Source organism: Cohnella massiliensis (assembly GCF_900169535.1).
Taxonomy (GTDB): Bacteria; Bacillota; Bacilli; order Paenibacillales; family Paenibacillaceae; genus Cohnella; species Cohnella algarum.
This window is the reverse complement of sequence record NZ_LT821259.1, coordinates 115343-173013: the sequence shown is the minus strand read 5'-3', so window position 1 is coordinate 173013 and position 57671 is coordinate 115343. Positions and strand designations below refer to the sequence as shown.

Sequence of the window (57671 nt, the reverse complement as noted above, 5' to 3'; positions counted from 1 at the left end):
TAGACAATATACGAAGTGTCCGGGTCCTGGTTGGCGCTGAGCGGCGTCGGCACGCATATCGATACCGCGTCCAGATCCGCCAGCACGGAGTAGTCCGTCGTCGGCCGAAACTTGCCGGAGGCCAGCGATTCGCACAGTTTGTCGTCGGACACGTCCTTGACGTAGGACTCGCCGCGCTGAAGCCGGACGACCCGATTTTCGTCCACGTCGATGCCGTGCACGGTGAAGCCCTGGCGAACCATTTCGACGGCCAGCGGCAAGCCGACATAGCCAAGCCCGATGACGCCCAGCTTGGCCTGCTTCGTTTCGATCGCCCGGTAAAGACGCGAATAATTGGCGTTCATAATTGAATTCCTCCTTATTGGGCAATAATGGGCAAACGTTTTATAACAACCGTTCGATCCGGGCTTCCAGCTCGACCGGGGAAAACGGCTTGGTCACGTAATCCGCGACGCCGAGGGCAAAACATTTCCGCTTCGTTTCCTCCGCCCGGTTGTCGGTGAAAACGACGATTTTGCCGGCCGCCTCCGGATCTTCTCCCTTGATGCGGGTCAGCAGATGGTAGCCGTCGATGCCGGACAGGTTGAGATCCGTCACGACGACGTCGGGCTTTTCCCTGCGGAACAGCTCGAGTCCGCGCTTCCCGTCGCGCGCGGCCAGCACGCGATAGCCCTTCATGCGGAGGCGCAGCTGCAAATAGCCGCTCTCCTCCTCGTCGCCGTCGACGAGCAGCACCGACTGCGAACCGCTCGCCGCCTTCCGCTCGTGAAACAGCGCGATTTCCTCGCCGGCGGGCAGCTGCTCGAACCGTTCGACGACTTCGTCGAACCATTGCGGATTCCGTTCCGCCCGCTCGCCCACGCCGGCAAGCATGACGACGTAGTCGCCCGCCGCGATTTTCGCCAGCAGCCCCTTGACCAGGAGCGCCATATAATGCGTTTCGCTCCAGGGAGAATCGAACAGCAGGAAAGCGGCCCGACGTTCCGCCGGATCGGCCAGCGCTTCGACCGGCATCCGACGCTCGGTCTCCAGGAGCGAACGCACGGCATGCAGCATATCGTCGAACGCCCCCATGCTGCGGACGAGCAAAATGCCGCATTGGACCGGCTTCGCCTGCTTGTCGAACCAATATTTTTCCAACACCGCTTGATACATTCTGTCATTCAGCTTGCTTGCGACCGAAGCGCTGCTCATCTATGCCTCTCCTCCTGTCGTTACGGTCGATGGCTTCGTTCCCGAATCCTGATTCCAGCTTTGTCTCGTCATGACGCCCCAGGAATTGTTTTTGCGCAAAAATTCGATGTGTCCCTGCAGCCGCCAAAGCACCCCGATCTGGTAGTAGCCCAAAAACATGAGCGCGGCGAAGCCGATCATTTTGAACGTATCCTTCACGCTCGGGTAGCGGCGGAACGCCAGCTCCTCCAGCACGAGACTGCCTACGGCCAGCAAATAGCCGTTCAAAAAGTTGATGATCGCGAACGTCAGCAAAATCGGCCACTGCGTCATATCCATCGCGACGTACCCGACGAGCGCCAGCAGGCCGGTGAGCTTGAAATACGGGTTCAGCGTTTCGAACAGCACGTTGTACGGAACCGTCAGCAGGCCGAACACCTTGTACTTCGGATTGAAAAACAGGTCGCGGTTTTCCAGCATGTTTTTCAAATTGCCGCGGCCCCAGCGCTTGCGCTGGCTGCTCAGAATCCGGTACGAGTCCGGAGCTTGGGTCCAGCAAACGGCGTCCGGGCAATAGGCGACGCGGTACGGCAGCTTGTTTTCGAGCATGTACCGGTGAAGCTTGATAATGATGTTCATGTCTTCGCCGGGGTAGCCGTCGCGGTAGCCCCCGACTTTGACGACAGTGTCCTTGCGGAACATCCCGAACGCCCCGGATACGATAATGAGGCCGTTAATATGGCTCCAGCCGATCCGGCCGCCGAGAAACGCCTTCATGTATTCGAGCGTTTGGAACATCGGCCACATTTTTTTCGGCAGGCGCACGTCCGCAATGTCGCCGTCGCGGATCGTGCAGCCGTTCGCGATCCGGACGTTGCCTCCGATCGCGACCGTTTCCGTCGGGTTTTCCATGTAGACCCGCGACATGCGGATAAGCGCGTCCTTCTCCAGCAGGGAATCCGCGTCGATCGAGCAGATCAGCGGGTAGTGCGACAGGTTGATGCCGGCGTTCAGCGAATCGGCCTTGCCGCCGTTGCTTTTGTCCACGACGTACAAATTCGGGTAATCCGGGTTATGGTACACCGTCTTGATTTTCGTGCAATCGATCTCGTAATGCACCGTCTCGTCCGTTTTCGGCCGCAGCCGGAACGCCTCGATCAGCACCTGCAGCGTATTGTCCTTCGAGCCGTCGTTGACGACGATGACCTCGTACGTATGGTAGCTCAGCGTAAGCAGCGACTTCACGTTCTCGATGATGGTCAGTTCCTCGTTGTACGCGGGAACGAGCAGCGAGACGGGCGGCGCGTACTCCGAGCCGGACAGCGACCGGAAGCGCGAATACACCGCTCCTTTGATCATTCCGTAAACCCCTTTGTACGACAAAAACAACACGACAAAATAAAGCAGGCTGACCGCCATGACGTAGTACATGACGACCGTGCCGTAGCCGAGCAAAAGCTCTCTCATTTCGTACCTCCTGGAAACGCCATTTGCTCGCGGATGACGGCCTGCGCGGCTTCGGCCGAAGGGCCGGCGTTTTTCGCGTTCGCCGTCCGGTAAAGCTCCGCAAGGCCTTCTTTTCCGTATTGGGCGAGACTTTTGGCGCCGTTGTAGCGAACGTGCCATTCGTCGTCTTCAAGCGCTTCGCGCAGCGGAGCGACGCTTTCGGCCCGGCCGCTCCGGCCCAGCGCTTCGGCCGCGAGCGCCCGGATCTCCCAATCCGGATGGGCGAGCATCCGCTCCAGCCGTTCCGCCGGCGTGGCGGCTCCTTCCAGCGTCAGCAGCCGGGCCGCCTGCAGGCGTACCTCCTTCTCTCTCGAGCCGGTCAGCCCGATCAGCCGCTCCGTGAAATCGCCCGGCGGGCGTTTTCGCATCGCCGCCAGCGCCAGCAGCGTTTTGCCCTCTTCCTCGCTCTGCAAAAAGTCGGCGACGATCCGCGAGCTGTCCAGCTCCGATTCCAGCAAAATATCCGCGATCAGCTCGTAAGAGTCCGTCCGGTAAGCCAGCAGCGTCAGCGCCATTTCGCGCAATTCGCCAAGCTGGCCGGCGCTTTTGGCGATCGCCCGGGCGACGATGAACGCCAGCGGCCCTTTGACGGACTTGAGCAGCGCAAGCATTCCCGGAACGGCCCGGCTGGCGCGCATGCAGCCGAGCCGGTGCGCGGCGTCGAGCTTCACCCACTCGAACGGGCTTCCGAGCCTCGCGAGCTCGGCCTCCGCGAAGCCCATCTCCTCGCACAGCGCGATCAGCTTCGCTTGCTGCACGCCTTTGAGCCGCTCGATCCAGTGAAGCAGCCGGTCCTGGACGAAACGGCTTTCCGCGGGCGTCGGCGGCGTCGGCGGCGCGTGAAGCTTGTCCGCGCCGTCCAGATTGGCGAGCACGTACGTAAACCAGTCGTCGTATTTGGCGTTCGTTCGTTCCGCGAGCTTCCGTTTCCGGTTCCCGGACAATTTCAACGCGAACAGGACAATAAGCCCGATGGCGATCAACGCCAGCATGGCCAAAATGAAGTAACGGGCCATTTGCAAATTCGAATACACTTTTTTAGCCTCCCGTTTTCGGCTTGCCGCCGATTTCGCGGTACGCGTTCTGCATCATGAAATAGCCGGTCTTCAGCCGTTCCGTATACGCGACCGTCTCCCAGCCATCCCATGCGTACAGCGGCGCTTGCGACAGGTCGTACGGTCGGCCGCCCGCCTCCTCCGCATTCAGGCCCGAAACGGCGTTCGTCTGCTTGTCGACGATCCACGGGACGAAGCGGATGCCCGCGATCGTCTCCGTCTTGAACGCCTTGTCCGGCATTTCGTAACTCACGGCCTGAAGCGAGCTCGGATCGGCGATGCCGAGCAGCATCCATGGAACGCGAAGCTCGATGAAGCCGCCTTCGTACTGCCACATCGCAAGCGAATCGAACGCCGGCGAGGCGGGACTGTTCGTTCCGCGCCTGAGGCCGCCCACGACGACGTTCTCGTAGGGATGGGCGGGTTTCGTATCGGGCGGCTCCATCTTCAGGCTCAGCGGCAGCCTCCATTCGTTGAACAGGCCGGAGTCGTCCGCCAGCTCCGCTTCGGTCATGTCGATCATGCCGTAGACGAACCCGTACAGCCGCTTTTCCATATCGTAGTTGGCGGCGATCCGAACGCCCGTTTCGTCGTCCTTGCCGATCGTCACGAGCGTCTCCAGCCCCTCGTTCAGCGTGACGCCCGGCAGCTCCTTGCCGTGGCGGTTGCCGCCGGGCAGCGTGTCCGCGCCGATATGGAGCGTCTTCTTGTCCGGATCGAACTCGCGGTCAAGCCGGATCGACAAGTAAACATACGCTTCGTCGTGCGCCGCGTAAATCGACTCGACGCCGGGGACGCTTGCGGCAAGCTCCGTTTTTTCCGTCTCGTCCAGCTCGTCCCAATCGCGGCCGTCTCCGTCGATGCGGAGCTTGTCCTCCAGTCCCGGGTACATGCCGAGCAGCCCGAACTGCTTTTCGTTCGTCAGCACGTTGAGCCAGTAGGCCCGCCGGTCCTCCGGCAGCTCCATCGGCATCGTGTTCCACGTCTTCTTGAACCACTCGTCCTGCCACATGAACAGGATCGCCCCGGCATAGCCTTCGCCGTGGATCATTTTCGTCATGTCGGCGTCGATTTCCCCCTGCTCCGCCTCGTTGTGGCCGCCCTGCGAGCGGCCGAGCGGGCCTTCGTGAGAGACCCCGGCCGAGGACGGCACGCCGTACTCCGTCACCATGAGCGGGATGTCCTTGTGGTATGCTTTCAGTCGCCGCAAATACGCCGCGTACGTATCCGTCCGCCCGTCCTTGTCGCCGACGCGGAAAAAATCCGGATAATACGGGTAGGCATGGTAAGAGGCGAAGTAGCCGGCGTTCCAATCGACGGGCCGGACATGCGTCGCGTCGACGCTGACCATATCCTCGGTAAACAGCGGCTCTTCCGGGTGGGACAGCACGTCCGTCGTCACCCAGTTCGTGAACGTCATCGGATGCTGCCAGCCGTAGGCGATCTCCGTCGCGGCGGCGCGGTCGAGCATCCGGGCGAGCCAGGCTTCGAACGCCGTGGCGCCTTCGGAAGCGGCGAAATAATCGCCGGCGAACGCCTTTTTGTCGGCGTGCAGCTCGTTCGTGTTCGCGACCATTTCGGGGTCCCACTCGGTGCCGATGCTCCACGCGAGCAAATATTGCCCCGCGTTCGTCCGGTAGCTTCCCGAGCTTTTGCCCGGGGACTCCGGCTCCTCCAAATCGCCGTACACGGCTTTGACGTCTTTTTCGATCTCCGCGAGGAATGCCGCCTTAATCTCTTCGTCGTAGGCGTCGCGCTTCTCGATCAGCTGCTCCTCCGGCGACCAGATGCCCTGTATGAAATAAAGCGGATCGTCCGCGTGTTTGTTGTTGAACTCGACAAGGCTCGAGTAGAAGACCGGCTGATGGCGCGTATAGACGCGAATGACGTTCGCGCCCATCTCCTTGATCTGGGCGAACCAGCGCATGTAATCGTCCCGCGCGACCGGAAATTCGCCGGGAAAATGTCCCGGGACCGTCGCGCCCAGGTTGACCCCTTGCACGAAAAGCGGCTGCCAGGCTCCATCCTCGTAGATCTGGATGACCTCGCCCTCGGTCCGAAATTTCAGCCGCGTGCCATCTTCGGCCGTCAGCCGTTCCACTTCCTTGTCCGCGTAAACGAAATGGCTCCACAGGTAAAAACCGGACGCGCAGACGACCGCAAGCAGCCCGATGCCGAGCAGCCGCTTGGCGCCCCGGCCCAAGCCGCTCCGCCGTCCGCCCGTGCCCGCCATTATTCGACGGTTACGCTTTTGGCGAGATTTCGGGGCTTGTCCACGTCAAAGCCCCGCGCAACGGAAGCGTAGTAAGCGAGCAGCTGCAGCGGAATGGCGGCCAGCGCCGGCATCAGCATCGGATGCGTATCGGGCAAGGGCAGCGCCCTGCCGGCCTGGCGCGCCAGCTCTTCCGCCTGCGAAGCGGGCGCGACGCCGAGCACGCGGGCGCCGCGCGCCATCACTTCGCGGATATTGCTGACGGTTTTCTCCGTCAGATAAGGATCGGTGGCCAGCGCCACGACCGGCGTGCCCTCCTCGATCAGCGCGAGCGTGCCGTGCTTGAGCTCGCCTGCCGCGTAGGCTTCGGAATGGATGTACGAAACTTCCTTCAGCTTGAGCGAAGCCTCCATCGCGGCCGCGTAGTCCATGCCGCGGCCGATGAAAAACAGATGATCGCGGGCGGCGATTTCCTCCGCATAAGCTTTCACTTCCGCGGCGGATTGCCGCAGCGCCGTTTCCGCCTGATCCGGCAGCGCCTGAAGCGACCGGACGACTTCGCCGATGTCGGCGTCCGCCATCGTTCCCCGCGCGCATGCCAGATGCAGCGCGAACGCGTACAGGACGAGAAGCTGGGTCGTGTACGCCTTGGTCGAGGCGACCGAAATTTCCGGGCCGGCCCAGGTGAACAAGACGTCGTCGGCTTCCCGGGCAACCGTGCTGCCGACGACGTTCGTCACCGCGACGGCGTAAGCGCCATGCCGCTTGGCCTCGCGAAGCGCGGCCAGCGTGTCCGCCGTCTCGCCCGATTGGCTGACGACGAGGACGAGCGTGTTCGGCCCGACGATCGGCGAGCGGTACCGGTACTCCGAGGCGACGTCCGCCTCGGCCGGGAGCCGGGCCCATTTTTCGATCGCCTGCCGGCCGACGAGGCCGGCGTGGAAGGCGGTGCCGCAGGCGACGATATGCACGCGGTCGAACGCGTTCAGCCGTTCCTTCGAAAGCTTCAGCTCCGGAAAGTAGATCCACGGGTATCCGGTGAGCAGACGGGTGCTCAGCGTATCGCGGAACGCCTGCGGCTGATCGTGGATTTCCTTGAGCATGAAGTGGTCGTAGCCGGCTTTTTCCGCGACGGCCAAGTCCCAATGGACGCGAAACGGCTCCTTTTTGATAAAGTTGCCTTCGATCGTCATCAGCTTCGCCTCTTGCCGGGTCAGCACCGCCATTTCCCCGTCGTCGAGGATGTACACGTCGCGGGTATGCTCCAAAATCGCGGGAATGTCGGAGCCGATAAAATGCTCCCCGTCGCCGATCCCGATGATGAGCGGGCTGTGCAGCCGCACCGCGATCAGCTTGTCCGGCTCCCGCGCGGACAGCACCGCCAGCGCATAAGCGCCGCGCATCCGGCGCGTCGCCGCCTGCACGGCTTTGACGATGTCGCCCTCGTAATGCGAGGCGATCAGATGGCCGATCACTTCCGTGTCGGTTTCCGACACGAACTCGACGCCGCCGGCGACCAGTTCTTCTTTCAGTTCCATGTAATTTTCGATAATGCCGTTGTGCACGACGGAAATGTTTTGCTCGCCGCACGTGTGCGGATGCGAGTTTTGGTCGGAAGGCTTGCCGTGCGTCGCCCACCGGGTATGGCCGATGCCGATCGTGCCGGCCGGCATTTCCGTCTGCTCAAGGCGCCGTTCCAGATCGGCGATCCGCCCTTTCGCTTTCACGACCCGGAGTCCGCCTTCGGCGCAAACCGCGATTCCTGCCGAGTCGTAGCCGCGGTACTCCAGCTTTTTCAATCCCTCAAGCAAAATGCTCGGCGAAGACTTGTCGCCGATATATCCCATAATTCCGCACAAATTCGATCACTCCAGACTCAGCATTCGATTGCGTTGCTGTCGATTCCGTTGTTGCACCATGTATCATAAACCGGGCAAAAGCGGCTTGCCTGAGAGATTTCTAACATTGCGTGTAGGAATTCTCACAATCGGCCCAGGAAAAACTTACAATTCTTTCATTTCCAAAGCGGCTGAAAGCCCCGAAATGTCCGGCGCGGCGGGAAAAAAAAGAAAATCCCGCCGCAATGCGTCGCATTGTAGCGGGATTAAGATTTTATTATTTGGATTTTAACGTCTTTCGCAGCCATAGCTCATATTCCTGCGGAGTATCGAGATCGACCGGCATCGGCCCGGGCGAATCGACAAAACGGACATCCTTCCGATGAAGCGCCAGCACGTCCCGCGCGCCGACATCGCCTTCGACGGCCAGCAGCTCGGGAAACAGCCGCCGGTCGAGCAGCACCGGATGGCCGGGCTTCCCTTCGTAGCGCGCCTGCGCGGCAAGGCAGCCCGTCTCCCGGTACAGGCCGATCGCCCGGTCGATCGTCTCGGCCCGGAGATCCGGCTGATCGCCCAGCAGGACGACCGCCGCCGCTCCCCGCAGTTCCTCGATCCGGCGAATGCCCGCCGCGAGGGAGCCGCTCAGCCCCAGCCCGGGCTGCGGATTGACCGCAAACGCGACGGGCAGGCCGTCCAGTTCCCGGCGGATGGCGGCTTCTTCCGTCCCGCACACGACGACGATGCCGGATGCGGACGACGCGCGCAGCGCCGCGCTCGCCACATGGCGGATCAGACTCGTTCCGCAAGCGGGGAGAAGCGGCTTCGGCCTGCCCATCCGGGTCGACAGGCCGGCGGCGAGGATGACGATCCACACGTCCTCGCGAGGCGATTGCGCATCCCGGTGAAGCGATTGCGCGGCCGCATCGGCAGCATGGAGTTCGCCTTGCGTCTCGGGTTCATGCGGCATTTCCGTCGCCTCCTTCGGTTAAAGCCAGGGCGCCCGAACGAGCACGCCCGCCTCCTCCAGCGCTTCCCGGACGCGGCGCGCGAATGGCAGCGCGTGCTCGCCGTCCCCGTGGAGGCATATCGTGTCCGCGGCCAGCGCCACTTCCGTCCCGTCGCCGGTTACGACGACGCCCGTTTCCGCGATTCGCAGCGCCTGGGCGACGGCCTGCTCTTCTTCGCGGATAAGCGCATCCGGCTCGCTTCGCGGAACAAGCGTCCCGTCGGCCCGGTACGCGCGGTCCGCGAACGCCTCGCCGGCGGTGCGAAGGCCTGCCCTGGCGCCGGCCCGGATCCACTCGCTGTTCGCAAGGCCGAACAGGATGAGCCCGGGATCGACCTTGCGCACCGCTTCGGCGATCGCTTCGGCCAGCGCGGCGTCGGCTGCCGCCATATTGTAGAGCGCCCCATGCGCCTTCACATGCCGCAGCCTTCCGCCCTCCGAGCGAACGAACGCCTCGAGGGCGCCGAGCTGGTAGACGGTCATCTCGTACGCCTCGTCCGGAGAAACGCGCATCTCCCGGCGCCCGAAGCCGGCCAGATCGGGCAGCCCCGGGTGCGCGCCGATCGCCACGCCCCGCTCCAGCGCGAGCCGCACGGTCCGGCGCATCGTCCGGGGATCGCCGGCGTGAAAGCCGCAGGCGATGTTGCACGAGCTGACGAAGCGGAGCAGGTCCTCGTCCCGTCCGATCCGGTAAGCGCCGAAGCTTTCGCCCATATCGCAATTCAAATCCATTCGCTTCAATCGAATCCGCCTCCCCGCGTCGCTTTCGCGCGGACGCCGGCCCGAAGCGCGGCCAGCGCCGCTTCCGTCCATAAATTCAGGCGCTGCGCTTCCCATAGCTCCGTTAGCCGAAAGCGGACGCGGTCTCCGGGCCTGAGCTGCGCAAGCAGCGGCAGATCGGCCGCGATCGCCTCGGCGATTCGCGGATAGCCGCCGGTCGTCTGCCGATCGGCCATCAGCACGATCGGCTTGCCGCCGGAGGGCACCTGAATCGTGCCGAACGCGACGGGCTCGGACAGCATTTCATCCTCGGCGGAGCCGGGGGGCGGGATCGGATTCGTTCCCGCTCCCCCCGTCAAGCGATAGCCCATCCGGTTCGACTCCGGATCGACGACGAACGCCTCCGCGAAAAACCGTTCGACGTAGGAAGGCGAGAACCGTTCGTACTGCCCTCCCGGAAGAACGCGAACGACCGGTTCGGCGCCGTAGGCCGGCAGCATGGACGCCGAAGCCTGCCAGCCCGCCCCGGCAAACGTCCGCTTGCCGTTCGGACGCTTCAGACGCTCGCGCGCAAGCAAGGTTAACGCGGCAGCGCAACCGCTTGGCGTCAATCGTTCCAAGACATCGCCTTCCTGCAGCGCCCGGCCGGAAAATCCTCCGATCCCCGCGGAGAGCATCGTGGATCGGCTCCCCATGACGACCGGCACGTCGAACCCGCCGCCGATCGCCAAATAGGCCCGGCAGCCCGAACGGGCGGCGCCGAAGCGCAAAACGGCCCCCGCCGCCACGAAAAGCGGCTCCCAAAGCGGCGCCGCTTCCCCGTCGATCGTCGGGGACAAGTCGGCGCCGGCGATCGCAATCAACGCTTCGCGCTCAAACAGCAGCGCCGGCCCGAGCAGCGTCATCTCCAGCGCCGCCGCGTTTGCGGCGTTGCCGACGAGAATGTTGGCCGCCCGGTACGCAAACGGATCCATCGCCCCGCCTTCGACGATGCCGTACTGCCGGTAGCCGAGGCGTCCCGCGTCCTGCACCGTCGTCAGCAGGCCCGGCTTCAGAACGGAAACGCTCATGTTTCCGTCTTTCCCCATTCGTCGAATTGGCGCTTGCCGATCGGAATAAATTTGACGGTTTGTCCCACTCTCAGCAAGGTCGGCGGCGTCCGGTCGGGGAAAAACAACGAAAGCGGCGTACGCCCGATCAACTGCCAGCCGCCCGGCGAGTCGGCCGGATAGATGCCCGTCTGGCCGCCCGCGAGCCCCACGCTTCCGCGCGCGACGAACAGGCGCGGCGTCGCCCTGCGCGGGACGGCAAGGCGCGGATCCACGCCGCCGAGATATGGAAACCCGGGGGCGAAGCCGAGCATGTACACCTTGTACGTTCCGGAAGCATGGATACGGACGACCTCCTCCGGCGTCAGGCCGCAGCGGACCGCCACCGCTTCGAGATCCGGTCCGTTTTCGCCCCCGTAGCAGACCGGAATGCCGACGACGTCCTCGTCTTCGTCCTCGATCCGTTCGAGACCGACCAGCAGCTTCTCCAATAGATCGCGAACCCACAAAAACGGGCTTTCCTCCGGTCCGATCGGACCCATCACCGTGCGGTCCCGTATGCGCTTTCGGTACATCGCCATGCTATCGTAATAAACGGCGACCGACGTAAACGCCGGCACCGCTTCGATCATCCCTTCGAACGGCCGTTCCCGCAGCGCGCGGTAAAGCGCCCGCACTCGCCGGTGCGTCTGGGGATCGATGTCCGTCCCGAACTTCGCGATGACGGCCGCATCGCCGAGCGCCGTGATTTCCGGTTGCAGTTGCACGAGCGTTCACTCCTCCTTGAAGCCTTTGGAGTTATCATAGACCGCCCGACCCGAGACTGCAATAGCCTTCCGTAGCTCCCTTCAGGGTCCTTTTTCCTCGTCGGACGGGGGCATCGAGCGCCGTTCTCCGCGGCCTGCCCGGCGCAGCGCCTCCCGCAGCAAATATTCGATATGGCCGTTCACGCTTCGCAGTTCGTCGGCCGCCCACCGTTCCAGCTCCTCGTAGAGCTTCGGATCGATGCGAAGCGGGAAACTCTTTTTGGCCGGCATCTTCTGTCGCGTTCTCCTCTTAGTAGAGGCTTCCCGCGTTAACGACCGGTTGGGCGGAGCGGTCCGATACGATGGCAACCATCAAATTGTTCATCATGGCCGCTTTTCTTTCTTCATCCAGAACGTATCCTTCTTTCTCCAATTGCTCGATGGCGGCTTGCACCATGCCGACGGCTCCCTCCACGATTATGTGACGCGCCGCCACGATCGCGGATGCCTGCTGCCGCTGCAGCATGGCGCCGGCGATTTCCGGAGCGTAGGCCAGGTGAGTCAATCGCGCTTCCAGCACTTCCACCCCGGCCGCCGCAAGCCGTTCGTGCAGCTCGCGCGTCAGCTCCGCCGCGACGATTTCCGTATCCCCGCGAAGCGATACCCCTTCCCCGCCGCCGTTGTCGTACGGATACTTCGTGGCGACATGGCGAAGCGCCGATTCGCTTTGCGTCTCCACGAATTGCTCGTATTTGTCTACCTCGAACAGCGCTTTCGCCGTATCGATCACCTTGAACACGACGACGGCCGCAATTTCCACCGGGCTTCCCTCGATGTCGTTCACCTTCAGCGTAGCGCTGTTGAAGTTGCGTACCCGCAGCGACACCTTGCTCCGATTCGAAAGAGGCACGACGAAATGGATGCCGCTTTTGCGCACGGTTCCCAAATATTTTCCGAAAAACGTAATTACCGCCGCTTGATTGGGCTGAATGACCGTAATGGAGGTCAGCAGAAGAAGCGCGGCCAACGACGAAATGCCTCCGAGCGCCCACCATTCCTGGGCAAACGTATAAACGGCGGCTCCCAGTAAGGCCAACGTAAGAACAAGCGCGATAAATCCGTTTCCGCTATAACCTTTGAATTCCTTCATGAAAAGTGCCCCTCTCGTGGAAGTAGATCATTTTGATGTTTGTATGATATCACTTTTTCAATTATATGTAAAACTTTAGGGGCGCCTCAGCAGGTCCGTCAGTCAATGTGCTACGTTTCCCCAGTCTTATGACGGTATCCCCTTCGCTCAGCAGCTGCCCGGTCGGCTGGCTGACGACCCATTTCAGCAGTAACGTAACGCGGCTCTATGTTTCCCTTCGCCAGCCTTATGACGGTATCCCCTTCGCTCAGCAGCTGCCCGGTCGGCTGGCTGACGACTCATTTCAGCAGTAACGTAACATGGCTCTATGTTTCCCTTCGCCAGCCTTATGACGGTATCCCCTTCGCTCAGCAGCTGCCCGGTCGGCTGACTGACGACCCATTTCAGCAATAACGTAACGCGGCTCTATGTTTCCCTCCGCCAGCCTTATGACGGTATCCCCTTCGCTCAGCGGTCTCCCCCTCCAGAATTAGCCACATTTTCAGGTTCGGATCCCTTGTTTTTCAAATAGGAGTAAAGCTCTTTGCTTAAATCGCAACTAGAAACCGGCACCTTTAACTTTCAGAAGGATTACTGAGCCAGCGGGATATCGTCACAAGCGCGCAAAACCGCAGCACCTACTGAGCCAGCGGAATATCGTCATCAGTCTGCAAATACGCAACACCCACTGAGCCAACGGGATACCGTCACAAGCGCGCAAAACCGCAGCACCTACTGAGCCAGCGGGATATCGTCATCAGTCTGCAAATACGCAACACCCACTGAGCTAACGGGAACCCGTCACAAGCGCGCAAAACCGCAGCACCTACTGAGCCAGCGGGATATCGTCATCAGTCTGCAAATACGCAACACCCACTGAGCTAACGGGAACCCGTCACAAGCGCGCAAAACCGCAGCACCTACTGAGCCGGGGGATATCGTCATCAGTCTGCAAATACGCAACACCCACTGAGCCAACGGGATACCGTCACAAGCGCGCAAAACCGCAGCACCTACTGAGCCAGCGGGATATCGTCATCAGTCTGCAAATACGCAACACCCACTGAGCTAACGGGAACCCGTCACAAGCGCGCAAAACCGCAGCACCTACTGAGCCAGCGGGATATCGTCATCAGTCTGCAAATACGCAACACCCACTGAGCTAACGGGAACCCGTCACAAGCGCGCAAAACCGCAGCACCTACTGAGCCGGGGGATATCGTCATCAGTCTGCAAATACGCAACACCCACTGAGCCAACGGGATACCGTCACAAGCGCGCAAAACCGCAGCACCTACTGAGCCAGCGGGATATCGTCATCAGTCTGCAAATACGCAACACCCACTGAGCCAACGGGATACCGTCACAAGCGCGCAAAACCGCAGCACCTACTGAGCCAGCGGGATATCGTCATCAGTCTGCAAATACGCAACACCCACTGAGCCAACGGGAACCCGTCACAAGCGCACGAAAAAAGGCAGGCCCCTAATGGCCTACCTCGCCTCGGATAAAATGCAGTTTTGCGACTCGTTTCTTAAATGCTCCAATTGCTGCGTGACCTCTTCGATCATCCGGACGAAGGAGAGCAGCCTTTGAGCGCTTGCGGCTTGATCTTCCGCGTATCCGGCGGCAAGCTCCGACTCCTGCCGAACTTGCGAAAGCAGCCGGTTGACGCGAGACAACCGATCCTCTACGGATTTCAAGGAGTCCTTGGACATGCTGGCAAGCTTGGGGATCTCAGCCGCCCCACTTCGAATCCCCGCCCGTATTCGTTCGCTCTGGCCGCCTCGATCGCCGCGTTCAGCCCTAAAATATGCGACTGGTCGGCGACTTCTTTCATGACCGTTCCCAGCATTTGCACGAACGGACTTCATCGGCCAATTCCTTGATGCTGCCGTGGGTAACCTTTTGCGATTCCGCCGTGCGGTCCGCCGTTTCCGCCGTGCGGTCCGCCGTTTCCGCCACGTGCTCTCCGCTGCCGCTGAGCTCAGTCATCATGGAAAACAAATCCTGAACGGCGGCGTTTACGCCCGTAAGGAGATTTTTTTGTTCGGCCGCCAGCCATGATGTCCGTCAGCTCGGGAATGGCGCTTATTCGCCGGTACAGCTCGTCCACGAGCCGGTCCGCCACTTTGTTAAATTCGTTTTCTTTTCCATGGAGCATAGACAAATCCCGATCCGTTATGCCGACGTAGTCCAACTGTTTTTTCCGATCAGGGTGCAATGAGATCAAGCGAATCCCCCTTCTGTCATTCCAATGATGCTTATTGCCGGAGGATAGGCTTTATCAATGGGTGCTATTACATATATCGGAATCAATTCCTGATTCTGCAATAGAAGTTTACGCATATTTTACAATGATCTCTCCGCTTGACATTGGAGCTTTTAACCATTACCATAAACGTATGAATAATTGCTCATATATATAAATTGCTTTTTTGCTGTTCGATTTCGTTTTTTCGCATATCATACGTTTGGCAGACGTTTCGCCGCTGCCGGGCAGCAAAGGGGTTTTCCGGATGACCAATCATACGCATACGCATTCTCACGATCACGAGCATTCTCACGATCACGAGCACGATCTCGAACGATCGCCGAGCCGCGGACATTCCCATCATCACGGGGGCCATAACCACCATCACGGCCACCATCACGGACACCATCACGGACACGACCATGCAAGATCCGGCAATAAAAAAGGGCTGGCCATCGCCCTGTCCATTACGGTCGGCATTATGGCGCTCGAGTTCGTCGGCGGCTTATGGACGAACAGCTTGGCGCTGCTGTCTGACTCCGGGCACATGCTGAGCGACGCCAGCGCCTTGCTGCTCAGCCTCGTCGCGATCTGGTTCGCATCGAAGCCGTCTTCCCCGAGCAAAACGTACGGCTTTTACCGGTTTGAAATTTTGGCCGCGCTGTTCAACGGCATCGCGCTTTTCGTCATTGCGGGATTTATCGTGTGGGAGGCGATTCAGCGGTTCGGCAATCCTCCCGAAGTGGCGAGCGGATCGATGATGGCGATCGCGGCCGTCGGTCTGCTGGCGAACCTCGCGAGCGCTTGGGCGCTTATGCGGCAAGGCGACGTCAAAAACAACGTCAACGTAAGAAGCGCTTATCTCCATGTGCTGGGCGACGCGCTCGGCTCGGTCGGCGCCATCGTCGCGGGCGTTGTCATGCTTGCCTTCGACTGGTACGCGGCCGATCCGATCATTTCGGTCTTCGTCTCCCTGCTCATTTTGAAAAGCGCTTGGGGCATCATTCAGCATACGGTTCACGTTTTAATGGAAGGAACGCCTTCGTCCATCGACCAGGCCGAGGTGAAGGAATCCCTGATGGCCATCGACGGAGTCAAAGACGTTCACGATTTGCATATTTGGACAATTACGTCGGGCTTCGACTCGCTAAGCTGCCATGTGCTCGTCGAGGACGGAAAAGACTGTCAAGGCGTTCTGCAAAACGCCATCCGCCTCATCGAGCAGAAATACGGCATCGAGCACACGACGATTCAGGTGGAATCCTCGGCGATTCATCACCGGGAGATCAAAGTTTAGCCGCCGCTCGCAGGCAGCAGAGAAGCCGAGGGCGCCGGGGCTTGCGTCCTCAAGCCTCGGCGTTCGCTTTGTTTCGGTCGCCGACGACGACCGTAAACTCCTGCTGCTTGCCGTCGCGAACGACCGTCAGCGTCAATTGGTTGCCGATCTTGGCTTCCGCTATGCGGTCCTGCAGATCGTCCTTGTTCTTTACGTTCTCGCCGTTGATCCGAACGATGACATCGTATTGACGGAGACCGGCTTCGTACGCCGGCGTTCCCGGCAGCACCTGCAGCACCATCGCGCCCTCGCGGGAGCCGAGCTTCAGCCGGTTCATCCAGGATTCGTCGATGTCGGAAACGGAAACTCCGATGTAGGACGACGGAATCGGCGTTCCGGATTCCAGGTATTCGATCAGCGGAACGACCGTGCCGCTCGGGATCGCAAAGCCGATGCCTTGGGCTTGGGTGCTTTTGGCCGTATTGATGCCGATCACATGTCCGCTTAAGTCGATCAGCGGCCCGCCGGAGTTGCCGGAGTTGATCGAGGCGTCCGTCTGCAGCAGATGCCTGTATTCCCTTTGTCCGCTGCTGCTCACGACCGGGATGTCGCGCTCTTTGGCGCTGATGACCCCGACCGTCACCGTGTGCTCGAAGCCGAACGGATTGCCGATGGCCACGACCCAATCGCCCACGTTCAATTGATCGGAATCCCCGAACGACAGCGTGGAGAATGAACGGCTTCCGTCGATTTTGAGCACGGCGAGGTCGTGTTCCGCGCTCGATCCCAGCAATTTCGCCACGAACGGCTCGTTTTCTCCCTGGACCGTCACTTCGATCCGATCCGCCCCGCTGACGACATGCTCGTTGGTCAGAATGTAACCGTCGGCCTTGTAGAAAAAGCCGGAACCGGCTCCGATCCGCTGCAGTTCTCCGCCTTCCGAAGCTCTCGGCTGCTGCTCCGGATCCCCGAAAAAGTACCGGAAAAACGGATCGTTGAAATAAGGCGACGTCTGCCTGCCCGACTTGGCGTACGTTTCGATCAGGACGACCGCCGGATTCGAAGCTTGCACGATGTCGGGGATCGAATGGGTCTTGCCGGCCGACAGCGCCACGTTCATTACCCCGCCCTGCCGGACGGCTGAACCGGACGCATAGCTTTCTTCCGGAGAAGGCCCGACGAAAGGATTCACTCCCGCGGCGACCAGCAACATCGCCCCGACCGCTCCGCCCGCGACGGCGGCTGCGGCTCTTGTCCATTTTCCGCGAAACATCATCAAGATTCCTCCCGCAAAAATTTCTGTCGGATTAATCCATAACGTTTCCACCCTTTATCATAATTTCCATCCTTAAATCCGCCTTAAACGCAGGTGAAAAAAAGATGAATTTCGTCCGAGCAGCCATCGGCAAACCATCGCCCCGATTCGGCTGAAAGTTTGCTTCGGCGTTCGGTTGAAATTCATCTCCATGCCGTCTGCCTTTACATCTCCGCCCGTCTGCCCTCCGCTTGCCGGACGCGGTCGGAGGAAACCGCGCTTCGATTGCCGAGCAGCAGCAGCGCCGAACCGATCAGCAGCACCCCGTTGAGGACGAACACCCAGCGGATCGGAATCCAGCCGCCAAGCGCGCCCCCGACGATCGGGCCGAGCATCGTCGCCAGCTGGGTAGCCGACTGGTTCAGGCTGAATGCCCGTCCTCGGAACTCCGGCTCCGTCACCTTTACGATCAGCGCGTTCAATGCCGGATAAACGCCGGCGAAAAACAGTCCGTAAACGAAGCGGAGCGCGCCGAACCCCGCGTAATGGCCGACGAAAAACTGCAGAATGTTGCCGATGCCGCCGCCCAGGAGCCCGATGACCAGCACTTTGACGAAGCCGATCCGGCTTCCGATTTTCCCCCATTGCGGCGCCGCGATCAGCGTGGCGATGCCGACCGCGGAAAAGATAATGCCCGATTGCAGCGAAGCCTCGTCCTGATCCGCGCCGAGCTCCATTACGTATACGGTAAGCAAAGGCTCCAGAATCATGACGGAAAACGTAGCCAGCGCCACGAGGCCGAGCGCGCTCGCGAAGGCGCGATTGGAGAACGCCAGCTTGATGTCTTCGCGGACGCGCGAGCGTTTGGCGCTGCGGTTGAAGTTTTTCTCTTTGACGAAAAAATGGGCGATCAGCGCCGAGACAAGCACGATCGCTCCCGAAAACAAAAACGCTTCCCGGTTGCCCATGTAGTGGCTCACGACGCCGCCGACAAGCGGCCCGATGATGCCCCCCGTCGCGCCGGACGTCGCCATAATGCCGAGAGCGTAACCGGAATGCCGCTCCGGCGTGTTCGTTCCCACCAGCGCGATCGATGCCGGAACGTAGCCGGCCAGCAGTCCCTGGAACACCCTTACGACGAGAAACAGATACGGATCGTGCACGAAATACGTCAAAACGTAAAGAACCGCCAGGCTATAGCCTGAGCGGATCAGCATCGGCTTGCGGCCGTATTTGTCGGACAACGAACCCCAATAGGGCGCGATCAAGGCGCTGGCCAAAAAGGTGATGCCGAAAGCCAAGCCCGACCAGAGCTCGAGATGGCTCGTTACGCCGAGATCCGCATGCAAAAAAAGCGGGAGAAACGGAATCGAAATCGAATACGCCGTGCTGCAGAAAAAGACGCCTACCCAAAGCACAATCAAATTTCGTTTCCAAGAATACTCCATTCCGCCGTCACATCCTGGTGGTTTTTCGTCTCCGGATCGACCGGTAGAGGTAAATTCCCCCTATGATGAAAAGAAGCAGTAGCGCGCCGACCGCATAAGCGATATGCTCGAGATTCGGCACGTTCACGACCAGCTCGAAACGGTTCGCCTCGAACAAATCGACGTTCCATTGATGCGTTCGGCCGCCGTCGGTCACTTCATCGGCGTTGCTTCCGTCCGCCTTGATCGGCAGCGTCAACACGATCGCGAACTTGAGCTGGCTTTGAATAAGCTTCTTCATCAAGTCCGGCAGCGTCGACAGTTGCCCGATCCATTCCTGCTGGCCTTGCTCAAGCATCGGCGCCAAATCGAGGGTAACCGCGACCGCATGCTTCGTGTAAAACCATTTTTTCTCTTCGGCATCCTCCACTTCGATGCCCTCCGGGAGGTCGGTCAAATCGCCGCTGTACTCCCTGAGATCGACGCGTCTGGAGGCCTCGATCTGAGCTTGTCCGTCCCGGTCGGTAATCCGAACGCCCATTCCCGCCTGTTCGAAGCGTTCGGCCAACTCGTTCATAATATCCGCTTTGCCGATGGCGGTTAAAATTTGCTTGCTGACCGAAAGGTCGAGATCGAGATCGGCGGTCCCGTTCCGGTTGATCGTCACGTGCGCTTCCCCTTGAGCGCAAGAGGAAAGCAATAGCACGCTTCCGACCAAAAGGGCCAACAGCTTCGTCCATTTTCGAGCGCGTCCGTGTTCGTTCATGTGTCACCCGATTCCATCGTTGTCTGCTTTTATTCTATCAGAATCGAACGACGGAATGGAGGTCGGGGACAAATTTGTACGACTATTCTGCAAGTTTTTCCGTGTCGCTTCGTTCGGGCGGCTTGAGCAATCCCAGCTCCAAACAGTGCCGGACGGACAGCATCTTCAATTCCCCGCCGAACCGAATGCCGATCGTGTCCCGCTCCAAGCCCGCAATGACGCCGATGCCGAACGCCCGGTGCCACACTTCCGAGCCGACCGCCAGTTGCGACGCATCCGAAATCGCGTCCGGATCGCGTTCGCGGCGCTCCGTTTTGTCGGGCGGCCCGCCCCGATCGCTCGCGGCGGCTTCCGGCTTCGCCGGCTCCTGCAGCCGGCGCACCGCGGCGACGAACGGGGACTCCTTCGTCTCCATTCCGTCCTTCCACTTGTAAGTCAACAGCTTCAGGTCCCGCTTCGCCCGGGTCATGCCGACATAAAACAGCCTCGCCGCTTCCTCCATCGCTTCCGGCCGCCCGGCTTTTTCTTCGTCGGTCTCCTCCTTCGAGGGAAGAATTCCGTCAATCAGATCGATCATATACACCCGCTCGAATTCCAGCCCTTTGGCGCTGTGCAGCGTGGACAGCGTTACCGCTTCCTCGCCCTTGCGGGTCTTGGCTTTTCGCATGACCGCCTCCAAATAGGTAAGCCGCGCGGCGAACTCCTCCATCGTGCCGAGCGTATCCGCAACCGATTCCAGCGTGTTCAGCACCCCGGCCAGGTAGTCTTTGCGGAACCCGAGATTTTCGCACATTTTGTCCAGCGCCTTCTCGTAGCCGAGCTTGCCCCGGATCGTGCGGATCGCCTGAAGCGGCGGCGCTCCTTTCATCTTTTCGATCGTTTCCTTCAATTCTTCCAGCAGCTTGGGCTGATAGTCCTGAAGGGGCACGCGCAGCAGCAACTCGTCGAAAACGTTGCCCCCGCCCGCGGCCGCTTTCAATTGCGCCATCTGCTGCTTCGTAATATACCCGCCCATCTTGGCATGAATGCGCTCGAGCAAATCCGGGCGGCGATCGTTGAACGTCATCCGCATGAAATTCAAAATATCCTCGACGACCCAATGGGAAAAAAAGCGGTAATCCGAGTCCTTCATATAAAACGGAATCCCCGCGCGCTCCAGCTCGTTCGCCAGCGCGATCGCCGAGGAATGGTTGCGGTACAGGACGGCGGTTTCGCTTAAAGGGGCCGTCCTGCCAAGCTGCTCCGCCAAATATTTCGTCTGGACGCGATGGTCGTTGAATTGCCGGATGCGGACGGGCGCGTGCGGGGGATTGTCCGTAAACATATTTTTGTCGTATCGGGCTTTATTCCGCTTGATGAAGCGGTTGGCCACCTCGACGATCTGCCTGGAGGAGCGGTAATTTTGCTCCATCAGCAGCACGGCGGCCTGCGGGTATACTTTGCGAAAATCCAGCAAATATTGCGGCTCCGCCGCCCGCCACGTATAAATGCTTTGGTCGTCGTCGGCGACGACGCACAGATTGCCGTGCCCGCGAACCAGCTTTTCGACGATGCGGTGCTGCGCCAGGGACGTATCCTGGCTTTCGTCCGTCATCACGTAATCGTACCGGCTCTGATAGCGGCGGAGCAGTTCGCCGTCAGTCTCCAGAGCTTCGTTCGCGATCGTCAGCATATCGTCGTAGTCGATGAGCCGCAAGCCCGGATCCGACCGCTTGAACGCCTCGTATTCCCGGACGATGTCCGCGGCGCGAGGTACCCCGCATTTTACCTTTTGCCATTCGGCGGGGGGCAAAAGGCGATTTTTGACGAGACTGGCATACGTAAGCAGCTCCTCCATCTGGTCCTCGGTCGGCAGGTCGTGCGCGATTTGCTGGTAAAGGTTGCGGAGGATAGCCTTTTTGTGCAGCGGAAACGGACCGGATTCCGGCGGCGTCCCGTCGTTCCCCGCATCCCCTTCGATCAGGCGGTAGGCGACTCCCTTGCGGCGAAAATGCTCCCTTGCCATCTCGTAAGCCAAACTATGGATCGTCGAAAAACGCACGCCGCCTTCCGCCAATCCCGGAAAAAACGAGGAAAACCGCGCCTTCATATCGCCCGCCGCCTCCCGGCTGAAGGTGACCGCGAGAATGCGGGACGGAGAAACGCCTTTTTCCTCGATCAAGTAGCCGATCCGCATCATCAGCGTCGTCGTCTTGCCGGATCCCGGCGAGGCAAGCAGCAGCAGCTGCCCTTCGGTCCGCATGACCGCTTGTTTCTGCACTTCGTTCAACTTAACGCCGAGTTCCCTTTGTTTACGGCTCCAATAATCTTCCTTGCCGGTCATTTTCGTTTCCCTCTCTATGGCTCTCTTGCTTCGTACCTGAATTTTTTTCTATTATAGCATGGGTAGTTCGCTATTCCTCCCCAAAACTCGGTATTCGCGCCCATCCGAATCAGGCGCTTTCCTGGACGACAACAAGGGCCGAAGCGTCTCCGCTTCGACCCTCTTGTAACTGTTTTTACTCTGCCTGCCCTGCGACTTCCAGCAAGCGCAAAATTATGACGGCCGCCTCCGCGCGGGTAGCCTGATCGAACGGAGCGAACCGGCCGCCGGATTTTCCGGCGACGAGGCCCGCCCGCCCGGCTGCGGCAGCCGCCGCCTTCGCCCATGCCGGGATATCGGCGCTGTCGGAGAAGCTTTCGGCCGAAGCCTCTTCATCCGGCGGCAGCTGCAGCGCCCGCGCGATCATCGTCGTCATTTCCGCCCGGCTGATCGGCGCGGCCGGACGGAACGTTTGATCCGCATAACCGCTGACGAGGCCCGAATCGACCGCCGCGGCTGCGAGCGGGCGAGCCCAACCGTAGATCGCTTCCGAATCGGCAAAATTCGGAGCGCCGCCATTCAACGAAAGCCCGAGCGCGCGAACGAGCATCGCGACAAATTCGACGCGCGAGATCGCTTGATCGGGCAGGAAGCTCCCGTCCGCATACCCGGTAACGATTCCTTTTGCCGCGGCTTCAAGGATCGCCGTTTGCGCCCAATGTCCCCCGATGTCCGAGAAATCGGCCGCCGGAGGGACCGAAGGCTCCTCTTCCGCCTCGTCGTCAGGGACGGAGAAAACGGCAACCTTCGAAAAACGAGCGATTTGCGCCGCGAAGACGTCGCCTTCCGTTCGACCCTCGATTTCAACCCAACGCTCGAGACTTTCGTCATAGAAGAACAACGCCGCTCGGCGTTCCTCTCCGACGCTATCTGCCGCGAACTTCATGCGGATCGCAACAGGCTCCTTGAGGGCTCCGCCGAAGCTGTTGAGCAAATCGAAAACCGGACTCAACGGCCGATAGTCTGCCGGAATACGTTCGGAGTCGACCTCGCTTTTTTTGATCGTCAGCGTAAACGCGCCGTCATAGGCATTCCCCGGAATTATGAGTTCAAGCTCGTCTCCAAAGCCGGCCGTGCAGCCCGAGGCCCCGCATACGATATAGCGTTCGTTCGGATTGGCCGGAATCGGGACGGGCGTTTGCGGAGATGCGATCGGGTCGGCAACGATCACCCGAACTTTCGCCGTTATCCCTTGCGGATTCGTTATCCCCTCGGGAAGCGCCAACGAGCCTTCGAACGCGTAGGTTCCCGCCACGTTTCCGTCATAGGCCGGGGTCCCGCCATCCCACATGACGTTAACGTTGATTCTGGCGCCGTCGTTAAGCGTGACTTCCGCCTGGGCGGGCAAAGCTACGGCATCCAGGACCGTTCCGTTCGCGACTTCAATGTCTTCCAAATCGCTTATGCCCGCAATCGTCAAAGGCTCGGGTTCCGTCTCCTCTTCCACGGAGAAAACGGCAAACTTGGTAAAATGGTCAACCTTGGCCACGAAAGTCGAGCTTGCAACGGTGCCCGCCACTTCTACCCATAACGCGGTCTCTTCGTTATAGTAGAACAATGCCGCCCTGCGCCCGTCTCCGATTCCGTCAAAATCGAACGCGAAATGGATCGTAATCGGCGTTTTAAAGTTCCCGGCAAAGCTTTTGAGCAGTTCGAAAACCGGGCTTAGAAGCCGGAAGCCGGCCGGAACGAGGTCCTCCGCATGTTCTACCTTTCGCATAGTCAACGTAAACGGGCCGTCATAAACGTTGCCGGGAATTTCAATGCTGAGCTCTTCCCCGAAGCTGGCCGTACAGCCCGAAGTCTCGCATACGACAACAACCTCGTTCGGCGGCTCCGGATTTGCCGGATCGGCGACGACAACTTCGACTGACGCTTTAAAGTCATCGGGATTCGTCACGCCTTCCGGCAGCGTCAACGTTCCGGTGAAGGTATAGGTTCCCGGCGTATTTCCATCATAGCTTGGGTTGCCGGTATCCCATGCGACGTCGGCCATCGCAACCGTATCGTTGCTGAGCGCAACTTCCACCTGGGCCGGGAGATCCACCTCCGCAAGACTCGTTCCATAAACGACCGTAATGACGCTCGGTTGCATCACTCCCGCAACGGTTATCGGCACAACCGGCGCGGCGTCCACGATCACGTTCACCTTCGCCGTAAGGCCGTTCGGGTTCGACACGCCCTCCGGCAGCGTCAGCGTACCGGTGAAGGCGTACGTGCCCGCAACGTTTCCGTTGTACGCCGGGCTGCCCCCGTCCCACGTCACGCCCGCGTTCGCGGTATCCCCGTTGCTCAGCGTGACCTGTACCTCCGTCGGCAGGCCGACCGAGCCCAGCTCCGTCCCGTTCGCGACCGGAATATTCGCAAGGCCGCTCACGCTTTCGACCGGCGCGGCCCCTACGATGACGTTCACTTTCGCCGTCAGGCCGTTCGGGTTCGACACGCCCTCCGGCAGCGTCAGCGTGCCGGTGAAGACGTACGTGCCCGCAACGTTTCCGTTATACGCCGGGCTGCCTCCGTCCCACGTCACGTCCGCGTTCGCAGTATCCCCGTTGCTCAGCGTGACCTCTACCTCCGTCGGCAGGCCGACCGAGCCCAGCTCCGTCCCGTTCGCGACCGGAATATTCGCAAGGCCGCTCACGCTTTCGACCGGCGCGGCCCCTACGACGACGTTCACCTTCGCCGTCAAGCCGTCCGGGTTCGACACGCCCTCCGGCAGCGTCAGCGTGCCGGTGAAGGCGTATGTGCCCGCAACGTTGCCATTGTACGCCGGGCTGCCTCCGTCCCACGTCACGTCCGCGTTCGCAGTATCCCCGTTGCTCAGCGTGACCTCTACCTCCGTCGGCAGGCCGACCGAGCCCAATTCCGTTCCGTTTGCAACCAGAATATCCGCAAGGCCGCTCACGCTTTCGACCGGTTCCGGCAGGTTGACGGTAAACGTAAATTCCTCCGTTTCTCCAACCTCGTAGCCGGCCGAATAGTCCTCCTTGTACCGTACAAGCACGGTTAAATCCCCTTCAAATAAAGGTTCCTCCCCCGGCACGTAGGGCGTATATGTAACTCCGCCATCCGTCGAGTATTCCATCGAAGCGTCGAGCCCGAAAATCCGATTGGCGGCATCGTCAGCCATCAACCCGGACGGCGCCCCGACCTTCAAGCGGATGACGGCCCCGGCGCTATAGCCCCCCGCAGCCAGGTAGCTGCCGTCTTCCGATTGCTTCACATATTTCAAATTGCCGGCGCCTTCGATCCACTTCTGCCACTGCTTGGTTCCGTCGGAGGCCAACTTTAGCAGCATTCCGTTTCCGTCCGCATTGTCTCCGCCGCTTACGATAAAACCGCCGTCTTTCGTCGACGAAATCGAAAAAGCCAGCGACGTTCTGCCGGCGGGATACGTTTTCCGCCAGATTTCGTTCCCTTGCTCGTCGACCCGGATGACCAAGGCATCTTGCGAGGACGTATAGGCATTGCCCACAAGCATATAGCCGCTCTGATCTTCCAGCCGATAAATTCCCTCTAGCACCGAGTCGGCCGAACCGTAGGTCCGCTCCCAGACGACTCCCCCTGAAAGATCCAACTTCATGGCATAGCCGATCGAGTCGCCATCGCCGACGACAATATAGCCTCCGTCCGCTGCAATCGCGCTGCGAACGTATCGATCGTCGCTTCGAGCGATCACGAGATCGGAAGAAGTTTTAACGCCGTTCTCGTCCGTCCAAAACAAAACGGCGTCCCGATTCAATCCCACGGAGGCCGTATTGTGATAACCGATCACAACGTAACCGCCGGAAACGGGAAGGACCCCCCGAACGCCGCCGTAAAGCGGCTCCGAACGTTGCCACAGCACATTGCCGGCGCCGTCGAGCTTCCCGTATACCCACTTGTAATCGGGGTCTGCGCTTCCCGCGTAAACGTAACCGCCGTCAGGCGTTTCCCCGACGCTCATCAGAGACGGCAAGTCCCCGCCGATCGTTTCCCTGGACCATTCTATCGCGCCGTCCGGTCCGATCTTCATGACCGTCCCTCTGCCGGCGCCGATAAATCCCCCGTCCGAGGTCGGCTTGAATCCGGAAAACCCGCTAAGCCCGCTGTAATCCGTCTTCGCGTACGCGAGCCGATCGCCGGCTTCCGCCGCCCGAACGGGAACCGCCAACGCCGGAACGAGCAGAACGAACGACATCAGCAAACCGATCAGCCGCTTATAGCGCCTTATTTTCGACATCGGTTACCTAACCTCCAGCTCTATCAAATCGGAAATAAACAGAATACTTCTATTTTAAAATAAAAAGGCATGCAAAAAGTCCCCCCTGAGGGGGATGCTGAAAACGACGGCTAAGACATCGCACGCTCATCGTTCCCTATGCTCCGTCCTTTCGCCGCCTCGGGCGGCCCGCAGCACGGCTTCGCCGCGATTTTTCACGCCCAGTTTATCGTAAATGCGTCTGCGGTGCGTCTTCACCGTCTCGTAGGCGATGCCGAGCCTGCCCGCGATTTCCTTGCCGCTCAGCCCGTCCAGCAAACCTTCGTAGACATCCATTTCCCTGGGCGTAAACAACGCGCTCAGCGGATGCGCCTCTCCTTCCGCCTCGCCGGGAGCTTCCATTCCGGCCAGAACGGTCCGCACGAAGGAAACGGAGGCAGCCGCAGAGCCCCGATAACGGCCTTGCCGCTTCGCCGCGGCCATCTCCCGCAGCAGGCTCCGCAGCGGCGGCCCCTCGTCCATCAACAGGCGAACGAAATCGTTCGCTTCACAAATTCGCAGCGCCTCCTCCAGTTGGATGAGCGCTTTTCGCAGGTCTCCCTGCTCGTGCAAGTATCGCGCCTGCAGCGCCATAATCTCGACCGCATCGAGCAGCCGTTTTTCCCGCTGGGCCGCATGCAGCAGTTTTTTGAGCAGGACAAACGCCTCTTCCCCCCGCCCCTTCTCCAGCAGCACCCGCGAGAATAATTCGTAATCGTATAGCAGATAAACGGAAACCGGATCGGAAACGCCCAGCCCGCTGCGCTCGCCCCATTCCAGCGCGGCAGCCGCATCTCCTTTTAAAAGCCGCAACCGGCACAGCTCCATATCCAGCTGCTCCACCCCGCGTTCGAACTCCATTGCCCCCATCCGCCACTTGCCCGACTCCAAAATTTCGACGGCTTCGAAAAGACGGCCTTGGGCCCCCTTAATCCTCGCCAGGCAGATCCAGCCGGGAACCAGCTCGTATTCCGACCGGTTCGGATTCCGCTCCGCCCATTTCACGCCTTCGGCGGCGTACCGTTCCGCGGCTTCGAGATCGTTCCAGATATAGAGCATTTCCGCATGGTTAACGAACAGCCGCCCCAAAAAAACAGGATTAACGGCCCTGTATAATTCGGCCAACTGAAGCGTATAAGGCTCGGCAATCGCCCTGGCGACTTGTCCGCTGCCCATTTTGTAGGCACGGGCCGTGGCCGCCTGCAGCGGGGCGTCCGGCTGGCCGAAAATAATTTTGATTCCGTCCGGAGCATAGCGGGCGACAAGCTCGTAGTGCTTGCGGGCTTCGGCCAAATCATGGCGTCCGAACACCATGATCGTGCCGCGTACATAGTGCGACATGGCGAGAAACCGATTCCGCTCCTCCTCGCTCATGTCCTCCGAAGCGGCAGCGAACCAGCTTTCGGCTTCGCCCATCAGTTGTTCGGCCAGCAAGATGTCGTTCGCATCCTCCGCCACAAGGGAATTGACATAGGAAAAAAACAACGCCGGATGCGTCAGCAAAAAAGGAGTCGGGATCGAGGACAGCCACTTGCGCAGGTTCGACCATTCCCAATCGATAATCCGGGAGGCCATCTTTTCCAGCACGAAGACGGCCCGCTTGTAATCGCCGCCCAGCAAGTAGTATTCGACGGCCTCCTCCTGCAAGTTCCGCTCCTCGCACCAACGTCCCGCCGCCTCGTACAGCGAAGCTGCCCGCTCTTCGCCTTCAAGCTCGAGCCGTCCCCGCAAAAATTCGGAAAACAAATGATGGAACCGGAACCAGCTCCCCTTCGAATCCAGCGGGACTACAAACAGCTGGGCGCGTTCGAGCTCTCCGACGAGCGAACCCGCGTCCTCGAAGCCGGTTACGCCGCGGCACAGCGACGCATTCCAACGCTTTAATACGGAAATTTTTCGCAAAAACGAACGCATTCTCCCGGACAACCCCTCATAAACCTCTTCCATTAAATATTGCCGGACCCGGCGGCTATCCCCGGCGAATTCGCGCACGAACGAAGCGCTGTCCTCCAGGCTCCGCATCGACAACAACGCGAGCTTGAGTCCGGTCACCCAGCCTTCCGTCCGTTTGACCAGTTCCGCGGTCCCTTCCTTTCCCAGCGCGACCCGCGCCTCGCGGAAGAAGCTTTCCCCTTCCCGGGCATCGAACCGCAGATCGTCGGCCGACAAACGCAGCGCCGTTTGCCTTGCTTCCATCCGCGCCGCGGCAAAGCCCGGCTCGGTCCGGCTGAGCAGGCAAAGATGGAGATGAGCCGGGAGATGCTCCGCTAAATAGGCGACTCCCCGGTTCAGCCGGTCTTCCCGGATGAGATGAAAGTCGTCCAATACGATAAGCAGAGGCCCGGATAACCGATTCAACACGTTCAAAAAGTAAATGAGCCCTTGTTCGAAGTTTCCGGTATGAAGAGGAGACAGCACCGGCTTGACGTCGTCCATAAAGCCGGGTCTGAGGCGATCGACGGCGGCCGCGATGTAGCGCCACATCCGGGAACCCTCGTTATCGCCTTCATCAAGCGAAACCCAGGCGGCGTCGATCCCGCATTCCCGAATCCATTGGCAGGCAAGCGTCGTTTTGCCGAAGCCGGCCGGAGCGCATACGAGCGTCAGGGCGCCGTTCAGAGCTTCGCCCAGTTTTTGCGTCAAGCGGTTCCGTTCGATCAGGGAAGGAGCCGGTCGGGGGATTTCCAGTTTGGAATGAAGCAGCGATTCGGTAAGGAAACGGGGTTCGGAATCTGGTTGTTCCATATGGGAGCTCCTTCGCGTTCTATCGAATAAAGCTAGTATAAACGATGATCGCGACGAGAAGAACCCCGAACGGCGATCGGCGTGCTGCCTCAAGTCCGCGTGGCGCGCTGCTCAGGTCCGCGTGGCGCGCTGCCTTGAGTCCGCGTGGCGTGCTGCCTTGAGTCCGCGTGGCGTGCTGCCTCAAGTCCGCGTGGCGTGCTGCCCTCGAGTCTATGCGGCGTGCTGCCTTAATTCATTTCCGGAGTTTAGCTTTTTCCCGCGTTCGCGAACAGGAGGGAGAGTTAGGCCGTCCGCCGGCTTTCAGAATAAATCGGAACTCTGGAGGGAGCCTAAGTATTCATAATGATAGATTTTGCCCGAGGTTCCCTTGGGAACGGCGCGGAATCTCCCTTTTCGGACAAGCTGGCGGCAGTATTTGATAACGGTTTGCTTGTGGAGTTCAAGCTCGCTTGCCGCCGCGGATGGTCGAACCATCCGATTGTGGCGAATCGCCAAACGCATCAACTGCCGCTCGATTTTTCCGAAAGTGCGGCCTACGGCAAAATCCTTCTCGTTCGCCGCCGCCAGATACGGAGCTAAAATGCTTCGAACCATCCCTAGCACGAACGGCGGATTCTCCTTCATCTCATCCAAGGAGATGGAGATTACGTAACATTCTTGCGACTGCAAGAACAGCGTCCGATTCAGATCCTTTCGATATTTCGAACGATCCGTGCCATGCGAGCCATAATCCATAATTTCAAACACAAAACGAAGCCCGCCCAAAATCCAGATAAAATCCACGAAATACGACCGTCCCCGCCAGTCCTTAACCTCATATTCGGGATGCAAACCCGCAAAATGCCCCACGAGGGACCACCATATTTTTTCGGCAAACATGCGGTTTCCATAACCATGCCCTCGTTTCAGCGCATCCAGTCGTTCCCCTTGGCGCTTCGACAAGTGCTCCTTTATCCACTTTTCATGCTCGATTTCAAAACCCAATATTCTCACCCTTTCCCGAAATAAATAAAACCCCGATCCCTTCGCTATGGAAGGAATACCGGGGCATGCTTCGCCACAATATGAATCCAATATATAATTACCAAATTATCCTATGCGTTGCAAGAAGTTTTTGAAAAGTCTTATGCTAGCCGTTTCCGGCAAAATTACCTTATACGATTTTTCACACAAAGTCGTGGCATCCGGTGGGTACATGCCCGATTTTGTATGATTTTTCGTACAAACTTTGGGATGTATCCGCTTCTCAATTCATGGTTGTACGATTTTCCATACAAAATTGCCGCATCCGACCGATAATCTCGCGTTTTTGTATGATTTTTCGTACAAATCCCGGAATGTATCCGTTTTCACACCCTCATTTGTACGATTTTTCATACAAAATTGCCGCATCCGACCGATAAACTCGCATTTTTGTATGATTTTTCGTACAAATCCCGGAATGTATCCGTATTCAGGCTCGCGATTGTACGATTTTTCATACACCCCCGTCCACAAACGGCATACCGCCTTTGACAGCAGAAAAGCCGATCCTCCGGCAGATTCACCTGCCAAAAGGGGCGGCTTTTCCGAATGTCAGTCAAAGCAAATGCGCACATCAACCGCGGTAAGCGACGTAGCTGGACGGATTTTCCCGGACGAGCACCTGCAGCAGCTTCGGCTTGTTCGGAAGGGCTTCGAGCTCCTTGTCGATCATATGGAACAGCGTTTGCGCGATGCCTTCGGTCGTCGGGAACGTCTCGGAAAATTCGGGATGGTCGTTGAGCACCGTGCTGTCGAATTTGTCGTATACCATTTCGTTGATCGTGCCGAAGTTGACGAGGAAGCCCGAATCAGCCAGCTCGTTGCCGCCGATCGTGATGTTGACGATAAACGTATGACCGTGCATATTGCGGGACTTGCCCGCGCTCTCGTGCGGATTGAAATGCGCGGAGGCGAGGTGGATATCTTTGTTCAGTTCGAATTTGTAGTTGTGCGCGACAGACGGATAATATTGAAAAAGCATAAGGTCACATTCTCCTTTCGGTAGCTCGATGCGTTCCGGTAGCTCGATGCGTTCCAGTAGCTGGATGCGTTCCGGTAGCTGGATGCGTTCCGGTAGCTGGATGCGTTCCGGTAGCTCGATGCGTTCCGGTAGCTGGATGCGTTCCGGTAGCTGGATGCGTTCCGGTAGCTCGATGCGTTCCGGTAGCTGGATGCGTTCCGGTAGCTCGATGCGTTCCGGTAGCTCGATGCGTTCCGGTAGCTGGATGCGTTCCGGTCGTTAGGCGCGCCGCCGGGCCGGAACTCCGGCCCAAGGGCGGCAAAGGAACTAGCGCAGGCTTGTTACGCCCGCACCGGATTCGCCAGCGGCTCGAAGCCGTCGATGCGGCATTCGGCCGTGTCGCCGTCCCGGATCTGCACCGCTCCCGGCGTTCCGGTCATCAGGATATCGCCGGGAAGCAGCGTCATGAACCGGGAGTGAAAAGCGACGGCGAACCACGGACGGTACCGCATGTTGAACACCTTGTTCGTATGCTTGACCTCTCCGTTAAGCGCCGTATGAACGGTCAAGTCCAGGACGTTCTCCAGCTCGTCCGGGGTCACCAGCTCGGAGCCGAGGCTGAAAAACGTGTCGAAGCTTTTCGCCCGCGTCAGAAACCGCGGGTTGCGCGCGTGAATGTCGGCCGCCGTCATGTCGAGCGTCGCCGCGAAGCCCGCCACGTACCGGGAAGCTTCCGCCTCGGATACGTTGCGGCATGTCCGACCGATCACGATCGCAAGCTCCGCCTCGGCGTTGATCCGGCCGGCGTCCGCCGGCAGCCGGATCGGCTCGCCCGGCCCGATCAGCGACGTGTCGGGCTTCATGAACCCGACCGGCTCTTCGGCGGGGTCGACCGTTTTCAGCTCCTCGGCGTCCTGCACGTAGTTGAAGCCGATGCCCCAAATTTTGCGCGGGCGCCGGTAGAGCGGGGCGCGCTCATAGCTTCCCGGCGCAAGCGCGGGCATGCCCGCAAGAATCGATTGCCCGCCTTCGGCCAGCCAGGCGCGAACGTCCGCCAGGGCGCCGGATTCGATCAGCTCCAGCATGCCGGTCGGCCAGCTTCGTCCGGCCGACCGGTTCAGCTCCTCCAGCGTGACAATGCCCCGCGCGGTCTGAACGGCCGCCTGTTCAAGCCCGTCCTTGCGAATGGTCGCGAGCCTCATCTTCATAACCCCGCCTTTTTATTCGTCGATTGTTTCGGCCGTTTCGCCTTCCTCGATCCCGGCAAGCAGCGCCTCGGACCGGGCCACGAAGCCGTAGCATTGCTTAACGTTATACAACGTCGCCGCCTCGCAGTACGGCGGCGAAGTCGTGGCGCTGCAATCCGACAGCAGCACGCCGTCGTAGCCGAGACAAACGGCGTCCTGCAGCGTCGCCATCACGCATTGATCCACGTTCACTCCGGCAAACAGCACGGTGCTCACGCTCAAATTGCGCAAAATGCTGTCGAGCGGCGTATCCCAAAACCCGCTCATCCGGTATTTGTCCACGTAAATATCCCGCGGGTCGGCGTCCAGCTCGGACACGACGGCCGCGCTCCAGCTGTCCTTTTCCAGCACGCGGGAGCCGTTGTTCGGCAGGGGGCCGCCGATGCCGATGTCGTCGCCGGACATATTGTATACGTGAAGCACGGACGGGCTCAGATTCATCCTGTCGGCCCGGTTTCCCCAGTTCAGCCAAATGATCGGGACGCCCTCGCGGCGCAGCGCGGGCAGGAGTCGGTTCAGCGGCTCGATCGGCTTTCTCGCCGGGCGATAGTCCGCCCCGATGTAGTCCAGCCACCCGCCCGGGCTGCAAAAATCGTTTTGCATGTCGACGACGACGAGCGCGCTGCGGCCGAGGTCCAGCGTCAGCCGCTGCGGCTCGGCATCGAACGACACGGGCTGCGGCTTTCCCTTCGCCCGGCGGAGATCGACGCGCTCGCCGGATACTTTCCAATGATTGCGGGCATGGCCCAGCGTGTGCATGGCGGTCATAGGCCACCTCCGATAGCTTGTGGTCAAGTTGCGGTCCGCCCGGGACCGAGCCGTTCTTCCCAATCCGCCGCCCAGTTCAGCAGCTTGCGGTCTTGGCCGGGACCGGCGACGAGGGACAAGCCGACCGGGCAGCCGCCGACTTCCGCCCAAGGGAGCGTTATTTGCGGCAGGCCGCCGATCCCGGCGATGCAGCTGAGCTGCATCGTGCGCGAGCGGCGCTCCTCCAGCCGGTCTCCCTGCATGTTGCGCAAAAGCGCGGGGCCCGGCGCCGTCGGAATAACCAGCACGCCGTCCTCGCCCAGGAAGCCGCCGAGGCGCTTGCGGATATCCGACACCGCCCGCCGTTCGGCCCGTCCGGCCTCCGGATCAAGCGTGGACGTCCAGGCGAACCGCTCCGCGATGCCGGGCCCGAAGCGGGGATTCGTCCGCTCGATCCATTCGCCGTGCTCGCGCCAGATGTCCAGGCCCTGCACGACCCGGAACATGCGCATCCATTCCGCGAGCCCTTCGGGCGCGACGGTCGCGCTTTCGCGGGAGGCGAAGGCGGAGGCGATTTGCTCGACGAACGGCTCCAGCGCCTCGCGCGTTTCCGGATCGGCCGCTGCCATCGCGTCTTCCGCCACGATCAGCCGGCCGAAAGCCGCGCCTTCGTCTCCGGCCGGGCCGAGCAGCGGCTCGCCGGCGCGCTTCAGCAGCTTCGCGGAGCCGGCCATCCAGCCCACCGTGTCGAACGTGACCGACAGCGGAATGACCCCCTCGATCGCCACCCGGCCGTGCGTCGGCCGGAAACCGTAAATCCCGCAGTAGGACGACGGGATCCGCACGGAGCCGCCGGTGTCGGTGCCGATGGCGAAATCGGCCAAACCCGCCGCGACGACGACGGCCGACCCGCTGGAGGAGCCGCCCGGGATGCGGTCCGGCGCCTTCGGGTTGACCGGCGTGCCGTAATGGAAATTTTCCCCGTTCAGGCTGAACATCAGCTCGTCCGTATGCGTCATCCCGTCCAGCCGGGCGCCGCTTGCGAGCAAAAGCTCGATCGCCGCGGCATGACGGTCCGCGGCCTCGTGCGTGCGTTCCCAGTCCGGGTTGCCCGCTCCTGACACATGGCCTTTGACCGCGAACACGTCCTTGGCCGCGAACGTCAGCCCGCTCAGCATTCCTTCGGACAAAGGCTCGAGCGTCAGATCGCGCCGGCTGTAGGCTCCCCAACGATCGCTCATCGCGTTTTCATTCCTTTCCGCACAAAATGCGCAGGTCTTCCTCGTCCAGGCTTGCCGGAACGCCCCTCTTGATCAGCGCGGAAAAGTCCTCGTCCGGGATCATCGTCGTGAACACGTACAGGCGGCTGTCGCCGGTGTTTTCCACCTGGTGGTTGAAGCCCGGGGGCACGACGAGATGGGCGCCCGCCGAAATCGGAATTTCCCGGTCGCCGACGATGGCGATGCCGGTTCCGTGCAGCACGTAGAAGTGCTCGAACGCCGCCTTGTGCGTGTTCGGAGGCGTTTTGCCGCCCACGTCGAAAATTTCGACGCAGTTCATGAACGGATAAAAATCCCCGTCGCTGAGCAAAACGAATTTGTTCGTGTCTTTCGGAGAAATTTTGTATACCGGCAAGCTGTCCGCTTTCCCTGCCAACGGTTGACGAATATCCATGGCGCCTCTCCCTTTCCAGTCGATCTGATTTTTAAAACGGAAACTGCGATCCCCAACAAGCCAGTTGCGAAAAACGGGATTTCAGCCCGCGATGCGAAGCCGCGCGAACGCCGCCGCCGTTTCGGCCGCCGCCTTCGCCGCTTCGACGATCAGGGCGCGGTTGGCCGCCGCGGAGCGCCCTTGCGTATGCGCCTCGATCGCCCGGATCAAATACGGCGTCACGCCCTTGCCTCCGCTTCGGCCCTCGGAGCCGGCCAGCGCGGCCTCGATGACCGCCTCCATCTCGTCTCCGTCGAACGCGTCGCTCTCCGGGATCGGCACGCCGAGCACGATGCCGGTGTTAAGGCCGAGCCGCCAGTGCGCGCTGGCCATCGCGGCGGCTTCTTCCCCGGACCGCACCTGAAGCGCCGAAAACGCCGATTCGCGGACGAAATAGCCCGGGAACCGGTCGCTGCCGTACGACCAGACCGGCACGCCGAGCGTCTCCAGCGCTTCCAGGCTTTTGCCGACGTCCAGAAACGTCTTGATGCCGCCGCATACCATCATGACGGGCAGGCTCCCCATCGCCGTCAGGTCTCCGGAGATGTCCCACGTCTCGGCGACGTCGCGGTGGACGCCGCCGAGGCCGCCGGCGAGCGCGACCGGAATGCCGGCGCGGGCGGCAATCCACGCCGTCGTCGCCGCCGTCGTCCCGCCGCTGAGCCGCCTGACGGCGGCCGCGCCCAGATCGGCCGTCGTCAGCTTGACGCGCCCTTCCGCCTGCGCCAGCCGCTCGAGCTCCTCCCGCTCGAGGCCGATGCGGATCTCGCCGTCCATCATCGCCACGACGGCCGGTTCGGCCCCGCGCTCGCGGATTGTCCGCTCGATGTCGAGCACGAGCTCCAGCGATCTCGGATACGATAGGCCGTGGGTCAGCAGCGTCGACTCGACCGCGACGACCGCCTCTCCCCGGTCCAGGGCATCCCGTACGCGCAGTGAAAATTCCATCGCCAGCCCCCCTTTTTTCACGTTACAAATTCAGCTTGAATTCGAAATCTTCGATGACGGTCGTCCCGGCGCAAACGAACCGGCTAATATCCGACGGCCCGCAGCGGTGAACGACCGACGAAACGAGATCGTGCGTATATACGAACGGATCGCGGCTCGTATCGAGCACGAGAAACGTCGCGTCCTTGCCCGGCTCGAGCGATCCCATCGCGCGGTCCAGCTTGAGCGCCTGCGCTCCCGAAAACGTGGCCGACCGCAGCAAGTAGCTCGAATCGATCGAACGCGGCTCCTTCGTCGCCCCGCGCGTCACCCGGCTTGCCGTGTCCATTTCCCGGAACAGGTCGGGGCTGGAAAACATCATGTTGTCCGAGCCGATCGAAATCGGAATGCCCCGCGCGAAAAACTCGTGCAGCGGCGGAATGCCGTCCCCGAGAATCAGATTCGTCCGCGGGCAGCAGGCGATCCGCTGGCTGCGGGCCTTCAGCTCGACGAGGTCGGATTCGGTGGCATGGGTGAGATGCACCATCAGGTCCGGCTCGAACGCGAACGCCCGCTTCACTTCCGTTTCGCCGAACGTTTGAAGCGAGTTCTCGTGATCGCGCGGAGATTCGCTCAGGTGAATGGCAAACACCTTGTCGCCGACGATTTCCCGGATCTGATGGTAGACTTCGAGGCCGAAGGCGTTGATGCTGGAAATGCCGAACCCGTCGGCCTCCTCCGCCACCGCTTCAAGCTCCTTGCGCGTCAGCTCGAAGCCCGCCTTGTAATCGGCCATCGGCCGCCCGAGAATGACGGGCCGGATCGGCAGCCCCCGGCTCGCCTTGCGCAGCGCCCGGATGCCGTCCAGTCCGCCCTCGCGGAAATCCCCGAACGCGGCGACGCCGGATTTCAGCATCTCCTTGAGCCCTTGCCGGATCGTCTCGATCAGGCGCTCCTCGGACAGCTGCTGCAGGTAGCGGTGCTTGAGGCCGTTCGGCGGCAGCACCGCGTCCTCCACGAGCATCCCGGTTCCGAGCTCCTTGGCGCCCGTGTCGGCGATATGGGTATGCGCGTCCACGAACGCCGGAATGACGAGGCCGCCCTTCAGGTCGATGCCGTGCTCGCGCGGCTGCCGCTCGATGGCGGCGATTTTGCCGTTTTCCACAATCAGCGTCGCGTTTTCGATCAGCTCCAGCTCGGGGCCCGCCGCGACTATTCCGTTCACATAGACTTCCATTCCACGTTCACCTCGTTCGTTTCGATGTTCAGCGGATTCCGCGCCAGCATGTCCTCGATTTCCTCCGCGGACGGATAGTGGACGGAGCTGCCCGAGCGGCTTACGGCCACCGCCGAAGCCGCCGTCGCGTAGCGGACCGCCTGGCGGATGTCTCGCTCCTCCAGATAGCGGTTGACGAACGCGCCCGCGAAAATATCGCCCGCCGCGAGCGAGTTGCTCGTCAGCACGCGGACCGACGGGCTGACGATATACCGTCCGTCGCCGTATGCCGCGCTCCCCTGGCGCCCTCTCGTGCAGACGACGACGCGGGGGCCCCAATCGGCGATGCGCGCCAGCTTTTCGCGGAGCTCGTCTTCTTCGGGTCTTAACAAATGGACCGCCGCTTCGTTGGCGAACACGATATCGATGTTGCCGAGCGCGTTTTTGACGCCTTCGACGCCCCAGCGCCGCACGGAGGACGGCTCGAGATCGATGGATCGGGAAATGCCGAGCCTTCCGCACTCGGTCAGCAGGCAATCCACGTAAGGTTCCAAAAACAGATGCGTATGCAAATGATCGGTCCGGGACAAATCGAAGGCGGCCACTTCCTCCGGCGCAGGCAGCCTCGACGGCTCGATCGGCGGGGACAGCAGCACCGCCTTCTCGCCGGTCCGGTCGACCATGATGATCGAAGTCGGCGTTTGCGTATTCAAAATCCGGTGCAGCGACGGCTCGACGCCTTTGGTCTCCAGAATGTTCTGCACCTGCCAGCCCATCGAGTCGTCGCCCGCCCAGCCGAGCACGTTCGCGCGCGAGCCCAGCTTCGCCGAAGCGGCCGCGAAGTGAACGGCCGGTCCGCCCGGGGACCAGGACACCGTTTCCGCAAACGTTTTTTCGTCGTACCCGGGCATGCGCGGAAGGATGAACAAGCCGTCCATGACGACGTTGCCGAACGTTAAAATGCGTTGCTGTTTCATAGGCCTCAACTTCCGATTCCGGCCGGCTCCGCCGGCTGCCTGAACGCAAAGCCGGGAACGGCCAATGTGGTGGTTTTGTCGAACAGCAGGCCGTTGCCGGCATGCAGGTCCAGCAGGACGCGCTCTCCGGCTTCCGGTATCCATTTGGCATGAACGAGCGCCGTCAGCTTCGTCCGCGAAGCTTCCGTGCGGACGTGCACGAGCGCCGACGAGCCCAAATGCTCGATGACGTCGACGACGGCGGGAATGCCGGGAGCACCGCTTCCGCTTTTCGCGACTCCGATGTCTTCGGGACGGATGCCGAGCACGAACTCCTTGCCTTCCCACTCCCGGCTTTCGCCTCCGCTGCCCAGGTCCGCCGGAAGGAACGCGTCGAGCGCCTCGACGCCCGGCACGCCGTCACGCACCGCGCCTCGGCACGGCTGCAGATTGATCGGCGGGTCGCCGAGAAACCCGGCCACGAACAGGTTGGCCGGCCGCTTGTACAGCTCCAGCGGCTTGCCGATTTGCTGGATGACGCCGCTTTGCAGCACGGCGATCCGGTCGCCCATCGTCATCGCTTCCTCCTGGTCATGGGTGACCATAATGGTCGTAATGCCCAGCTCCTGCTGCAGTTCGCGCATTTCCAGCCGGATTTGCCGGCGCAGCTTGGCATCGAGATTGGAAAGCGGCTCGTCGAGCAGCAGCAGCGACGGCCGCAGCGCGATGGCCCTGGCAATCGCCACCCGCTGCTGCTGGCCGCCGGACAGCTGCTTCGGGTAACGTTTTTCCAGCCCCGTCAAGCCGACCAGCTCCAGCACGGACTTGATGCGCCTGCCCATTTCCGCTTTCTCCGTCTTATGGCACTTCAGGCCGAACGCGATGTTGGCCTCCACCGTCAAATGAGGAAACAGCGCGTAATCCTGAAAAACGAACCCGATGTTGCGCCGATTCGGAGGCAGGTCCTGAATCTCTTCCCCCGCCAGCCGGATTTTGCCGACGTCGGGCGTCTCGAAGCCGCCGATCATTCGTAAAACGGTGCTTTTCCCCGAGCCGCTCGGCCCCAGCAGACAAATGAATTCGCCCTGCTCGGCCTGCAGAAAAACGTCCTGCAGCACCTCCACGCCGCGAAACGTTTTCGACAGCCCCTCCAGCGCCAATTGACTCATGAACGTTCCTCCTCTCCCGCATTTCGCGATCCTTGCCGCAGCCTATTGCGGCCGTTCATTCCATACGCGGCTCTTCGCGCGAGTCATGGCTCTGTTTTACCGGTTTACCGGCCCCGGCCCAGGCAGCTCCCCTGCCGCGGCCAAGCCTTTCGCCTTACGCCTTCAGCTGCTCATCCAGCAGAACGATGCCGTCCAGCGCCGTCACGATCGCGTGCTCGAAGCCCGCTCCGGCCACGAACGGCTCGCCGGTGACGAAATTGTCGCCGATCGCGTTGACGACGCCGCCGCGCAGGCCGAACAGCGTCGTCAGCGTCAGCAGGATCGCGGCCTCCCGCTCGACGTTCAGCACGCCGGCGCGGTGCCACATTTCGAATTGCTGCTTGTGCTGCTCCTGAAGGTAACCGTTCAGCGCCGGGCGGCCGACGCCGACGTATTCCGAGTCGGACGAGCGGGTGACGCCCAGATGGTGGCGGAATCCGTTCGTTTCCGCCGCGCGCTTCATCGCCGCGACGAGCCGGTAATCGGCGATGGCCGGGAATGGCTTCGGCGCGTAGCTTTGGCTCGTGCCGTCGTCCCGGACCGCGCCGGTCGCGATGACGAGATCGCCGACGGACAGCGACTCCTGCATCGCGCCGGAGCCGCCGACGCGAATGTACGTGTGGGCGTTCGTATTGGCCATAATGTCCATGAGGATGATTTCCAGCTCCGGCCCGCCGCTGCCGCAGGAAATGACCGAAATGTCGACGCCTTTATAGGTGCCGGTGTACGTTTTGGCCATGCCCGTGTCGGACACGAGCCGGTGCGTATCGAAATGCTCCGCGACTTCCTCCGCGACGTCCTTCTCGCAGCCGTGCAGCGGGTCCTTGACGACGAAGATGACGTAGGGCGCGATCTGATCCGCGGTAATCTGGGTAAAGGCAGGCTTGCCGTTTATCGTAAAAGGTCCGATTTTGTTCATCATCTCGATGATAACCTCCAATATTCGAATGGGATGGAATCCGCGGCCGGCAAGCGCAACCCGCAATGGCGGCGGAGAGCCGAACCGCGGTTAAAAATAGCGCGACCAGCGGGCGAATTTTTCGCCGATGAGCGACAGGATGAAAATGACGAGCGTAATGATGGCCGACCAGGCGAGCACGATCTGGTTCAAGCCTTCGCTTCGCTGCTCCGAATAGACCCGGACGGGGAACGTCGGCGAGCCGGAGCTCGAGATGAACATCGTGAGCGTCACGTCGGTAAACGACATGAGCAGCCCGAACACCGCTCCCACGATAACGCCGGGCAATATGATCGGCAGCGTGATTTTGCGGAACGTCGTCCACTTGCCCGCGCCGAGGCTGTGCGCCGCTTCCTCGAGCCGCGGATTCGTTTCGCGAAGGCTTTGGATGACGATCCGGAAAATAAACGGCGTAATCATGACCGCATGCGCCAGCACGAGCGAAACGAAGGAGCCCGACAGCCCGATCATGCCGTAAAACTGCAGCAGCCCGAGCGACCAGATGACAAGCGGGAAAAACAGCGGGGCGAGCAGCACGGACTCGATCCATTTGCTATCGCTTTTGCGGAGGGCGAGCGATGCCGGAATCGTGATGGCGAGCGAAAGAACGGTCGCGATCGCGGACAGCCGCAAGCTGGTGACAATGGAATTGCGGTATTCCGAGTTGTCCGCCATCTCCCGGAACCAGCGGAAGCTTAACCCCTCCAGCGGAAACGAGAAATAATCGGCCTTGTTGAAAGCGACGATCACCATCAGCAGCATGGGCGCCAAAACGAACAAAAAGGCCAGATAGACCGCGATCCGGTGAACAACCTTGAGCGCCCCGTAAGCGACGCGGCTGCCCGCATTCGGCCGGTTCATCGGCGATCCCTCCCCGAGGCGTTGACCGAACGGTTCAACAAAATGGTAACGGCCGCCAAAACGACCAGCAGCGCGATGGAAATGACCGAGGCGAACGACCAGTCGAAAATTTGAATGGCCTGCTGGTAAATGATTTGCGCCAGCAGCTGGATTTTACCCTGGCCGACGATGCCCGGCGTCGCGAAGGAGCCGAGCGTCCCGCCGAACACGAGCGCGCTGCCGGCCATCATGCCCCCTTTGGACAGCGGGAGCGTGACGCGGACGAACGCCGTGAACGAGCTTGCGCCGAGGCTGGACGCCGCGTCCAGCACGTTGGCCGGAATGGACCGCAGCGAGTTGACGATGCACAGCACCATGAACGGCAAAAACCCGTGCACGAGCGCGACGACGACCGCGCCGTACGTGCCGAGGAAGTTATGGGGCTGCGACAGCAGCCCCATGTCCCTCAGCGCGACGTTGATCGGCCCGTAGCGGGCGAACATGAGGTACCAGCCGAGCGACTGCAGCAGCGCTCCGCTGAACAGCGGCGTAAGCACGACCGTGATCAGGGTCGTCTTGACGAACGATTTCGCTTTATAAATGTGGTAGGCCAGCAAATAGCCGACGACGAGCGAAACGGCGACGACGATGACCGCCAGCAGCAGCGTCGTTCCAATCACCTTGATGAAATAAGGATCGGAGAAAAACCGCGAAAAGCTGCCGAGCGATAAATCCCGCTCCCACATCGTCCGCTCCGGCTGATTCGCCTGAAAGCTGTTGATCAGCAGCACGATAGCCGGAATCAAAAACACGGCCCAGTAGACAAGCATGGCGGGAGAGAGCAGCGCCACCTTGGACCACAGCTGTCTTTGCCCCGCCGGATTCGGCCGCCGGGACTCCGCGATTGCTTTTTCCATCCGCCTCTCCCCCTTTCAAATGTTGGACATGCTTACGTCAGTTGGCGAGAATTTCGGTGTTCCATTTTTGCGTCCAGTCGGACCGTTTGGAAATGATGTAATCCCAGTCCAGCACTTCCAGCTTGCTGACCGCTTCCTCGCCGTACACGATTTGCGCGGCAAGGTCGTCCGGCACCGTCACTTCCTTGTTCGTCGGCCCGAAGAACAGATCCGTCGCGAAATGCTCCTGCGTCTCGACGCCGATCGCGAGATTGACGAATTCCTTGGCCAGTTCGGGAACCTTCGTGCCTTTGGCGATGACGATCGTGTCTTTTGCCATGACCGGTCCCGGGCTGTTCGGGGATACGAATTCGACCGGAAAGCCCTTCTTGATATATTCGTTCGCGTAGCTGTTGAAGATAGGCGCGGCCAGCACGCTGCCGTTTTTCATTTCCAGGAACAATTCGTCCAGGTTGGAATACGACATCGGAACCGGGCCCAGCTCTTTCAGCTTGTCGAAGTTCGCTTGATCGTCCTGCTCCGTTTTGCCGAACGCTTTGCCGGCAATCGCGACAAGCGCGTCGCCCTCGAAGCCCGGATACGTCGGGAACGCGACCTTGCCTTTCAAGTCCTCGCGCCACAGATCGGCCCATTCGGCGATCGGCTCCGTCACGAGGTCTTTGTTGTACACGATGCCCAGGCCCATGAACGTCATGCCGTAGCCGTTTTCCTGAGCGGCCGGGTATAGCTGCGAGAAGTTCGGAATGCTCGGATCGACCGGATCGGCGACGCCGTCGTCGATCGCCTGCTTGGATTCGTACAAATTCAGGAACGCCACGTCCATCGTCGGATTGCCTTTTTCGGCGTACATTTTGGCGAGGCGGTCGCCGGTTCCCCCGAGCACAAGCTCGACGGTGGCGCCTTGCGCTTCCAGCGGTTCGACGACGTATTTCTCGATCGTTTCGGCGTACGATCCGCCCCAAACGCCGACGACGAGCTTCTGGCCTTCGAAGCTTTTTTCGCCGGATGCGGCCGGAGAAGACGAGGCCGAGGATGCCGACGGAGACGCGGACGGGGATGCCGGACTCGAGCTGGCTCCCGAATTGCCGTTGTTGCTTCCGCAAGCGGACAAGACGAGCATGGCAAGCACGACAACGGACGACAGCGATGCGATACGATGGTTTCTGACCCTTTTCACTCCAATAGCCCTCCTCAGATGCTTTGTATGTTAGGTTCTGAGGAGAGTATACGAGACAATCGAATTTTATGTAAATTAACATAACGCCGTTTTGGACGCACAACCTAAAAAGCGGTCTTTTTTTGTACGGGAAACTAAAATAAGCGTCAATCTCTTTTAAAATAGTGATCGAACCCAAAATTATTGTTATATTTTATTACACGAAAATTCTTTATACTAATAGAAAAGCGAGGGGACGCCCAATGCGTACGAGATACGAAGGGCGCGTCTGGAACGACCGGTTCCTGCCGCGGCTCACCACTAAAGAAATCGCCGACATTCCGAAGGAGAAAGCGCTGCTCGTCCTGCCGATCGCTTCCGTCGAACAGCACGGCCGCCATCTCCCCGTGTTTACCGATTCCCTGCTGAACGAGACGCTGATCGAGGGGGCGCTTGCGCTGCTGCCGGAGGAAGCGCCGGTATGGCTGCTGCCGCCGCTCTCCTACGGAAAGAGCAACGAGCACGACGGCTTTTCCGGAACATTCTCGCTGTCGACGGCGACGATGACGGCGATTTTGTCGGAGCTGATGGGCTGCATGCATAAGGACGGCTGGAAAAAGCTGATGATCGTCAACAGCCACGGCGGCAACCCGGAACTCATTACGCTGGCGGCAAGAGACGCCCGGGTGGAGCTCGGGCTGCAGGTGTTCTTCGTCAACACGGCCGGCTTGTACGCCGATGAATCGTTTACGGCGAGGGAGCTGGAATACGGCATTCACGGCGGGGCGCTGGAAACGTCGCTTATGCTCGCAGCCAAGCCCGAATGGGTGAAGCCGGAGCACTACCGGGCCGAATATCCGACCGTGGCGGAATGCTCCTGCTTCAAGCTCGGCGGCGACGTCTCGCTTGCGTGGACCACCCGCGACCTGTCGGAAACCGGGGTCATCGGCGATCCGACCGGGTCCACCGAAGAAATCGGCCGTCGGATGTACGAGCGGGTGACACAGAAAATGTCCGAAATCGTGCTGAGCGCCGTCTCGACCGACTATTAAGACGCAGGCGCCCGTTCATCCAGAAGGGGGAAACCGACATGCATCTCACCGTAGAAGAAGCCCTCCGCATCTATCCGTTGTCCCGTTCCCGCATCGTGGCGGGGGCCGAAGGCGCGGGCCGCGTCATCAAATCGGTCAACATGATGGATGCCCCGGACGTCTCCGACTGGGTCAAAGCCGGAGAAATGCTGTTTACGACCGCCTTCGCCATCAAGGATACGCCGGAGGATTTCCTCCGGCTGCTGCAAAAGCTGAACGAACGGGGCTCGGCCGGACTTGGCATCAAGCTCGGCCGCTATTGGAAGCAGATCCCCCCGGTCGTCATCGAGGAAGCGAACCGGCTTCATTTTCCCGTGCTGGAGCTGCCGTACGAATTTACGTTCGCCGACCAGATGAACGCGCTCGTCGAAGCCGAAATCGAGAAAAGCACCCGCAAGTTGCACGACGCGCTGGACAAGCAGAAAAGCCTCATGCGCTTCGCCATGCAGCCCGGCGATTCGGCCAATCATTTTCAGCGGATCGGGGACATTTTGTCGTATCCGATCGTCATCGTCGGCGCAAGGGGGCAAATTTTGTACAACACGTGCGATTGGCCCGAAGCCGAAGTGCTGAAGGATTGGCCGTGGAACCCGAAATTCGACAAATCGCGCTCGCTCAGCGGCTGGCGCTGCACGATCCCGCTCATCCAGGACGGCGAGTGCTGCGGTTTTCTGCTCGTCATGCCCCGCCATGCGACGATCATCCAGGAGGAGGAAGGGCTTTTTCACCAAGCCGCCGAGATTCTTTCCTTCCATATGGACCGGTTTCAGGACGAGCGCCAATCCGTGTCCGGCTACCGCTGGTCGCTCGTGCTGGAACGCTACTTGCAAAAGCGGATTACGCCCGAGCAATTTCTCGAGCAAACCCGCGCCCTCCGCCAAAACGTTCGCGACTGCGCCTACCTATGCGTCAAAACCGCGATCTATCCGGAATCTCCCGGCGAGGACGCTCCCCACAAAGGGCTGCGAAAAATCCGCCGCGAGCTGATGTACCACCCGTATTTGAGCCCGATCGGCTCCCACCATCTTTTTGTCGGCAGCGAAATGGTCACCCTGTTCGCGCTGCCCGCCGAATCCCGGGAGCTTTCCGTCCCCGACTTCGTGCAGCGGATCGTCTCCGCCCTCGAGGAGGTCGTCGGGTCGGCGCCTTCCCCGGGCTACCGCTGCTACGTCAGCAAGCCGAAGCTGAAGCTGGCCGATATTCTGGAGGCGAGCGACGAATGCGACCATGCGAAAAGCATCAGCGAACGGCTCTCGTTCGGGCGCGCGGTCACGCTGTTTTCGGATTTGGAGCTGAACTATGTTTTTCGCCACATCCCCCGGGACATTCTGGCCGGCTACAGCGACAACCTGCTGCTTCCGCTGCTCGCGAAGGACGAGGAGTATCGGGCGGAAATGCTGAAGACGCTCGAAGCGTACATGGCCAACGAAGGGAACGTCAACGAGACGGCCAAGGAGCTGTTCGTCCACCGGAACACGGTGCTGTATCGGCTGGAGAAGGCGAGCGAGCTGCTGCGGATCGATTTGAAAAAAATGAGCGACCAGCTGCAGGCCTGGCCCTTATACCTGGCTCTTATACACATCCGACGCTGCCGGGCGGGCGGCCGAGGTCGCCTGAGAGCGTCGACAAGCAGGGTCAGGCCGTCCCGGCGGCCCTGCTGACGGGGGGCGGGGCACCAGGGCGGGCCTGGCAGGAGGTGCGGTGCCTGACAGGAGGTGGAGCGTTAAGAGGGCGTTCAGCTTATTCGTGTTCCCAGGGAAGACGTTTTGTCGTTTCCGGCGCCGCTTTAAGCTCCAGATCCCGGAACGACGGAGAACAATAATGGAGAATTTTACATTTCGGATTTCTCCACTTCGTGCCAGCGATAACCGAGCAGAACAGGCGGCATATATATCGGCATGATCCATTGATATTTCAGGTCGAAGGTCAATTGTCCGAGCCACAACCTTCCTTATACTATCCAGTTGCATCTTCCACTTGCCGCTAGCGACAGCGAGTCCTTGATTAACCTTTTTAACTGCTTCTTCGTATGAGAATTTGGAATCCTTAGATGATTTCTCCAATTGCTCCACATGAAGCTCCAGCTTTCGTACAGATTCCTCATAGGTTTCATAAGGCTTTTCGGAGTCCCATACTTCAGCGCATTGAAGTCCTTTAAATTTAAATTGTTTAACTAGTTTAAGAAATGCGTCAGTTACATAAACACGCCTGCTAACTAATTCTGGAATCTTAAAAATAAGCGTACTACCGGGAATTTTTTCTTGATTAAATACCATACTTAAATAGGTTACAACCGCTCCATTTCCTGCTGTTTCAGCCTTGGACTTAACTTTATCCACACAATCCAGCACATTCAACACATTTACTAATTGATAATTTGTTTCTTCACAATCTACAGCTAAAAACTCAACCTGGTTGTCAATAAAACTGTGTAATTTACTGAACACTTCCTGAGAAATCACCACGACTCCACTTCTGAGATTGGAAAAATCAGAATACCGGCCCTTTTTAACGTCTTTAGTTTAGGTGGACTCCATACGGATGAAAGAGATGTCCCCTTAAATCCTGCCAGTAACGGATGACTCTGTTTTTTCAAATCACTGATATCTTCGAATCCTAATTGTCTGCTCTTTTCATGGGTACTTAATTCCCAAACTTTCATTGATCTTCACCCCAGACTTTAAGTCCTTCCAATTGCCAGTTGACCGTATGGTAATTTTCCCCTAGCAGAATGACCACCATTATGTGTGGCTATGACCTGACCTAGTTGTAAATGGCCCAGCCCCTACGACCTTTGGCAGAAGACTCCATTTGCAGAAGAATTATAGTAAACTTTATACTTATCTAAGATTTGTCTTGAAAGATCTGCAAACGCATCAGAGTGATTCCATGCTACAATGTGATGTGCCTACATACAAATAATAGATGTTCAATTTGAATCCCATTTGAAATGGGCGTCGGCCATTTGTTAATCCTCGCATAAAGGCCGTGATTACCAGAATCACGGCCTTTATGCTGAAATTAATGATTATAGATCTTCTCTAAACGAATCATGAAGGCGTAACCGGAATGCTCGGACCCGAAACATTCCCTGCCGCATCCGCTGCCTTAACCGTAATCGAATACGGCCGCTGTCCGGAAATCAATGGAATCGTTACGGCCTCGTGTGAAGATGTTGCGAGCAATAACTCTTCATTACCGTACACCCGATATTCCGCTACGCCAATGTTATCTACTGATGGAGTCCAGCGAAGCGTTAGCGTATGATTTGTCAACTCCGCTTTTACATCAGACGGAGGCGCAGGCGCGAACCAGTCGGGCACTTCGATTTCATCCGGTATTCCCAGCTCCTTCAAGAAATGATTGGAGTCAAGTTCGACTTGCTGATCTACCGTCGCCGATCGATTGACGCCGGACGTTGTGACCAACCCCGAGGCCGCAACCGGAACTCTGGATGTTGTCGTCGTACCATTTCCTAGTTGACCGTTACCGTTATAGCCCCAGGACATCACATTGTTGTTGGCAATGGATACACTGTGATCTGTACCCGCATCGATGGCTTTGATGTTAGACAAAGAGGAAAGCGCAACAGGAACGTATGAAGTTGTTGTACTATTATTACCTAATTGACCGTTTGAGTTGTAACCCCACGTATAGACCGTCGACTCCATCATGGCCATACTATGGTACTCGCCGGCCGAAATTTGACTGATACCGCTTAGCGAAGTTACCTTTACGGGGCTGTTTCGTTGAGTTGTCGTTCCGTCGCCAACTTTTCCACCCCCGTTATTTCCCCATGACCAAACGGTCCCGTCCGTTTTCAAAGCAAGCGTATGATTTCTGCCGGCAGAAACTTCCGAAACACCCGAGATTCCTGTAATTTGCACCGGAGTCGTCTTATTACGGGTTGTCCCATCTCCAAGTTGACCATAGCTATTTGCCCCCCATGCCCACAAGGAGCCATCGGCCTTGACTGCAAAACTGGTCCCGCCTCCGGCGCTTATAGATTTCACTCCGGAAAGCGTTGGAACGAGGGTAGGGGTGTATTTAGCCGTCGTTGAACCGATACCCAACTCCCCATAAACATTCATGCCCCAAGTCCATACGGTTCCGTCACTTTTCAGGGCCATTCCATGTGTGCTTCCGGCGGCGATTGCAACGACAGAATTAAGCCCGCTAATTTGTTGAGGCGTGTTTACATTTTGCGTTGTGTTATTGCCTAGTTGTCCGATGCTATTATTCCCCCATCCCCAGACGGTGCCGTCGCCTTTCAGGGCCAGACTGAATGAACTGCCCGCAGAAATTTCGATAACCGAGGCCAAGTTAATCGTTTGTTTCGGGACAAGGGAATTGGTTTGCGTCCCGTGGCCTAATTGACCGCTGGAATTACTTCCCCATGACCAAACCGAGCCGTCGCTCTTCAAGGCCAAAGTATGATTGGAATCCGCCGAAACGGAAATCGGCATGGCCGATGTCGTTTTTTCCGTGATTTCGTTGCTGCCAGCCGAACTATTCCCCGCGTAATCCAGCGCTTTAACCGTAAAGGTATAGGTTGTGCTGGGGGAAAGGCCCGTTACGGTATATCTCGTAGCGCTCTCTAGCGATTTGCCTTCGACCGCTATCGTCTCGATCAAGGAAGTCCCTCTGTAGACCCGATACTCCTTGACTCCGTGATTGTCTGTCGCCTCCCCCCACTGCAACAAAATGGAGGAGGAAGTTTTGTCGACTGCCGTTAGCTGTTGAGGAGCGACTGGCACTATAGTGTCCGATGGATAAGGGACGCCTTGAACCAATCCTCGTGTCGCTTGTCCCGTCGTTGTGCCGTTTCCAAGTTGGCCGTAGGCATTGTTGCCCCATGACCAGATAGAGCCATCGCTTTTAATGGCGAAGCTGTAAAACTCCGCTGCAACAATGTCGGTCATACCCGTAGCATGAGCCGCGCGAACCGGTTTCGTTCTTTGCTGAACCGCGGTTCCATCGCCCACTTCACCATATGTGTTATCTCCCCATGCCCAAACCATTCCATCTTCCGATAGTGCAAGACTATGGGCATAGGATGCGGAAATTTTGACGATTCCGCTTAAACCTTGAACTTGTGCAGGAGCAGCACGGTCAGTGACCGTCTCATCTCCCAATTGACCGTATTGGTTAAAGCCCCAGGTCCAAACGGTGCCATCTTTTCGCAACGCCATGCCGTGAAGATAAGCCATATCAATTTGAATGATGTCACTCAATTCCGTAATTTGCATGGGCGTTTTTTGCAGATAGCCGGTCGCAACATTCTTCCCCAACGCCCCATGCAAGCTGCTGCCCCATACCCAAACCGTTCCATCCTCTTTCAACGCCAGACTGTTGTAATAGCTTCCGGATACGGCCACAACAGAAGATAGTCCGGGAACCTGCATAGGCACTGAACGGAAAGTATCCGTTCCGTCACCTAATTGTCCGAAGGCATTATCGCCCCATGTCCAAACCGTTCCATCTTCTTTTAGCGCCATGAAATGCAATCCACCCGTCGAAATGGACACAATATTGTCCAGGCCATCCACTTTTGCAGGAGGAGCCGATTGCCCGTTGAACAGCATTCCCCACGTCCAGACGGTGCCGTCAGCACGGAGACCGATGTTTTCTCTCAACCCTGTCGAAATCATTGTATAATCCTGAAGCGCAGGAATCGTAACAGCCGTACTCCGATTTATCGTCGTTCCGTCTCCAAGTTGCCCTTGATCATTTAGCCCCCAGCCCCATACGGTGCCGAATTCATTCCAGGCAAAATTTTGCCGAACGCCCTCAACCATCGTTGAGTTGACAAAGAACACCAATGGAGGCTGGCTGCTGTCGGAAACGTTCTTTGCCTTATCGACAGCTTTTACCGTTATTGAATATTGGGAACCGGACACAAGTCCTGAAAGTTGAATCCTGGTGTCCGTTGTCGCAGCAACAAGATTGTTGCCATTATAGACCTGGTACAATTCAATGCCCGAAAGATTATCCGTGCTTGCCGTCCATTGAATCAATGCGGAGGTTCCCGTCTGATTCACTTTATATACATGTTCGGGCGCGGAAGGAGCGGTTTTGTCGATTTTAACCGCAATCTCGGACCATTCGCTGATGTTACCCGCGACATCCAGCGTACGAGCATAAACGATAAAATCTCCCTCTTCGCTCATGGTGAACGGTTCCGTATAAAGCGTCCACTCGCCGGAGCCCCCGATTCGGTACTCATTACGATCGACGCCGCTCAGTTCGTCCGTTCCGCTGTCCAAGGTTACAACGACGTCCTGATTCGTCCAATCGGAAGTCGTAGCGGAAAGACCCGGGGACGTAGGAGGCGTTTTGTCGATTCGGACGACGTGGGCGTTTTCATCGCTGCCATTTCCGGCCTTGTCAAATGTGATGGCACGAACCGTTGTCACGCCTTCTTCCGTAAATTCGAGAGGAGTCTCATACCTTGCCCACTCTTCCGACTCGTCAAAGGCGAAAATAATATAATCGGCCCCGCTTAAAGAATCTGTTCCCGGGATGATGGAAAGGTGTACATCCGCATTCGTCCAGGCTTCGCTTTCCGGCGAAAAGGAAGGAGCCGCCGGCGGCGTCAAATCGATTTTTGCCGCCCCCTCGGCAACGCCGCTGATGTTCCCCGCAAAGTCGACGGTTCGGCCATAAACGGATGTTACTCCTTCCGCTTCGATCGGGAAGGGATCGACAAACTCCAGCCATTCCGGATTGTCGCCAATTCTGTACTCATACTTCATCACGCCACTCTCGACGTCCGTTCCTTCATACACCCTCACATGAACGACATCATTAGTCCAGTCCAAATAGTCCAGTTCGACAACGGGAGCTGTCGGCGCGATTTTATCGAATTGCAGCGTATACTCGACAATTTCGCTGGCATTACCCGCGTAATCAAGCGTGCGGGCATAGATTGTTTCGGCCACATCTCCGTTAACTTGCACAGGATCGGAGTAATCCGCCCAGTTCTGAGAATCCCCGATCCGATACTGGGATTTAAATGTGCCGCTCTGGTCGTCCGTCCCGTCCAAAATCTCGACGGTATAACTGGAATGGCTCCACTCCCCTGGGCTAACGATAAAATCGGGAGCCCCCGGCGAAGTCAGATCCAGGCTGACTTTTATTTTTTTGGTTTTTTCCACATTGCCGCTTACATCGATGGAGCGGTAATGGATAATCGTATTTTGCTGTTCGCTCATGCTGAACGGTGAAACGTACCTTTCCCAGGTCTGACCTCCATCAAAGCTGTACTCCGAATAATCGAGACCGGCGTGCGCATCCGAGCCGTTCAACGTCACCGTAACCGGGCCTGTGTAATAAAAATTTTGCCCTTGCGTTCCGGTCACCTGAACCGTCGTTTCAGGAGGAAAAAGATCTTGCTTGATCGTAAAGCTGACCGACTTCGGCGTTTCGGCATTGTTATTGTTGTCGATCGATTGATAGAGAAGATTGTAGACCCTCTTGTCCGTAAAGACGAGCGGTTGTGTGTAGGCCGACCAGGTCGCCCCGTTATCCAGACTGTACCTGGTTACGGAAATCCCCGACCCGGTATCCGCAACGGACAGCCGGACTTCGACAGTACCATAATAAATTCCGTTAGCATGGCGACTCCCGATGATCGTATGCGAGGTCACCGGAGCGGTAACGGCAGATGCCGTTTGATTCGTTCCCGGAAATGGGATCATGAGCGAAAGTAGCAATACCAAACTGATGATACACGCTATGGATCGTTTCATGTAATTCCTCCGGATTCAGAAAAGTGTTAAATTTCGGATTTCTCCACTTCGTGCCAGCGATAACCGAGCAGAACAGGCGGCATATATATCGGCATGATCCATGAATATTTGAGTTCAAGGTTCAAGTTTCCGAGCCAGAATCTTCCTTTCTCATCCAATTGCATTTTCCATTTTCCGCTGGCTACGGCTTGCCCTTGGTCAACACGCTCTAAGGCTTCCTCGTAGGAAAACTCCTCGCCTTTATTGCGTTCAATTTCCGCCAAAGCCAACTCGTAGTTCCGCTTTTGTTCCAGTTCCTTCTCTTCGGTGAATTCAGAGTCGTATACCTCGGAAAAGTCCAAGCCCTTGAGTTTGTGACTTTCGATCAAGTCTTTGAACGCTTCGGTCACAAATACCAATGTAGTAGCTCGTTCTTTAAATTTGAAAATATAGGTGTCTTCAGGTATTTTTTCGAAATCAAACACAAGCTTATTGAACCCTGCAAGTGAACCGTCTTTGAAAGTTTGAATATCGGATCGCTTCCAGTCCACACAATCCAGCACCTTCGTCACATTAACCATGTACAAATCCAGCTCTTCATGGATCAAAGGCAGAAACTCGACTTCATCTTTTACAAATGGTTCAATCGCTTCCTTGACACGTGCAGAAATAACCGGCTTTGAAGTTAAAAACACCGGAAAATCCTTGTAGCTATTTTTTGTAGCTGTTTTTACCTTTGCTGGCGACCACAGATCAAGCTTAGGTGTTCCATCAAAACGGGACGTAATTGGATGGGTCTTATCCCTGTCCGATATGAGCACCATTGATTTAATATGGTTGTTCCATCCATAAGCTTTCATTTATCAGCACCCAATTTCAAGATGTGTTCACACTTATAAAGCAGCGGAGGCCTCGTCATCCAACTCTTTAAATTTCGGATTTCTCCACTTCGTGCCAGCGATAACCGAGCAAAACAGGCGGCATATATATCGGCATGATCCATGAATATTTGAGTTCGAGGTTCAAGTCTCCGAGCCAGAATCTGCCTTTCTCATCCAATTGCATCTTCCATTTTCCGCTGGCTACGGCTTGTCCTCGATCAACACGCTCTAAGGCTTCCTCGTAGGAAAATTCCTCGCCTTTATGGCGTTCGATTTCCGCCAAAGCCAACTCGTAGTTCCGTTTTTGTTCCAGTTCCTTCTCTTCGGTGAATTCAGAGTCGTATACAACCGAAAAATCCAAGCCTTTGAGATTTTGGCTTTCAATCAGGTTTTTAAATGCTTCCGTGACGTATACACAAATCCTAACAGTCTCTTTAATTTTAAACATATACGTACTGGCAGGAATCTTTCCAAAATCGAATACAAGTTTATTGAAGCCGGCAAATTTCCCTTTAGTCGTCAACTTAACATCAGATCGTTCCCAGTTGACACAATTCAGTACATTCGTCACATTAATCATGTACAAATCCAGTTTTTCATGCATCAAGGGGAGAAACTCAACTTCCTCTTGTACAAAGAGCTTGATTACTTCTTTGACACGAGAAGAAACGACAGGTTTTCCAGTAATATATTTTGGAAAGTCATTATAGGATTCCTCGCTATTGTAGGATTCTTCGACGATCGTTTCTACCAAAATAGGTGACCAAGATTGGAGCTTGGATCCTCCCTCAAACCTAGAGGAAATCGGATGGCTTTCGTCATTGTACGATGTAATTGGCACGGATTTATAATGACTTCTTAGTTCATAAATTCTCACTTCGTTCACCTCATTAATTGTTTAAATTTCCAAGTTTCAATCTTCCATGAAGTAAGTCTTGACGGATATCGTTCAACACTTTCACTATTTCATCGCGATCATCTCTTACAGGATCAATTTGTTTAAGCACAAACTCAAAATACTCCGACACGTGATATCCATTATGAGTTGTCATGGTTTGCCCGTCTATAACAGTAGTGGAGGCTCCTTTTCCTGGAGGCAAGTAAACTCCATTTGCAGAGGAATTTAGATCGATTCCATTTTCATCCAATATATCCTGAAGTTCCTTAGCAAATCCATTAGGTGACGGTTTCTTATAAGGCACAATATGGTGAGCAGCCCAACCATTTGGCTTTTCCAGCCCCGTTGCCTTTTTAATTTCAGCTTCCAAGATAGCAGATGGAGTCCCTTTTACCCTGTTGGTTAATTTATTTGGACTCACATTAGCGTAATTTTGAATCTGACAAACATCAAGAAGATTATGCGTCAGAATGCCAAGGTCCGAGATATAATACGTATGAAAATCGCTAACTGTAAAGTTGTAAACCTGTTTGACTTCATATCTGACAGTTATTGCATCAACTGTGAGAAGATTACCGGTCTCGGTTTCTAGCTGATCGCCGGGTTTTAGTTCATCAGCCGGTACCCAACCTTCTCCCTTTACCCAGAAAGGATGATTACCCGTTGTCTCTATCGTTGTATCGCCGATTTTTAAGGTGAATATTTCTTCTGTCTGACTGCTGAAAAGTTTCTCGACCGGTTTAAAGGCTTGGACGCCTGTATCCGTATATTTGGCCAGAACGAGGTCGCCGACTTGTATATCCTCTACCGGTTTAACCCCGTCTTTGGTCGTTATACTGGTTCCCTCAGGCAAACAACCGCATGGGTTCGATTTATAAATCTTGTTGAACTTCTTGGCACCCGCGATTCCGTTCCCCACATACGGAACGATGGAAGCAGTGGATAACAATGCACCAGCATAATCACCGTTTACAAGGTATATCACACCATTTAATACATCAGCACTCTCTCCGATAAATGGAATCATACCAATGGTGGTGATCGTACATTGTAATTTCGCTAAATCTGTTGGTTCGTCATCACAACTAACCAGTTGATCGGCCTTCTGCCAAAACATTCTGAGCCCGGTCACGCCGTACATATCCCCGAACCAAGCCTCATACGCGGTTAGAGGCGGAGTCCACGTATCCGGATCATAAACATACCGCTCAAAGTAGTTATAGCATTGTTTGCAGCTATTGATATCCTTGGCCGTAATCTCTTTCCCGTTTACATGCGTATACGGAACAGGAATGACGTTAAGCCGGTTCAAGGGATCGTTAAATACCTCTACACGATATGCCGAGGCGTCTTTTTTCTTCGTACCGTCCATTCGGTACACATAGATTTTGTAATTTCCGCTTTTCGCCCAGTAATACGTCCTGCCGGATTGCGAATAGGAACTGGCGAACAAATTTTTAGAGGATGCGGTTGAATTAACCGAACCGTCCCACCGGATGGTCGTGCTCTGACCGGCCTGGAAATTGCCCGTCATCGTTGTTTCATAAACCGTGTAGGCGTCCTGTCCGGTCGTGACCTGAATGAACAATTGGGAGTGATTTTTTTTGTGCTTGTAATTGACTTCTACATAGTCTCCGGAATCAATCGTAGCATCGAAGCTGTTGCTCAAATTCGCGCTGAATGCCCGGAGCGCTGCCATTTCCTCTCCGTAATTGCCGTGAGTATAAGAAATTTCATTTAAATCGGCAGACAATTCATAAGCATAACCGGAAAAATTCCACGCGAGGGCTTGCCTGTTCGTATGAAGGACATCGTTTTCTACCCGCAAATAATAGATGCCCGCATCGAGATTAAAGACCTGCTCGCCCTCAAGGTCGAAATATCCCCTCACATTCCCGTTCGCATCCTCAATAGCCCCTTCTCCGGCGGAGAGGTACAAACTGATCTGGCGAGGCTCCGTCAGTTCGATGCGATAATAATCGACGTCATACAAGGACGTTATCGTGGCCGGATTGCCGTTGGCGTCGGTGTCGACCAATTGTCCGAAAGTCAGGCTGCGGGCGGAAGTTCTGCTGGCTTGCTCCATCGATTCCACAACGAACCGTGCCTGCAGGCCATTAAAGGAACCGAAGCTTCTAACGACTAAATAATAGGTCGTTCCCGCATTCAAATTTACTTCAAGCTTGGAGAACAGCTCTCCATAGGGTTTGTAGCTTTTGACATCGTCATTAAAATCAATCAGATTTTGCAAATCCGGGTCCGCATATAATCCGATCTCCGTATCGTTCAGTTGCGCCAGTCCGGGATAGTTTGCCGTAAAAAACCGATACGTTCCCGAGTGCGAAGGAGTAAATTGCAAATAGGCGTCTTCTCCCCGCGGCACGGACAAATCGACGGGTTGCCCCAACTGCATCGCCGCAAATGACGCTTCGCCCGCAGATGTAGCCGTCAATCGCGCAAATACTTTACCGCCATTGACTTCGTTAACTTGCACATAGTACGGAGTTCCCGCACTCAAATTCACGATAACCTCGGAATAAACCGAATCGTTCTTGTCATCGTTATAGCCATTCGTAATGGGGATGGCCATGTCCAGATTGGAGTATACAGCGAGTTCGGTATCGTTAGATCTGGAAGCGGAACTTCCACTGTACGGACTGGTTGAAAAACGGTATTTTCCGTTCTGGGCCGGAATAAAGACGTATACATTGCTGCTGCCCGACTGCTGATGGATATCAACGGGCTGATCCAGTTGAAGATAGGGGATGGTCGAGCTGACTACGTCCGCCGTCACGCGAGCGCGAAGACGCGTGGAATCGAAGCCGGATACCCTGACATAATACGTTTGTCCCCCGACCAGACTGATGCTAATTTCCGAAAACACGGTATCGTCGACATCGTCGTTAACGGCGAGAGCCTTGGTCAGTTGAAGATCCGAATAAATGCCGAGTTCCGTATCTACGGTAGCTCCGGAACCGCCGTATGGACTCGTATAAATGCGGTAAACCCCGGTTGTTGCTGGCGTAAAGCTATAGAGTTGGCTCGTCCCGGCGAGCTGATCCATATCCTCGGGCTGAAAAACGATCAGTTCCGGGATCGTTGTGGAAGCCTGAATCGAGCTATAGCTGCTTGTACCCCCGGAATAAACGGCAGCTACTTCCAGCGTGTAGGTTTGCATCGGACTCAAATTCGTAAAGGTAAAAACAGGCGTCGTCGCAGTGCCGGCTTGCGTACCATCGATTTTAAGAAGGTATGAGACGGCTTCCGGCATTGCATCCCATGTCAATTTGATGCTATTGGCCGATGGAATGTATTCGAGGCCTGTAGGAGCCAAAAACGGTTGTACCTGTATTTCACCAAGAATCAAGGTATATGGGGATGAGCTGAACTGACCGCTGAACCCGATGACTTTTATATAATAGGTTGCCCCTTCCGCAACTTGAAGGGTAATGAATTCAGAAGCGCCCGTGCCATTGGAAGATTGACCCACTTGAACGCCCGATTGATTATAAACGTAAAGTTCATAATCCAGGGCGAAGGGTATCGTCAATTGTATATCAAGCTCGCCTGTTTGGTCGGTTGTTAGCTTGTAATAGTCAATATCGCTGCCAGAAGAAATGTACGAAATATAACTGTTCCCCGGGACTACGCTTTTTGCGGTAAGGAACGTATCGTTCGGTTCGTACGTGTCCGGTCCGACTCCCGACTGGGCAACATAAATAACAAAAATATCGTCAAAATTCCCGGTTCCGATAGACGTATACCGGTACTTGATGTGATACGTGCCTGTCGGCGTAGATGATGTTGTCTGCCAAGTGAACGGGATGGCAACATCCAACTGAGGGTTCAATATCGTTCGGGTCGCGACGATGTTGGAAGGATTCGAAACTGGATAAACTTCTACGACAATTTGCGTATGCGGGTTCTCGCCGTGCTCGTTTCCTTCCAATTTTAAGGAAACGGTGACAGAGTCCCCGGGATAAATCGTCGCGCCATCGTTTTGTTTGTCATACGATGCGATTCCGATTTCGCCTTCGGGCTCGGACGGCAGTACCGTATTTAAACCGGACAGATTCTCATCGGAAAGAGGAGCTATAGGACCGGAAATCATGCCTTCCGCTTTCGCAAGGTTGATCAGTCCATGTCCGTACTCATTTGCCATTCCTAGAACGGTTGCATGATCATACAGTTGCTGGATGATTTCTTGTCCCGTCAAGGAACGTTGATTCGACCATAATAGAGCTGCCGCTCCCGTAACATGCGCTGCCGCATTGGAAGTTCCCGAGGCAACCCCATATTCTCCGTTTATTTTGGTACTTAAAATGCCAAACCCGGGTCCTACTAAATCCAGCTCGCTTCCCGTGCTTGAAAAGTCAGTTCGATGATGGGAAGGGTCGACGGCTCCGACCGCTACAACCTCCGGATATTTTGCCGGATATTGAA

At 57.8% G+C, this 57671-nt stretch carries 44 protein-coding genes and 1 pseudogene (2 of these 45 running past the window's edge); 3 read left to right on the top strand and 42 right to left on the bottom strand.

The annotated features are described in order from the left end of the window. The 16 genes from B7E11_RS14735 to B7E11_RS29990 form a co-directional block, all read right to left on the bottom strand. Positions 1-344 carry the 5' portion of a nucleotide sugar dehydrogenase gene (locus B7E11_RS14735; protein ID WP_080835972.1) on the bottom strand. It extends 1018 nt beyond the left edge of the window, so only the first 344 of its 1362 coding nucleotides appear in the window; it begins with the start codon at positions 342-344; its stop codon lies beyond the left edge, outside the window. Positions 345-384: 40 nt separating this feature from the next. Next, positions 385-1194, bottom strand: coding sequence for a response regulator transcription factor (locus tag B7E11_RS14730; RefSeq protein WP_080835970.1), 810 nt, complete (start codon positions 1192-1194; stop codon positions 385-387). Beyond that, positions 1195-2640: a glycosyltransferase family 2 protein gene (locus tag B7E11_RS14725; RefSeq protein WP_176220765.1), complete on the bottom strand. Its 1446-nt coding sequence runs from the start codon at positions 2638-2640 to the stop codon at positions 1195-1197. Beyond that, complete coding sequence (locus tag B7E11_RS14720; RefSeq protein ID WP_080835968.1) at positions 2637-3713, bottom strand: HEAT repeat domain-containing protein; 1077 nt, start codon at positions 3711-3713, stop codon at positions 2637-2639. The genes B7E11_RS14725 and B7E11_RS14720 overlap by 4 nt, the downstream gene beginning before the upstream one ends. A 4-nt stretch (positions 3714-3717) precedes the next feature. Beyond that, the gene (locus tag B7E11_RS14715) at positions 3718-5937 is read right to left on the bottom strand and encodes a glycoside hydrolase family 5 protein (protein WP_245809734.1); all 2220 of its coding nucleotides are present in this window, start codon (positions 5935-5937) and stop codon (positions 3718-3720) included. Positions 5938-5966: 29 nt separating this feature from the next. Continuing rightward, positions 5967-7805, bottom strand: coding sequence for a glutamine--fructose-6-phosphate transaminase (isomerizing) (glmS, locus tag B7E11_RS14710; protein WP_080835964.1), 1839 nt, complete (start codon positions 7803-7805; stop codon positions 5967-5969). 256 nt (positions 7806-8061) lie between these two features. Beyond that, entirely contained in the window at positions 8062-8751 is a 690-nt protein-coding gene (locus B7E11_RS14705; RefSeq protein WP_080835961.1) for a nucleotidyltransferase family protein, read from the bottom strand. Between the two features lie 18 nt (positions 8752-8769). After that, complete coding sequence (locus B7E11_RS14700) at positions 8770-9531, bottom strand: LamB/YcsF family protein (RefSeq protein WP_080835959.1); 762 nt, start codon at positions 9529-9531, stop codon at positions 8770-8772. Then, complete coding sequence (locus B7E11_RS14695) at positions 9528-10580, bottom strand: 5-oxoprolinase subunit C family protein (RefSeq protein ID WP_080835957.1); 1053 nt, start codon at positions 10578-10580, stop codon at positions 9528-9530. Before B7E11_RS14695 ends, B7E11_RS14700 begins: the two co-directional genes overlap by 4 nt. Next, on the bottom strand, positions 10577-11326 hold the full coding sequence (pxpB, locus tag B7E11_RS14690; protein ID WP_245809733.1) for a 5-oxoprolinase subunit PxpB: 750 nt from the start codon (positions 11324-11326) through the stop codon (positions 10577-10579). The genes B7E11_RS14695 and pxpB overlap by 4 nt, the downstream gene beginning before the upstream one ends. A gap of 81 nt (positions 11327-11407) precedes the next feature. Next, positions 11408-11596 (bottom strand): type II toxin-antitoxin system antitoxin, encoded by a 189-nt coding sequence (locus tag B7E11_RS14685; protein ID WP_080835955.1) that lies wholly within the window; start codon positions 11594-11596, stop codon positions 11408-11410. Between the two features lie 19 nt (positions 11597-11615). Then, a complete protein-coding gene (locus B7E11_RS14680; protein ID WP_080835953.1) occupies positions 11616-12455 on the bottom strand; it encodes an SPFH domain-containing protein in 840 nt (279 codons plus the stop codon). Between the two features lie 1472 nt (positions 12456-13927). Then, complete coding sequence (locus tag B7E11_RS30660) at positions 13928-14152, bottom strand: hypothetical protein (RefSeq protein ID WP_275901435.1); 225 nt, start codon at positions 14150-14152, stop codon at positions 13928-13930. After that, entirely contained in the window at positions 14134-14274 is a 141-nt protein-coding gene (locus B7E11_RS30285) for a methyl-accepting chemotaxis protein (RefSeq protein WP_281256561.1), read from the bottom strand. The genes B7E11_RS30660 and B7E11_RS30285 overlap by 19 nt, the downstream gene beginning before the upstream one ends. Further along, positions 14271-14432 (bottom strand): hypothetical protein, encoded by a 162-nt coding sequence (locus B7E11_RS29585; RefSeq protein ID WP_176220764.1) that lies wholly within the window; start codon positions 14430-14432, stop codon positions 14271-14273. The genes B7E11_RS30285 and B7E11_RS29585 overlap by 4 nt, the downstream gene beginning before the upstream one ends. Continuing rightward, on the bottom strand, positions 14422-14667 hold the full coding sequence (locus tag B7E11_RS29990; protein WP_205428641.1) for a globin family protein: 246 nt from the start codon (positions 14665-14667) through the stop codon (positions 14422-14424). Before B7E11_RS29990 ends, B7E11_RS29585 begins: the two co-directional genes overlap by 11 nt. A 286-nt stretch (positions 14668-14953) precedes the next feature. Between B7E11_RS29990 and B7E11_RS14670 the strand changes: the two genes are divergently transcribed. Beyond that, positions 14954-15985 (top strand): cation diffusion facilitator family transporter, encoded by a 1032-nt coding sequence (locus B7E11_RS14670; protein ID WP_080840830.1) that lies wholly within the window; start codon positions 14954-14956, stop codon positions 15983-15985. A 49-nt stretch (positions 15986-16034) separates the two neighbouring features. On the opposite strand, the gene B7E11_RS14665 is transcribed toward B7E11_RS14670, so the two are convergent. The 20 genes from B7E11_RS14665 to B7E11_RS14565 all read right to left on the bottom strand — a co-directional run bounded on the left by B7E11_RS14665 (position 16035) and on the right by B7E11_RS14565 (position 42649). After that, positions 16035-17240 carry a S1C family serine protease gene (locus B7E11_RS14665; protein ID WP_080835950.1) on the bottom strand — a complete coding sequence of 402 codons (1206 nt, stop codon included), beginning with the start codon at positions 17238-17240 and terminating at the stop codon, positions 16035-16037. 203 nt (positions 17241-17443) lie between these two features. Further along, positions 17444-18667 (bottom strand): MFS transporter, encoded by a 1224-nt coding sequence (locus tag B7E11_RS14660; RefSeq protein ID WP_080835947.1) that lies wholly within the window; start codon positions 18665-18667, stop codon positions 17444-17446. A gap of 7 nt (positions 18668-18674) precedes the next feature. Next, positions 18675-19412 carry a DUF3153 domain-containing protein gene (locus B7E11_RS14655; protein WP_080835945.1) on the bottom strand — a complete coding sequence of 246 codons (738 nt, stop codon included), beginning with the start codon at positions 19410-19412 and terminating at the stop codon, positions 18675-18677. Positions 19413-19494: 82 nt separating this feature from the next. Further along, complete coding sequence (locus B7E11_RS14650) at positions 19495-21735, bottom strand: ATP-dependent helicase (RefSeq protein WP_080835943.1); 2241 nt, start codon at positions 21733-21735, stop codon at positions 19495-19497. Between the two features lie 175 nt (positions 21736-21910). Continuing rightward, positions 21911-25996, bottom strand: a complete 4086-nt coding sequence (locus B7E11_RS14645) for an Ig-like domain-containing protein (protein WP_080835941.1) — start codon at positions 25994-25996, stop codon at positions 21911-21913. Between the two features lie 126 nt (positions 25997-26122). Then, positions 26123-28759: a winged helix-turn-helix domain-containing protein gene (locus B7E11_RS14640; protein ID WP_080835939.1), complete on the bottom strand. Its 2637-nt coding sequence runs from the start codon at positions 28757-28759 to the stop codon at positions 26123-26125. 300 nt (positions 28760-29059) lie between these two features. Further along, positions 29060-29752: a hypothetical protein gene (locus B7E11_RS14635; protein ID WP_245809732.1), complete on the bottom strand. Its 693-nt coding sequence runs from the start codon at positions 29750-29752 to the stop codon at positions 29060-29062. Positions 29753-30356: 604 nt separating this feature from the next. Then, the gene (locus B7E11_RS14630) at positions 30357-30764 is read right to left on the bottom strand and encodes a 6-pyruvoyl trahydropterin synthase family protein (protein WP_080835931.1); all 408 of its coding nucleotides are present in this window, start codon (positions 30762-30764) and stop codon (positions 30357-30359) included. A gap of 320 nt (positions 30765-31084) precedes the next feature. After that, complete coding sequence (locus B7E11_RS14620) at positions 31085-31945, bottom strand: fumarylacetoacetate hydrolase family protein (RefSeq protein WP_080835924.1); 861 nt, start codon at positions 31943-31945, stop codon at positions 31085-31087. 18 nt (positions 31946-31963) lie between these two features. Further along, positions 31964-32758 carry a cysteine hydrolase family protein gene (locus B7E11_RS14615; protein WP_240353134.1) on the bottom strand — a complete coding sequence of 265 codons (795 nt, stop codon included), beginning with the start codon at positions 32756-32758 and terminating at the stop codon, positions 31964-31966. 23 nt (positions 32759-32781) lie between these two features. Continuing rightward, complete coding sequence (locus tag B7E11_RS14610) at positions 32782-33978, bottom strand: amidase (RefSeq protein ID WP_080835921.1); 1197 nt, start codon at positions 33976-33978, stop codon at positions 32782-32784. 7 nt (positions 33979-33985) lie between these two features. After that, positions 33986-34411 carry a cupin domain-containing protein gene (locus B7E11_RS14605; protein WP_080835918.1) on the bottom strand — a complete coding sequence of 142 codons (426 nt, stop codon included), beginning with the start codon at positions 34409-34411 and terminating at the stop codon, positions 33986-33988. An 81-nt stretch (positions 34412-34492) separates the two neighbouring features. Next, positions 34493-35398 carry a pseudouridine-5'-phosphate glycosidase gene (locus B7E11_RS14600; protein ID WP_080835917.1) on the bottom strand — a complete coding sequence of 302 codons (906 nt, stop codon included), beginning with the start codon at positions 35396-35398 and terminating at the stop codon, positions 34493-34495. A 22-nt stretch (positions 35399-35420) separates the two neighbouring features. Further along, positions 35421-36614: an amidohydrolase family protein gene (locus B7E11_RS14595; protein ID WP_080835911.1), complete on the bottom strand. Its 1194-nt coding sequence runs from the start codon at positions 36612-36614 to the stop codon at positions 35421-35423. After that, complete coding sequence (locus B7E11_RS14590; protein WP_176220763.1) at positions 36599-37570, bottom strand: carbohydrate kinase family protein; 972 nt, start codon at positions 37568-37570, stop codon at positions 36599-36601. The genes B7E11_RS14595 and B7E11_RS14590 overlap by 16 nt, the downstream gene beginning before the upstream one ends. A gap of 5 nt (positions 37571-37575) precedes the next feature. Further along, a complete protein-coding gene (locus tag B7E11_RS14585) occupies positions 37576-38718 on the bottom strand; it encodes an ABC transporter ATP-binding protein (protein WP_080835904.1) in 1143 nt (380 codons plus the stop codon). Between the two features lie 154 nt (positions 38719-38872). Further along, positions 38873-39679: a nucleoside phosphorylase gene (locus B7E11_RS14580; protein WP_080835901.1), complete on the bottom strand. Its 807-nt coding sequence runs from the start codon at positions 39677-39679 to the stop codon at positions 38873-38875. Between the two features lie 87 nt (positions 39680-39766). Then, positions 39767-40576, bottom strand: coding sequence for an ABC transporter permease (locus tag B7E11_RS14575; RefSeq protein WP_080835897.1), 810 nt, complete (start codon positions 40574-40576; stop codon positions 39767-39769). Next, positions 40573-41472 carry an ABC transporter permease gene (locus tag B7E11_RS14570; RefSeq protein WP_080835894.1) on the bottom strand — a complete coding sequence of 300 codons (900 nt, stop codon included), beginning with the start codon at positions 41470-41472 and terminating at the stop codon, positions 40573-40575. Before B7E11_RS14570 ends, B7E11_RS14575 begins: the two co-directional genes overlap by 4 nt. 37 nt (positions 41473-41509) lie before the next feature. Then, a complete protein-coding gene (locus B7E11_RS14565) occupies positions 41510-42649 on the bottom strand; it encodes an extracellular solute-binding protein (protein WP_080835891.1) in 1140 nt (379 codons plus the stop codon). A 242-nt stretch (positions 42650-42891) separates the two neighbouring features. On the opposite strand from B7E11_RS14565, the gene B7E11_RS14560 reads away from it, so the two are divergent. Both B7E11_RS14560 and B7E11_RS14555 read left to right on the top strand, forming a co-directional pair. Next, positions 42892-43680, top strand: coding sequence for a creatininase family protein (locus B7E11_RS14560; protein ID WP_080835888.1), 789 nt, complete (start codon positions 42892-42894; stop codon positions 43678-43680). A 38-nt stretch (positions 43681-43718) separates the two neighbouring features. Further along, positions 43719-45380, top strand: a complete 1662-nt coding sequence (locus B7E11_RS14555) for a PucR family transcriptional regulator (protein ID WP_080835885.1) — start codon at positions 43719-43721, stop codon at positions 45378-45380. Here the strand turns inward: B7E11_RS14555 and B7E11_RS29010 are convergent. From B7E11_RS29010 to B7E11_RS14535, 6 genes and pseudogenes are all read right to left on the bottom strand, one after another. Then, positions 45279-46202, bottom strand: a pseudogene (locus B7E11_RS29010) (imm11 family protein); the annotation flags it as partial. The gene B7E11_RS14555 and the pseudogene B7E11_RS29010 overlap by 102 nt on opposite strands. A 302-nt stretch (positions 46203-46504) precedes the next feature. Further along, positions 46505-46618: a hypothetical protein gene (locus B7E11_RS31005; RefSeq protein ID WP_139787348.1), complete on the bottom strand. Its 114-nt coding sequence runs from the start codon at positions 46616-46618 to the stop codon at positions 46505-46507. 151 nt (positions 46619-46769) lie between these two features. Then, positions 46770-51470, bottom strand: coding sequence for an RCC1 domain-containing protein (locus B7E11_RS14550; RefSeq protein ID WP_080835882.1), 4701 nt, complete (start codon positions 51468-51470; stop codon positions 46770-46772). Positions 51471-51496: 26 nt separating this feature from the next. Continuing rightward, positions 51497-52309, bottom strand: coding sequence for an imm11 family protein (locus tag B7E11_RS14545; RefSeq protein ID WP_080835879.1), 813 nt, complete (start codon positions 52307-52309; stop codon positions 51497-51499). Positions 52310-52376: 67 nt separating this feature from the next. Then, the gene (locus B7E11_RS14540) at positions 52377-53207 is read right to left on the bottom strand and encodes an imm11 family protein (RefSeq protein WP_139787205.1); all 831 of its coding nucleotides are present in this window, start codon (positions 53205-53207) and stop codon (positions 52377-52379) included. Between the two features lie 13 nt (positions 53208-53220). Further along, a protein-coding gene (locus B7E11_RS14535; protein WP_176220762.1) for a S8 family serine peptidase crosses the window boundary here: on the bottom strand, positions 53221-57671 show its 3' portion. It continues 1090 nt past the right edge of the window; the window shows 4451 of its 5541 coding nt (coding positions 1091-5541); the start codon falls outside the window, past its right edge; its stop codon occupies positions 53221-53223.

What these genes read in the sequence shown, in the direction of transcription:
- B7E11_RS14730 (WP_080835970.1), bottom strand. Translation starts at nt 1,194, where the DNA reads ATGAGCAGCGCTTCGGTCGCAAGCAAGCTGAATGACAGAATGTATCAA.
- B7E11_RS14725 (WP_176220765.1), bottom strand. Translation starts at nt 2,640, where the DNA reads ATGAGAGAGCTTTTGCTCGGCTACGGCACGGTCGTCATGTACTACGTC.
- B7E11_RS14705 (WP_080835961.1), bottom strand. Translation starts at nt 8,751, where the DNA reads ATGCCGCATGAACCCGAGACGCAAGGCGAACTCCATGCTGCCGATGCG.
- B7E11_RS14695 (WP_080835957.1), bottom strand. Translation starts at nt 10,580, where the DNA reads ATGAGCGTTTCCGTTCTGAAGCCGGGCCTGCTGACGACGGTGCAGGAC.
- B7E11_RS14685 (WP_080835955.1), bottom strand. Translation starts at nt 11,596, where the DNA reads ATGCCGGCCAAAAAGAGTTTCCCGCTTCGCATCGATCCGAAGCTCTAC.
- B7E11_RS14680 (WP_080835953.1), bottom strand. Translation starts at nt 12,455, where the DNA reads ATGAAGGAATTCAAAGGTTATAGCGGAAACGGATTTATCGCGCTTGTT.
- B7E11_RS30660 (WP_275901435.1), bottom strand. Translation starts at nt 14,152, where the DNA reads ATGTCCAAGGACTCCTTGAAATCCGTAGAGGATCGGTTGTCTCGCGTC.
- B7E11_RS30285 (WP_281256561.1), bottom strand. Translation starts at nt 14,274, where the DNA reads ATGAAAGAAGTCGCCGACCAGTCGCATATTTTAGGGCTGAACGCGGCG.
- B7E11_RS29585 (WP_176220764.1), bottom strand. Translation starts at nt 14,432, where the DNA reads ATGATGACTGAGCTCAGCGGCAGCGGAGAGCACGTGGCGGAAACGGCG.
- B7E11_RS14670 (WP_080840830.1), top strand. Translation starts at nt 14,954, where the DNA reads ATGACCAATCATACGCATACGCATTCTCACGATCACGAGCATTCTCAC.
- B7E11_RS14665 (WP_080835950.1), bottom strand. Translation starts at nt 17,240, where the DNA reads ATGATGTTTCGCGGAAAATGGACAAGAGCCGCAGCCGCCGTCGCGGGC.
- B7E11_RS14660 (WP_080835947.1), bottom strand. Translation starts at nt 18,667, where the DNA reads ATGGAGTATTCTTGGAAACGAAATTTGATTGTGCTTTGGGTAGGCGTC.
- B7E11_RS14655 (WP_080835945.1), bottom strand. Translation starts at nt 19,412, where the DNA reads ATGAACGAACACGGACGCGCTCGAAAATGGACGAAGCTGTTGGCCCTT.
- B7E11_RS14650 (WP_080835943.1), bottom strand. Translation starts at nt 21,735, where the DNA reads ATGACCGGCAAGGAAGATTATTGGAGCCGTAAACAAAGGGAACTCGGC.
- B7E11_RS14645 (WP_080835941.1), bottom strand. Translation starts at nt 25,996, where the DNA reads ATGTCGAAAATAAGGCGCTATAAGCGGCTGATCGGTTTGCTGATGTCG.
- B7E11_RS14640 (WP_080835939.1), bottom strand. Translation starts at nt 28,759, where the DNA reads ATGGAACAACCAGATTCCGAACCCCGTTTCCTTACCGAATCGCTGCTT.
- B7E11_RS14630 (WP_080835931.1), bottom strand. Translation starts at nt 30,764, where the DNA reads ATGCTTTTTCAATATTATCCGTCTGTCGCGCACAACTACAAATTCGAA.
- B7E11_RS14620 (WP_080835924.1), bottom strand. Translation starts at nt 31,945, where the DNA reads ATGAGGCTCGCGACCATTCGCAAGGACGGGCTTGAACAGGCGGCCGTT.
- B7E11_RS14615 (WP_240353134.1), bottom strand. Translation starts at nt 32,758, where the DNA reads ATGACCGCCATGCACACGCTGGGCCATGCCCGCAATCATTGGAAAGTA.
- B7E11_RS14610 (WP_080835921.1), bottom strand. Translation starts at nt 33,978, where the DNA reads ATGAGCGATCGTTGGGGAGCCTACAGCCGGCGCGATCTGACGCTCGAG.
- B7E11_RS14605 (WP_080835918.1), bottom strand. Translation starts at nt 34,411, where the DNA reads ATGGATATTCGTCAACCGTTGGCAGGGAAAGCGGACAGCTTGCCGGTA.
- B7E11_RS14600 (WP_080835917.1), bottom strand. Translation starts at nt 35,398, where the DNA reads ATGGAATTTTCACTGCGCGTACGGGATGCCCTGGACCGGGGAGAGGCG.
- B7E11_RS14595 (WP_080835911.1), bottom strand. Translation starts at nt 36,614, where the DNA reads ATGGAAGTCTATGTGAACGGAATAGTCGCGGCGGGCCCCGAGCTGGAG.
- B7E11_RS14590 (WP_176220763.1), bottom strand. Translation starts at nt 37,570, where the DNA reads ATGAAACAGCAACGCATTTTAACGTTCGGCAACGTCGTCATGGACGGC.
- B7E11_RS14585 (WP_080835904.1), bottom strand. Translation starts at nt 38,718, where the DNA reads ATGAGTCAATTGGCGCTGGAGGGGCTGTCGAAAACGTTTCGCGGCGTG.
- B7E11_RS14580 (WP_080835901.1), bottom strand. Translation starts at nt 39,679, where the DNA reads ATGATGAACAAAATCGGACCTTTTACGATAAACGGCAAGCCTGCCTTT.
- B7E11_RS14575 (WP_080835897.1), bottom strand. Translation starts at nt 40,576, where the DNA reads ATGAACCGGCCGAATGCGGGCAGCCGCGTCGCTTACGGGGCGCTCAAG.
- B7E11_RS14570 (WP_080835894.1), bottom strand. Translation starts at nt 41,472, where the DNA reads ATGGAAAAAGCAATCGCGGAGTCCCGGCGGCCGAATCCGGCGGGGCAA.
- B7E11_RS14560 (WP_080835888.1), top strand. Translation starts at nt 42,892, where the DNA reads ATGCGTACGAGATACGAAGGGCGCGTCTGGAACGACCGGTTCCTGCCG.
- B7E11_RS14555 (WP_080835885.1), top strand. Translation starts at nt 43,719, where the DNA reads ATGCATCTCACCGTAGAAGAAGCCCTCCGCATCTATCCGTTGTCCCGT.
- B7E11_RS14550 (WP_080835882.1), bottom strand. Translation starts at nt 51,470, where the DNA reads ATGAAACGATCCATAGCGTGTATCATCAGTTTGGTATTGCTACTTTCG.
- B7E11_RS14545 (WP_080835879.1), bottom strand. Translation starts at nt 52,309, where the DNA reads ATGAAAGCTTATGGATGGAACAACCATATTAAATCAATGGTGCTCATA.